Here is a 54,127-nt window from a genome sequence, read left to right on the forward strand (position 1 = left end):
ATGTCTGGCACGATCCTGCTTGTCTGCGCAGCTGCCGTCGGCGCAGCGTGGTCGGAGCGGAGCCAGCAGCGACGGTCCTGATCACGGCGCCGTGGTGACGACGACGTCGGCCGCGTGGTCGGCGAGAGGGGAAGGGCGGTACCGCGTGCGTCGCAGGGCCCATCCGAAGGGTGTCGAGAACCTGCGCGCCGCGACCACCGTCACCCTGGCTGTCACGTCGATCATCTGCACCGTCGCGGCCATCGCCTTCCAGCCGGACGCCGTCGCGGCCGTCGCCGTGCTTCCGGCTGGCGCCGCGGCCTTCTGGGCGACCCGGCACTGGGAGCGGCCGATGCCCCGCCCCGTGGTCGTCGTGTGCCTCGTCGTGGCATCGGTCGTCGCTCTTGCGGGCTGGCTGCTGCACTGGGGGACCTTCACACCGGTGCCGCTCGCCCTGGTCATCGGCGCCGTCGCCTGCCATCGCGAGCGTCCCTGGCAGACCGCCGCCCTGCTGCTGGCGGCGGTGCACCTCCCCGGCCTCGGGCTGCTGGCCCTCGACGGGCTGGACCCGGACGAGCTGTCGACCTGGGTGCGGGGCACCGGAGCCAGCGTGGTGATGGCCGGCGTCATCATCGCCAACAGATACGCCTGGGCCGCGGTGCTCGAGGTCGAGCGGGCCCGAGAGCTCGCCGGGTACTCCGCGTCCTTGGAGGAGCGCCACCGCCTGGCGCGCGACCTGCACGACATCCAGGGGCAGACCCTCGTCGCCATCGGCCTGCGCCTGGACCTCGCCCTCAAGGCCATCGAGCGCGACCGCCGACTCGCCGAGCAGGAGATCCGGGCGGCGAGAGAGCTGGTGAGCACCGTCCCCCAGGAGACCCGGAGGATCCTGTCGCAGGACACCGGCCTCAGCCTCGAGGGAGAGCTGGTCAACGCCCGCCAGCTGCTGGAGGCGAAGGGGACGGAGGTCGACCTCCGTCGGGAGGGCCTGGTCCCGGAGGAGTCTCGAGCCGTCGTGTCCCGCATCCTTCGCGAGGCGACGGCCAACATCGTGCGCCACGCAGACCCCGACCGTGTGCTCATCACGGTGTCGCCGACCCGCCTCCGCCTGTCTAACGACGGCGTCCGTCAGCAGCCGCGCGGGCCCCGCGGGTTGGCTGAGCTCGGGAGACAGATCGAGAGCGAGGGGTGGACCCTCGAGGTGGAGCACGAGGATGGCTGGTTCGTGCTGGACGCGCATCGCGGAGGAGACGGATGAGCCTGCGGATCGTGCTCGTGGACGACGAGAACGTCCTGAGGGGTGCTCTGCGACGAGTGCTCGAGTGGGAGGACGACATCGAGGTCGTCGCCGATGTCGGTGACCCGACGGAGGTGGTCGCCCTGGTCGAGGGGCACCGACCCGACATCCTGCTCAGCGACATCACGATGCCCGGTATGGACGGTATCGAGCTGTCCCGGCAGGTCCTCGCCGCGCGACCGGAGACCGGGGTGGTCCTGCTCACCCGCCACGCTCGCCCGGGCCTGCTGCGGGAGGCGCTCGCCGCCGGGGTGCGCGGCTTCCTCAGCAAGGACGCCGACGCCGGCCACATCGCGGAGGTTCTGCGCACCGTGGCTGGTGGGTCGCCGTACATCGACTCGTCGGTGGCCGCCCGCGCGGTTAACGACGCGAATCCTCTGACCGATCGTGAGCTCGAGGTGCTGCAGGCCGCCCGGGACGGTTCACCGGTCCGCGAGATCGGGCAGCGTCTGCACCTCGCACCCAGCACCGTGCGGAACTACCTGTCCGAGGCGATCGGCAAGCTGGCCGCGGCCAACCGGCACGAGGCCGCCCGGATCGCCGAGGAACGCGGCTGGATATGAGGGTGCCTGCCCGGACCGCGGTGGTCTGGCGTGAGCAGGGGGGCACCCGGATCGTCCGCGGCAGGGGCTATCCGGAGGGCGATCACGCCGAGTGGGGCTCGATCACGAAGGCCGCGACCGCGCGCGCCGTCGCGGGATGCGTCGCCGAGGGCCTGCTGGCCGAGGATGACGCCGTCGGCGACCTGCTCGACGTGCCGTTGCCCGGCGTGCGGGTCCACGACCTCCTCCGGCACACCGCGGGGCTGCCCAGCCTCCACCGGCCGGCGCGACCGTGGCGCGACCCGACCCGGGGCGTGGACGATCTCGACCTCCGCCGGCTCGCCGGGCTGCAGGAGCCGACCGAGGTGGGTCGGTACCGGTACTCGAACCTCGGCTACGCCTTCGTCGGCGAGATCCTCGACCGATGCTGCCCGAACGGGTGGTGGGGCGCGGTGCAGGATCACGTGGCGACCCCCTACGGCCTGTCTTCCCTCACGCTGGCCCCTGGCGACGAACGGATCCTCCTGCGCGGGGTCGGTCCCGGCCAGCGTCGGCCCTGGCGGTTGGCGGCGACCCGCTACCGGTCCGCGGGCGGCCTCTGGTCGGGTCTGGAGGATCTCGCCCTCCTCGGCGAGCGGGCGGGTGTCGAGGGTGTGCCGTGGGCCCTAGGGTCCGGATGGCAGACCCTCGGCGACGGCAGCGCCCTCGTCACCGGACGGACGCGCGACACCGACGCGTGCGTCCTCGTGCACCGGGCCACCGGGGACGCTGTCGCGGTGCACAGCCTGGTGCAGCGTCCTGGGCACGCCGCGCGGGTTGCCCGCATGGCCACGACGGTGACCGCCGCGGGCTGACCGAGAGGAGCTGCCCGACCGGCGCGGCACGCAGCAGGGCCGCCCCGGCGTGCCGGGGCGGCCCTGAGGATCTGCGATGTCAGCCGACGGCGGCCTCGCGCGCCGCGATCATCTCGGCGACGGAGGCTCCCTCGTCGACCTCGAGCTGCTCCTCGACCGCCTCGTCGTGGGAGTACCCGAAGGCGGAGGTGATGCACGTCGTCGCTGTGGTGGTGACGATCGTGGCCAGCGCGGGGGCCTCGTCGGCGTGGAAGCCACCCTTGGTCGACAGGTCGAGAGCGTCGAGGTGTGCGGTGTTCATGTCGTTCTCCTTCGTCGTGCCGAGGCGGAACCGGGTGTCCCTCTCTCCGTGACAACGAACCTACGGAGTCCCGTCAGCCGCGTGAATCCCTAGAAGTGGCGAGTTGCCTCCCTACAACTGTGGAGCTGAGCCCCGCCTCGTGGTGAGGCGTCCGCTGCTGTCCGCAGCTCGTGCTTGGATCTGCCCATGAGCATCGCGGACGGGCACGACACGATCACGGTCCGGGGCGCCCGGGTCAACAACCTCAAGGACCTCGACGTCGACATCCCCAAGCGGCGGCTGACCGTGGTCACCGGGGTCTCCGGCTCGGGCAAGTCGAGCCTCGTCTTCGGGGCGATCGCGGCCGAGTCGCAGCGCCTCATCAACGAGACCTACTCCGCCTTCGTCCAGTCCTTCATGCCGGCGATGCCCCGGCCGGACGTCGACGAGCTGGCGAACATCACCGCCGCGATCATCGTCGACCAGGAGCGCCTCGGCGCCAACGCCCGCTCCACCGTCGGCACGACCACCGATGCGCTGGCCATGCTGCGGCTGCTGTGGTCGCGCTGCTCGACCCCCTACGTCGGGTCGGCCAAGGCATTCTCCTTCAACGCCGCCTCGGCGACCGGCAGCGGGATGCTCAAGACGAACGGGGGGAAGGCGGAGAAGGCCACCTTCGAGATCATCGGCGGGATGTGCCCGGAGTGCGAGGGCAAGGGCACGGTGGCCACCGTCGACATCGACGCCCTCGTCGACCGGGAGCTCTCGCTCAACGAGGGCGCCATCCTCGTCCCGGGCCTGAAGGTGGGCAGCTGGCAGTGGCGCTCCTACGCCGAGGCCGACCCGCTGGACCCGGACAAGCCGCTGAAGGACTACACCGACGACGAGTGGCACTGGTTCATGCACCAGGACGAGACGAAGGTGAAGTTCGCCGGGATCAACTACACCTACCTCGGTCTCATGGGTCGGGTGCGCCGCAGCTTCATCGACCGGGAGACCGAGTCCAAGCAGGCGCACGTCATCGCCTTCGCGGAGCGGGCGGCGACGGTCACCGCCTGCCCGGAGTGCGGCGGCACCCGCCTCAACGAGGCCGCCCGCACCGCGACGGTCGACGGGCGCACCCTGCCCGAGGTGACCGCGCTGCAGGTCAGCGACCTGCTCGACTGGGTCCAGGGGCTCGACGAGCCGTCGGTGGCACCGCTGCTGGCGCGGCTGCGGCACATGCTCGCCGCCTTCGTCGACATCGGTCTGGGCTACCTCTCCCTGGACCGGCCGGCCGGCACCCTCTCCGGCGGCGAGGCGCAGCGGGTGAAGATGATCAGCCACCTCGGCTCGGCGCTGACCGACATCACCTACGTCTTCGACGAGCCCACCGTCGGGCTGCACCCGCACGACATCTCCCGGATGAACGACCTGCTGCTGCAGCTGCGGGACAAGGGCAACACCGTGCTCGTCGTCGAGCACAAGCCGGAGGTCATGGAGATCGCCGACCACATCGTCGACCTCGGCCCGGGGGCAGGGCGGGACGGCGGTCGGATCGGCTTCGAGGGTGACGTCGACGGGCTGCGCGCCTCCGGCACCATCACCGGCCGCTACCTGGACCACCGGATCGGGCTGCGCGAGCAGCTGCGCGAGCCCACCGGGGCGCTGGAGATCAGGGGAGCCAGCACGCACAACCTCCAGGACGTCGACGTCGACGTGCCCACCGGGGTGCTCACCGTCGTCACCGGGGTCGCCGGCTCGGGCAAGTCCTCGCTCATCCACGGGTCGCTGGCCGGCCGCGAGGACGTGCTCGTCGTCGACCAGTCGGCGATCAAGGGGTCGCGGCGCTCCAACCCGGCCACCTACTCCGGTCTGCTGGAGCCGATCCGCACCGCCTTCGCCAAGGCGAACGGGGTCAAGCCCGCGCTCTTCAGCGCCAACTCCGAGGGTGCCTGCGAGGGCTGCGGCGGGCACGGGGTGATCTACACCGATCTGGCGATGATGGCCGGGGTCGTCGTGACCTGCGAGGAGTGCGGCGGGCGCCGCTTCAAGCCCGAGGTGCTGGAGTACCGGCTGCACGGGCTGGCGATCGACGAGGTGCTCGACCTGTCCATCGCCGGGGCAGCCGAGGTCTTCACCACCGGCAAGCCGAAGAAGATCCTGACCCGGCTGCTCGACGTCGGCCTGGGCTACCTCACCGTCGGGCAGCCGCTGACCACGCTCTCCGGCGGCGAGCGGCAGCGGCTCAAGCTGGCGGCCCAGCTCGGCGGCGAGGCCCGCACGATCGTGCTCGACGAACCGACGTCGGGGCTGCACCTGGCCGACACCGAGCAGCTGCTGGCGATGCTGCACGGCCTCGTCGAGGAGGGGCACTCGGTGATCGTCATCGAGCACAACCTCGCGGTCATCGCGCAGGCCGACCGGCTCATCGACATCGGGCCCGGGGCCGGGCACGACGGTGGGCGGGTGGTCTTCACCGGCACCCCGCAGGAGATGATCGACGGCGCGCAGACGCTGACCGCCGAGCACCTGCGGGCCTGGGTGGGCGCGGCCGGCTGACCTCGAGGTGGCGCCTCAGCGCTGAGAGGCGCGGGTACGTGCTCACTTCTGCAGGTACATCCCCTGACCCTGGTCGATGCTCAGGCGCAGCAGCACGTCCTGGCTGTCGTCGTGCTCCTCGTCGTAGTAGAAGAGCGTCCACTCGTGCACCGTCCAGCCGGCGTCGGAGCGCTGCAGCTCGAGGTTGAGCCCATAGGTCACGGCATCGACCTTCTCGCCGGTGGGCAGGGTGTACCCGTCGGTCGAGACGGCGACCTTGGTGAAGGTCCCGCCCGGGTCGGTGAGCGCACGGTCCTCGGTGGCGCCCTCCCACGGGACCGGGTCGAGCAGGGACCCCGCGACCGCCCTGGCCTCGAGATCGGCCGCGTACGCGGCGCACACCTGGCACGAGCTGGCTGTCAGAGCGGTCAGGCCCGAGGGATTGCCGGTGCTCGTCGCCGCCAGCAGCTGCCCCCAGTAGTGCTCGGTGAAGGCCACGGCCCCGTCGTCGGTGCCCGCCCGCGCGGCGGACGGGACGGGCGCTCCCACCTCGGGGATCTGTGCCGCGCCGTTCCCGGTCGTGGACCCTGACCCGCGGTCGGACCCGGAGCCCTGGGTCGACCCGGAGGTGGCCTCGGTGCCTGGCGCGGCGGTCGGGGACTCTCCGGAGGACGCGCCGGCGCTGCCGAACGGTGACCCGGCGGCGCTGGCCGACGACGGCTGGGAGGTCTCCGTGGAGCTCGCCGTGCGCGAGCCGGTCGCGCCCGGGTCGTTGTCCCCGGTGCTGGCGCAGCCGGCCAGCAGCAGCGCCGTCGCGGCGCTGGCGGCAGCGGCGATCGAGAGGGGCCGTCGTGAGTGCATGGCGCACCGTCCGTCCTGGTCAGCGGACCACCGGTGCGGTCGCGCGCACCGGTGAGGTGATCTGCGCTGCACGCTAGCCAGGTAGCGGGTATCCGCCGCGGAGTTCTCCACAGGTCCGGCGTCGGCCCGCCGACCAGCTGACGGGCGACGTTCTCTGCCCGGCTCCGCCAGGTGGCGCCACCGTCGGTATCGCCGATCATGTGGTGCCACTCTCGGCGGCACCCCTCTCGGCGGGTGTCAGCCGCGTCGGCGTCGTCGCCGCGGCTCCTCGCGGAAGGGGCTGCCCGGCGGAGCGGTCAGCTCCATGTCCGCGCCGTGCTCGGTAAAAGGAACCCCGGCACGCTCGCACCACGTGCGCAGCTGCTGCCGCGCGTGCGCATGGCCCGCGCGCCCGTGGGTGGGGAGGGTGATGATCCGCTCCGGCGCGTTGGGGCCCGGCACGTCGTAGCGCCCACCGGTGGGGCGCACGAGCACCCCGCTCGCCGAGGACCAGGCCACCCAGCCGACCTCGAGCAGGTCGGCCCAGGCGTAGCTGCGCGAGGCGCCCAGCTCGGTCGTGCGCAGCCCGTCTGCGTCGACCGTGAGCGTCGAGCCGCGCCGCCGCCACGCCTTGACGAGGACGTAGACCGCCAGAGCGGCGAGGAACAGGTCGACCTGCAGGGCGCCCTCGGTGAGGACGATGCCGGCGACGCTGAGGGCGACCAGCGCCACGGCCACGACGAGGTAGACCAGCGTCCACCGAGGGTTGGCCGCGCGCAGCACGAGCGGTTCCGGGGCCCCACCCTGATCTGCCCCGTTCACGCCCGACTCGTTCGCGCCCGACTCGTTCGCGCCCGACTCGTTCACGCCCGCGCCGCTCATGCCCGCCGCTTCAGCCATCGCCACGCCGCCGAGCCGCCGCGCGCGGTCCGGTACGGGCTGCCCGGCGGTGCGTTGAGCTCCATGTCCTGCCCGTCGACGGCGTAGGCGACGCCGGTGTGCTGGCACCAGGCGGCGAGCGCCTCCCGCGCCTCGGCAGCGGCTCGCCGACCGGAGCGCGGCAGCACGAAGATCCACGCCGGGTGGTTCGGTCCAGGGTCGTCGAAGAGGCCGCCGGTGGGTCGCGCCACCAGCCCGCTGACCGGACCTTGCGCCGCCCAGCCGAGCTCGAGCAGCTCGTCCCAGCGGTAGCTGTGCCGTCGGCGGCGCATCACCGCGGTCACCCCGTGGGCGTCCAGGGTCAGGTGCGACCCGCGCTCGCGCCAGACCGCGACGAGCATGAGGACGCCGAGACCGGCGGTGACGGGATCCAGACCGCGGGTGAGCGTGATCCCGGTGAGCCCGAGGACGACCACGATCGCCGCGATCCAGGCCAGCACGGCCCACGAGCGGTCCGCCCGGATGGTCACCGGTTCCGGGGACGAGGGCGAAGGGGGCACCGCCCCATCATCGGGGATCGCGGGCCCCGACGTGCCGCATCGCCGCCTTCGGGCTCTCCTCGGGCAGCAGCGTGGTGGAGGGGACAGGGGGGAACCGGCCCCGGCATCTCGGCATCCCGCTCGCAGGCCCGGCGAAGGGGTCGTCTGGGTTGGCGAAGGGGTCGTAGGCATCTGGCCGCCCCTGGCACAGTGGCCGCATGAGGTCCTACTGCGCGGTGCACGTCGACGTCGGCTACCTGCTCGCCTCGGCGGCCACCTTCGTCACCGGGTCATCGCTGCGCCGCGGGATCACCGTGGACTACCCCGCGCTCATCTCCCGGCTGGTGGCCCAGGCCGAGGCCGACGCGGACCTGCCGCTGCTGCGGGTGAACTGGTACGACTCCGGCGCGCGGCCCGGCGGCATGCCGGACTACACCCAGGAGTCCATCGGCATGCTGCCGCGGGTCAAGCTGCGGCTGGGGCGGCTGTCCTACAGCGGCGACCAGAAGGGCGTGGACATCCGGATCGGTCTCGACCTGGCCATCCAGAGCCGGCACCGGGTGGCCGACGTCGTCTACCTCGTCACCGGTGACGACGACCTCACCGAGGCCGTCGAGGAGGCGCAGGCCCACGGCGTGCAGGTCGTGCTGCTCGCGGTGCCGGACCAGCGCGGCGGGGTGCACGGGGTCTCCAAGCACCTGCGCCGCGAGGTCGACGCGGTGCTGGTCATCGACCCCGAGACGATCACCGAGACCGTGCGTACGGTCGCCATCCCGGACGAGCTCGTGCCGGGGAGCGCCGACCCCGGCGACACCACGACCGAGCCCGGCGCGACCGCCGACGGATCGGACACGGTCGGGAGCGCTGCCAAGCCGGCGGACCCGGGTGCGCCCACCGACGCCGGGCACGGGCACGAAGGGGAGCGCGAGAGCGATCCCGAGGACGGCGCGCCGGGCACCTCCGCCGCGGGCACGGCCATCGTCGGCGGGTCCGGCACAAGCGCCGGGGTCGCGGCGTCGGCGCCTGCGCCGGTCCGAGGGTCCACCGGATCCCAGGGGGTGACGGAGCAGGCGGCATCCCAGGGGGTGACGGAGCAGGCGGCCGAGACCGCGACCGAGCAGACGACCGAGACGTCGACCCGCTCGGCGCCCGGGGTGCCGACGCCGTCCCTCTTCGCCCGCCGCAAGGCGACCGGTCTCACCCTTCCGGGTGGTGCCCCCGACGGGCCCGAGGTCACCGACGGGCAGGTCACCGACGCCCTCGTCGACGACGTCGCCAAGCAGGTCGTGGCCTCGTGGTGCGCCACCGCCACCCCCGAGGCCCTCGTCGGGCTGCGCGACGGTCGACCGATCGTGCCCAGCGAGCTCGACCGGGCGCTGCTGCTCGACCTCTCCGGCCGCGCGCAGGACGACGACCTCGACGACACGGCCCGGCACCGGCTGCGGGAGCGCTTCTGGTTCCACGTGGACCGGGTACGGATGCAGTGAGGCCGCGCGCCGCGGTCGAGGTGATCCACGCCGCGACACAGGGCGCAGATCACCTCGACCCGGCTAGACCGACCACCAGCGCGGCGGCTCAGTAGACGCGGACCGTCCTGGTGCCCGCCTCCGGCAGGCTCGTCGGCGAGACGCTGCTCGCGGAGGCCGCGGCGTAGGTGGACGCCGGGGAGTGCCCGGTGGTGACGACCCCCGCCTGGGTGGCGTTGGCCGGGATCGCGGCCGGTCCGACCACGGCGATGGCGGAGGCGCTGATGACGGCCCCGGCGACGCGAAGCGTGGTGCGGACCGGGTGGTGCGTGCGGGCGGCGCTGCTCATGGCGATCTCCTGGCGGTCGTGGTCTCCGGGGCCGGGTGCTCCGGCCTCGCTGCCGCCTTCGCTCGGCGACAGCACCCACTCTCCGCCGCGACCTTGTGCGCCTCTTGTGACCCTCGTGTGACGGGTCCCAGACCTCGCGCCGGCATCACCGGCGCCCCGCGGCTACTTCCGGCGGACCAGCCAGAGCACCAGACCGATGACCAGCACGAGGAAGCCGATGCAGCACAGCACGCCGCCGCCGCTGGCGACGAGGATGCCGCCGGTGGAGATGCCGTCACCGAGGACGAAGGGGGCCGAGCACGAGATCGTGTACTCGCCGGACTGCTCCGCCTCGACAGCGAAGGCACGCTCGTAGGAGTCGTTGCCCCAGCTGACCGTCTGCTCGCCGTTGCTCGCGTCGGGGACGCTGGAGCCGTCCGGGGCGATCGCGCTGCACGTGGCGTACGTGCCCTCCTCGACCCAGGCGTTGGTGCTCTCGCCCTCCCCCAGGGTGACCGTGGTGCTGCCGGTGATCTGCTCGGCCTCGCCGATGTCCTGCATCTGCGGGACGGCCATGAAGCCGCCGATGCCGCACAGCACGAGCGAGAGCAGCACGATGATCCCGCCGCTGATCAGCAGCCAGGGCTTGCCGCCCTTCGAGGTGTTGCCGGACTGGCCGGGCTGACCGGGCTGCTCGTAGGGCGGGGGCGCGGAGTAGGACATGGGCACACCGTACGGCCTGGTGGGGGCGGGGTCGTGCACCGTTCATGGAGCGTCGGTGCCGGGTGCGAGGATCGCCGGTGTGCTGAGAGTCGCCACCTACAACGTCAACGGCATCCGGGCTGCGCAGCGCCGCGGCTTCGAGACGTGGCTGGCTGCCCGGGACCCGGACGTGCTCGCCCTTCAGGAGGTCCGCAGCCCGGTCGAGAAGGTGCCCGCCGAGGTCTTCGCCGGCTGGCACGCGACCTACGACCCGGGCCGGCTCGCCGGGCGCAACGGCGTCGCCGTGCTCACCCGCCAGCCACCGGCCGCGGTGCGGACGTGGTCCGGGCGGGCGACCGCCTTCGCCCCGGGGTCGGCGCCGGTCGAGATCGAGGCGCCCACCCCGACCCTGGCCCGCGGGCTCTCCCGGTACGCCGACGAGGGTCGCTACGTCGAGGTCGACCTGGCCGACCAGCCGCTGACGGTGGCCTCCCTCTACCTGCCGAAGGGGGGTCTGCCCGTCGAGCTGCAGAAGCCCGGACGGATGCGGGAGGAGCCGGACGGCGGTGCCCGGTACGAGCGGAAGATGCACTTCATGTCCGCCTTCGCCCGCCACCTGGACCGGGTACGACGCCAGGCGCGCCAGGCAGGGCGCGAGCTGCTGCTGCTCGGCGACCTCAACATCGCCCACCAGCCGTACGACGTGACCAACTGGCGCCGCAGCCACCAGTCCGAGGGCTTCCTGCCGCAGGAGCGGGCCTGGCTGGACGAGCTCATCGGGCCGCGGACGCTGATCGACGTGCTGCGCCGCGAGCACGGCGAGGTCGACGGGCCGTACTCGTGGTGGTCCTGGATGGGGCAGGCCTTCGAGAAGGACGTCGGCTGGCGGATCGACTACCACCTGGCCACCCCGGGGCTGGCCCGCACGGTCGCCCAGGTGGAGGTGGACCGCGAGCCGAGCCGGGAGGAGCGGGTCAGCGACCACGCCGCCGTCGTCGCCGACTACGCCTTCCCGCCGGCCCCGTGACCCCGCCGGCCCGTACACCCTGATCTGGCCCACCGGCCCGTGACCCGCCGGTCTCGTGGACGCCAGGAACACCTCGCCCGCCGAGACGGTTGGCCCTCAGCGTGACCACCGACGCCGCCGCCCGACCTGACACGCGACCCGCCGAGCGCCCCGTGCCCATGCCCGCGCTCGCGCCGGACAGCACCGCACCGCCGGCCTCGCCGGAGGACCCCGAGAGCGGTCCGCTGCTGCTGCGCCCGATCACGCTGCGCGGGCTGACCGTGCGCAACCGGATCTGGCTGGCCCCGATGTGCCAGTACAGCTGCGAGGCCCGGGACGGGGTGCCCACCGACTGGCACCTGGTGCACCTCGGCGCCCGCGCCAGCGGCGGCTTCGGGCTGGTCCTCACCGAGGCGGCCGCGGTCAGCCCGGAGGGGCGGATCAGCCCGCACGACGCCGGTCTGTGGGACGACGCCCAGCGGGACGCCTGGGCCAGGATCGTCGACTTCCTGCACGCCCAGGGCAGCGCCGCCGGGGTCCAGCTGGCGCACGCCGGCCGCAAGGCCTCGACCCACCGCCCCTTCGTCGGCGAGCCGACCGGCAGCGTCGCGCCCGAGGACGGCGGCTGGGAGACGATCGGCCCCAGCGCCGTCCCCTTCGAGGGTCTGGCCACGCCGCGGGCGATGACCCAGGAGGACATCGACCGGGTGGTCACCGCCTTCGCCGACAGCGCCCGGCGCGCCGACGAAGCCGGCTTCGACGTCGTCGAGGTGCACGGCGCCCACGGCTACCTGCTGCACGAGTTCCTCTCCCCGCTGAGCAACGAGCGCACCGACGGCTATGGCGGCGACCTCGCCGGCCGCGCCCGGATGCTGCTCGAGGTGGTCGACGCCGTCCGCGAGGTCTGGCCCGAGCACAAGCCGCTGCTGGTCCGCCTGTCCGGCACCGACTGGACCGACGGCGGGTGGGACGTCGAGCAGACCGCCACGCTCACCGGCTGGCTGGCCGAGCGCGGCGTCGACCTCGTCGACGTCTCCAGCGGCGGCAACGTGCTGGCCGACATCCCGGTCGGCCCCGGCTACCAGGTGCCGCTGGCCGCGCGGGTGCACGAGACCGGGGTGCCGACCGGCGCCGTCGGCCTGATCACCGACCCCGCTCAGGCCGAGCAGGTCCTCGCTGCCGGCTCGGCCGACGTCGTGCTCCTCGCCCGCGCCGGCCTGCGCGAGCCGGCCTGGCCGCAGCGCGCCGCGCACGAGCTGGGCGTCGGCTGGCGCGAGGCGCCCTACCCGCTGCAGCACACCCGCGGCGCCTGGCCGCGCGGCTGAGGCGCAGCCGACCCGAGCGGAGGCGAAGCCTGACCCGAGCGGCTCAGACCACGCCCATGGCGAGCATCGCGTCGGCCACCTGGGTGAAGCCGGCGATGTTCGCCCCGGCCACGTAGTCGCCCGGCTGGCCGTACTCGTCGGCGGTCTCCAGGCAGCGGCGGTGGATGCGCCGCATGATCCCCTCGAGACGGTCCTGGGTGTAGGCGAAGTCCCACGAGTCCCGGGAGGCGTTCTGCTGCATCTCCAGCGCGCTCGTGGCCACCCCGCCGGCGTTGGCGGCCTTGCCCGGGGCGTAGGCCACGCCACCCTGGCCGAGCACGTCGATCGCCTCCGGCGTGCACGGCATGTTGGCCCCCTCGGCGACGACACGGCAGCCGTTCGCGACGAGCGCCCGGGCGTCGTGCCCGTTCAGCTCGTTCTGCGTGGCGCACGGCAGCGCGATGTCGCAGGGCACCTCCCACACCGAGCCCTTCTCGACAAGGGTCGCCCGCGGACGCTCCTGGACGTAGGCGGAGATCCGCTGCCGCCGAGCCAGCTTGACCTCCTTGAGCAGGTCGAGGTCGATGCCGTCCTCGTCGAGGACGTAGCCGCTGGAGTCGGAGCAGGTGACCACCTGCGCCCCGAGCGCCTGCAGCTTCTCGATGGCGAAGATCGCCACGTTGCCCGAGCCGGAGACGGCCACCCGGGTCCCGTCGAGACCGCCGTCGGTGCTGCGCAGCATCTCGTCCACGAAGTACACCAGCCCGTAGCCGGTGGCCTCGGTGCGCACCTGCGACCCGCCCCAGGCCAGGCCCTTGCCGGTGAGCACCCCCGACTCGTAGCGGTTGGTGATCCGCTTGTACTGCCCGAAGAGGTAGCCCAGCTCGCGCCCGCCCACGCCGATGTCCCCGGCCGGGACGTCGGTGTGCTCGCCGAGATGGCGGTACAGCTCGGTCATGAAGGACTGGCAGAAGCGCATCACCTCGCCGTCCGAGCGGCCCTTCGGGTCGAAGTCGGACCCTCCCTTCCCGCCGCCGATCGGCAGCCCGGTGAGCGAGTTCTTGAAGATCTGCTCGAACCCGAGGAACTTCACCGTGCCCAGGTAGACCGAGGGGTGGAAGCGCAGCCCGCCCTTGTAGGGCCCGAGCGCCGAGCTGAACTCGACCCGGAAGCCGCGGTTGATCTGCACCTCGCCGCGGTCGTCGGTCCACGGCACCCGGAAGATGATCTGCCGCTCCGGCTCGCACAGCCGCGGGATGATCGCCGCGTCGACGTAGTGCGGGTGCTTGGCGACCACCGGCCCCAGCGAGTCGAGCACCTCCAGGGCCGCCTGGTGGAACTCGTCCTCGCCCGGGTTGCGACGCACCAGGTCGTCGTAGGTGTCCTGCAGCTTCTCGTCGAGCATGGCCATCCGGCGCTCCTCGTCTCTCGTGGTCGCGTGCGCTCGCGCACGCCTCGGGCGGCAGGCTCGAGGCTACGACCCGCCGCCCGCCGCTAGGGTCGGCGGCATGGCCGACGTCACCGTGCTGCACAACCCCCGCTGCGCCACCTCCCGGCACGCCCTCGAGGTCATCGAGGCCGAAGGGGTCGACGCGCAGGTCGTCCCCTACCTCAAGGAGCCGCTCGATCAGCCGGCGCTGCGTCGGCTGATCGACCAGCTCGAGGACGAGCCGACCGCGCTGGTCCGCCGGGACGCGTTCTTCCGCGACCAGGGCCTGACCGACGCGGACGTCGCCACGGTCGACCAGGTCGTCGCCGTGCTCGTGCAGCACCCTCGCCTCATGGAGCGGCCGGTGATCGTCCGCGACGGCCGGGCGATCATCGGACGGCCGAAGGGGAGGGTCGCCCCCTTCGTCACCGGCTGAGCGGGACCACGCCGGACGGCCGTGGTCGCGTCCCGACGCCGACCTGGCGCGATGCCTCGGGTCTGGCACGTGACGACAACCAGCCCTCAGGATTTTCACCCCTCGGAATCTGTCCACGATGTGGACGGTGCTGGCAGGGTGTCACTCGTCCCCTGATGCGCGAGGCCCGAGGAGCCCCCCTGACCACGACCCGACGCGCCGCCCGCCTGGGCGTCACCGCTGCCCTGACCGGCAGCCTGATCGTCGGCGCGCTCGCCACCCCCGGTACCGCCGACCCCGCCGACCCGGCCCCGGACCGGGGCGCCGCCGCGAAGGAGGCGGCCCAGGCGGAGCGGGCCGTGGCCGACGTGCGTCGCATCGATCCGCGGGTGCGCCACCAGGACCGGCGCGCCTGGTGGTCCCAGCGCGCGGCCCGTCAGGAGATCGTCGACGGGCTCGAGGCGGAGGGGCACACCGCCGTCGTCGCCCGGGTCGAGCGCGGCCGCTACGACTGGTCCGGCGGAGCCGGGGTGCGCGAGGCCGGGAAGCGCCCCTCGGCGCACGGTCACGAGACCTTCCGGGCGGCCAGCAACACCAAGCCGATGGTGGCCACCCTGGTCATGCAGCTCGTCGAGGACGGCACCTGGACCCTGGACACGACCGTCGGCGAGGTGCTGCCCGACCTCTTCCCGGCGAACCGGGCAGGACGTCACGATCCGTCAGCTGCTGCAGCACACCTCCGGGCTGAGCACCGGCACGCACATCGCCATCGCGCTGCGCGCCGGCGGCGCCAGCGACATGGAGTCCTTCTTCGAGGCGGCCGGCTCCGACTTCACCGAGCAGGAGCTCATCGACGCGGCGCTCTACCTGCCCTGGTTGGGTCAGCCCGGCACCCGCTACAGCTACTCCAACGCCGGCGACGTCACCCTCGGCATGATGCTCCAGGAGCAGACCGGGCAGAGCGTCGGGCGGCTGCTGGAGCGGCGCGTCTTCCGGCCGGCCGGGATGACCCGCACCGAGTACTCGACCGACGCACGGGTGCCCGGCGCCTTCCTCGTCGGCTCCACGGACACGACCGAGGGCAACTTCACCGAGCGCGGGCTGAGCCCGACGATGTTCGCCGCGTCCGGCGCGGTGACCTCCAGCACCCGTGACCTCAACCGCTTCAGCGAGGCGCTGGTCACCGGCCGCCTGCTCGACCCCGCGCTCGTCGAGCAGATGACCGACACCACCGGCTTCGGCTACGGCCTGGGCATCTACCGGATCCCGGACCCGTGCGCGCCCGAGGGCTCCGACGAGACCCTCGTCGGCCACGACGGTGCGTCCTTCGGCACGCTGAGCATGATGTTCACCTCCGAGGACGGCAGCCGGCAGATCAGCGTCGCGGTCACCCGGCGCAGCTTCTCCGTGCCGCAGACGCGCGAGCAGGCGCTGAAGATGCAGCAGGCGGCCGCCGAGCTCATGGCCACCGCCTGCTGAGAGTCGACGCTCCGCGCGTCGAGGCCGACGCGAGGGCGGGTGTGGTCGGGCCGGCTCAGCCGGCCTCGTCCAGCCGGCCGAGCTGGTCCGCGGTCAGCTCGGCGCGGGCCGCGTCCAGCGCGGAGGCGAGCTGCTCGCCGCGGCTGGCGCCGATGATCGGGCGCCAGCCGCGGGCGAGCATCCAGGCGAGCACCACCTGACCGGCGTCCAGCCCGGTCTCGGCCGCGACCACGTCGAGCACGGCGAGGCGCGCGGTGGTCGCCGGATGGTCGTAGGCCCGGGGGAAGGGGCGCTCCTGGCGTCGGGTGTAGGCGCCCAGCACGAGCGGGGAGTAGACCCACAGCTCGGTCCCAGGACGGGCGTCGAGGTAGCTGAGGGTGTCTGCGGTGACCCAGCCGTAGGGGTTGTCCTTGCCCTCCACCGGGGTGTCCGGCCGCGGCGAGACGTAGGAGGTCGTCAGCTGGATCGCATCGACCGCCGGCAGCCCGTCGGCGGCCGCGGCCTGCCGCGCCTGCTCGACCTGCCAGGCCGGGAAGTTCGACAGCCCGACCCGGCGGGTCAGCCCCTCGGCCGCGACCGCCCCGAAGGTGCGCCCGACCTCGTCGGCGGGAGTGGCGGGGTCCGGGATGTGCGCCCAGTAGAGGTCGAGATGGTCGGTGCCCAGCCGCTCCAGCGAGCGGCCCAGCTCGCGCCGGACCACCTCGGCGGACAGGCCCTCGGTGCCGGTGATCCCGTGCTCCGGGGTGAAGGGGGAGACCGGCTCGGCCCCCACCTTCGTCGCGATCTCGACGTCGTTCCTGGCCCCCCGGGCCCGTAGCCAGGAGCCGATCACCGGCTCGGACTGGCCGCCGTGGCCGGTGTCGCTGACCCAGAAGGAGTAGCAGTTCGCGGTGTCGATGGTCCGCCCGCCGGCCTCGACGAACTGGTCCAGCAGCGCGTGCGCCGCGGGCTCGTCGGTGCGGGTGCCGAAGTACATGGTGCCGAGGACGAGGTCGCTGATCGCCATCCCGGCACCCTACGGTCCAGCCGTCGGCCGATGCACGCCGCGAGTGTGGATGCGGCGGTGCGCCGCCCGGGCCGGGCGCCTACCCTCGGGAGACGTGAGCACCGCGCGCAGCACCATCGCCCGGCACCGGGTCGTGGTGCTCGTCGCGGCGCTGCTCGTGGCCGCGCTGCTCGTCCTCACCTTGACCACGTGGAGCGGCGGCGACGAGGCGTCGGCGGGGGATCAGGCTGCCTCCTCGGGTGCCGGGAGCGGCGGTGCTGCGGCCGGGGACGGTGGCGGCGACGGGACGGACGGCGCGGGATCAGGCGCGTCGGCCGGCGACGCGTCGGCAGCCGACCCGAGCGCCACCCAGCCGGAGGTGGTCGAGTCCGGCAACGGGCGGATCGCACCGGTGCAGACCTGGGGCGAGGACAGCGAGCGGGCGGGCCGGGAGATCCGGTGGAGCGTCGAGGCCGAGCAGGGTCTGGGTCTGGACCTCGACCAGTTCGCCACCGCCGTGCGGCGCACCCTGGTCGCCGAGAAGGGGTGGGAGGCGGCCACCGACGTCCACTTCGTGCGGGTGCCGGCGTGGCAGGTCGAGCAGGGCGCCCGGGTCGACGTGCGGGTGACGCTGGCCAGCCCGGAGACCACCGACGAGCTGTGCGCGCCGCTGCAGACCGGTGGGCGGGTCTCCTGCTGGCGCGACGGCCGGGCGGTGATCAACAGCTACCGCTGGGTGAAGGGGGCCGGCACCTTCCGCGGCCGGATCTGGGAGTACCGCACCTACCTGATCAACCACGAGGTCGGGCACGGCCTGGGCTTCAGCCACGAGGCGTGCGCCGGTGAGGGGTCGCGGGCGCCGGTGATGCTGCAGCAGACGCTGCGCCTGGACGGGTGCTGGGCCTGGGAGACCCCGGCCGACGACGGCAGCCGGTTGCGCTGACCGAGGCGCGCGTTGCTGGGTGCGCCTGACCGGGTGCGCGGTGCTGGCTGCGCTGACCGAGGTGCGCGGTGCTGGCTGCGCTGACCGAGGCGCAGGGTCACGCAGGGCCCTGACGCAACGCGTCGGCGCTTTTCACCCCTTCGGGGGGATCGGCGGGGGTCGGCTGCTTCCTAGGGTCGAAGGGGTCCGCCGACCACGGGCCTGAAGAGGTCCCTGATGCTCGCCCGTCGACGCCACCGACGTGCCCCCCTGCTGACGTACGTGGTGGACCCCTACTCGGCCGTCGCCCGTGACTGGGTGCCGGCCGTGCGCGAGCTGGCGCTGGTGGTCGGCGATCACCTGCCGATCGAGGTCGTCTGCACCGGGGACCGGTCGTCGCTGCGGGAGGACTCCGTCGCCGCGGGCGCCGGGGTGCACGCCCTGCTGGCCACCGAGCGGCTGCACCCGGTGACGGTCGTCGAGGACGTGCTGCGCGCTTTCGCCGACCACGGTGCGGACATCGCCGACCCGAGCACCATCGCCGAGCTGGCGGCCGCCCGACGGCTGGACCGGGACGCGGTCAAGCTCGTCGCCGCCTCGGACGACGCCCGGGCGATGGCCCGGGAGGACCGCGAGCTCGCGCGGGGCCTGGGCGACCCGTCCGGGGCCAGCCTGCTCTACGCCGCCGGGGACCACCTGCACCGCCTGCCCGGCCCGGGCAGCACCCCCCGCGAGCTCGTCTCCGCCTGGCGCACCCTCGCCCCCATATCCACAACCCCCTAGGCAGCTGCATTCGCTCACCCTGCAAGCGCAGCGGCTGGGACGAAGGTGAGCGGCTGTCGCCTGGTCAGGGTCGAGAGGTCGCCATCCGGGCCGGAGTCGGTCGAGAGCCGGGCCCGGCTGGGCGAGGTCTTGGGCTGGGCCGGGTTGGGGAGCGCGGACGGGCGGGAGCTGGGCAGGATCGCGGGCCGGACGAGGGCTGGGCAGGGTCGCGGGCCGGACGAGGGCTGGGCAGGACGGCGGGTCGGCTGCCTCGTGACGCTAGGCTCGCCGCATGCCGCGCCCGCACCTCGCCGCGATCCTCGAGGACGCCTGGCGCGCCCAGCTCATGGGCATGATGCGCCGCCGCGGGTGGGGCACCCGCGTCCTCGCCTTCACCGGCTACGGGGTGGCCGCCAGCACCGACCAGACCAGCGCCGACGAGACCCTGCCCGCCTCCCGGCGCGGCGGCTCGCTGCGCGTCCTCGGCCGGGTGCTCATGACCCGCCGCCCGTATGCCCCCGCGGCCGCCGACGCCAACGCCACCTGGGTCGAGCTGCGCAACGCCGACCACGAACGCCGCGGCTGGCGGGCCTTCTTCGGCACCCCGGCGATGGGCGAGCCGGTGACCGTCGTCCTCGGCGACCGGGAGATCCGCACCCGTGCCGACCGCACCGGGCTGCTCGACCTGACCATCGGCGACCACGGACTCGAGCCCGGCTGGCACCAGGTGCGGCTGCTCTCCCCGCGGGCCGCCGAGACCACCGCCACGGTCCGGGTGGTCGACCCCGCCGAGACCGTCGGCATCGTCAGCGACATCGACGACACGGTGATCACGACGACCATGCCGCGCCCGATGATCGCCGCGTGGAACACCTTCTTCCGCCACGAGGGCACCCGCCGCGCGGTGCCGGGGATGGCCACGATGTACCGCGAGCTGCTCGAGGCGCACCCTGGCGCCCCCATCGTCTACGTCTCCACCGGTGCGTGGAACGCCGTCCCGCAGCTCACCCGCTTCCTCAAGCGCGCCGGATACCCCGTCGGGCCGCTGCTCATGACGGACTGGGGCGCGACGAACACCGGCTGGTTCCGGTCCGGGCAGGACCACAAGCGGGCCTGCCTGCACCGGCTGGCGCGCGAGATGCCGCAGGTGCGCTGGATCCTCGTCGGTGACGACGGGCAGCACGACCCGACGCTCTACGGCGAGTTCGCCGAGCAGCGCCCGGACCGGGTGCGGGTCATCGCGATCCGGATGCTCTCGGCGGCCCAGCAGATGCTCTCCCACTTCACCCCGGTCGCGACGAACGACTTCGAGCAGCACGTCGGCGTCGAGCTGCCGGTCTGCCGCGCCGGGGACGGGTACGCGCTGCTCGACCAGATGCGCGAGGCCCTCGGCGAGGACCTGGGCGCCGCCGCGGCCGGGGAGTCGGCGGGGTCCGGGCGGGAGCCGACGGGAGCGGTTCGCGAGTCGACGGGCGCGGGAGCACGCGGTGCCTGAGCTGCCCGAGGTGCAGGCGCTCGTCGACTTCCTCGACGAGCGGATGGCCGGTCAGGCCGTCGGGTCCCTGGAGCTCGCGAGCTTCACCGTGCTCAAGACGGTCGACCCGCCGCCGCAGGCGCTCGCCGGCGCCCCGGTCGACGCGGTCCGCCGCCACGGCAAGTGGCTCGACATCGACTGCGACGGAACGCATCTCGTGCTGCACCTCGCGCGCGCGGGCTGGATCCGCTGGTCCGACTCCCTGCCGAGCACCCCGGTCCGCCCCGGAAAGGGACCGGTCGCGCTGCGCCTCCGGCTGGCCGACGGGGCCGGCTTCGACCTCACCGAGGCCGGCACGAAGAAGTCGGTCGCCGCCTACCTCGTCCGCGACGTCACCGAGGTGCCGCGCATCGCGACGCTCGGGCCCGACCCGCTGGCCGAGGACTTCACCCGGGAGGCGCTGGCCGGCATCCTCGCCGGCCGCCGGACCCAGGTGAAGGGGGTGCTGCGGGACCAGTCGATCATCGCCGGCATCGGCAACGCCTACTCGGACGAGATCCTGCACGTGGCGCGGCTGTCCCCCTTCGCCCTGGCCGGGGGGCTGGACGACGAGGCGGTCGACCGGTTGCACTCGGCGATCCGCTCGACCCTCGTCGACGCGGTGGCGGCCTCGGCCGGCAAGCCGGCGAAGGAGCTCAAGGACGCCAAGCGCTCCGGGATGCGGGTGCACGGTCGCACCGGCGAGGCGTGCACGGTGTGCGGTGACGTGGTGCGCGAGGTGAGCTTCGCCGACTCGTCGCTGCAGTACTGCGCCACCTGCCAGACCGACGGCAAGCCCCTGGCGGACCGGCGCACCAGCAGGTTCCTCAAGTAGGTCGGTCGGCGCGGTGCCGACCGTGGCCCTGCTGGTGACGCCGACCCTGCCCGCGACCTTGCAAGACCCTGCCCGCGCCCCCGCGGAAGACCCTGTTCTGCCCGTCATCCTGCCTGCGACCCTGCCCCCGCCTGTCACCCTGCGGGAGACCCTGCCGACGCCCCGCCGTGGCGCGGGTAGTCCGTGTAGCCGCCCGGCCCCGGGGTGTAGAGCCGGGCCTCGTCGAGAGGGTTCCACGGCAGGTCGTGGCGGAGCCGGTCGACGAGGTCGGGGTTGCGCAGGAAGCCACGACCGAAGGAGACCGCGTCCGCGTGACCGGCGGCGAGCACCCGCTTGGCGCTCGCCCGGGTCGTCGCCTCCCGGTTCTCCCCGACGTTGGCGACGAGGGTGCCCCGCCAGCGCGGCCGCAGGTCGGCCAGCGCGGGGTAGCGGTCGTCGTCGGTGAGGTGCAGGTAGGCCAGCCCGTGCCGGTCGAGCTCGCCGAGCAGCGCCCGGTAGAGAGGGGCCGGGTCGCGCTCGACCATCCCGAACTGCGGGTTGCCCGGGGAGAGCCGCACGCCGACCCGGTGGGCGCCGACGGCCTCGACCAGGGCCTCGACGAGCTCGACGGCCAGCCGCATCCGACCGACGGTCGAGCCGCCGTATCCGTCGCGCCGCAGGTTCGTCCCGTCGGCGAGGAACTGGTGGGTGAGGTAGCTGTTCGCGCCGTGCAGCTCGACCCCGTCGAAGCCGGCGTCGATCGCCCGTCGGGCCGCCGCCGCGTGGTCTCGGACCACCCGGTCGATGTCGCCGGTGCTCAGCTCGGCCGGGACGGGGGATGGCGCGGTCGTCCCGTCCGGCAGGTGCACGTGCTCGGGGTCGGCGACCGGCGAGGCGCCCGCGGGCAGGCTCCCGTCCGCGCGGGCGTCGGGGTGCCCCTTCCGCCCGCCGTGCATGAGCTGGGCGACGATCCGGCCGCCCGCGGCATGGACCGCGTTGGTGACCGAGCGCCAGCCGGCGGCGTGCCGCTCGGTCTGCAGGCCGGGCACCCGCCACTCGCTCTGGCCGTCGCTGCTGGGCCAGATCCCTTCGGTGACGATGAGTCCGGCGTCGGCCCGCTGGCGGTAGTACTCGGTCATCTCCGGGGTCGGGGTGCCGTCGGTCTCGGCGCGCAGCCGGGTCATCGGGGCCATGACGATCCGGCTGGGCAGACGGAGCGCGCCGGCGGTGACGGGGGTGAAGAGGGTCGTGTCGCTCATGGCGTGACCGTAGGATCTGACATGGATGTGAGGTTCAACCCGTGGGGTCCGACCCGTGGGGGCAACCCGTGGGGTCCGACCTCGTGAGGTTCAGCCCGTGAGGTCCGTCCTGAGGTGAGGGCCCGACGTGAGGTCCAGACGTGAGGCCCAGACCTTAGGCCGGCGAAGGGAGGTCAGCCCGGTGAAGATCGGTGAGCTGTCGCGACGCACCGGGGTGAGCGTGCGCTCGCTGCGCTACTACGAGGAGCAGGGGCTGCTCGTCGCGGACCGCACGCCCGGCGGGCACCGGACCTATCCGGAGACGGCGGTGGACCGGGTCGTCCGGATCCAGGAGCTCTACGCCGCCGGGCTGTCCTCACGGGTCGTCGGCGAGCTGCTGCCGTGCATGCGGGACCACGACGGCGGGCCCTCGACCGAGGCGACGCCCTGGCTCGTCGACGAGCTCACCCGCCAGCGAGGTCTGCTCGACCGGACGATCGGTGACCTCGAGCGGAGCCGGGAGGTCCTCGACGAGGTCATCGAGGCCGCCGCGGGTGACTGACCGCCGGGGGTGACTCACCGCCGCCGGTGACTGACCTCGCCGCGGACAACGTCACAGTCACCCCCCTTCGGCGCTGACCTCGCTGCGGGCACCGGCACCGCCATCCCCTTCGGCGCTGACCCGGCACGGGCCCCAGGGCAGTCGATCGCGAGCCCGTGGACCTTGATCTCTTGCTCCGCCCCGCGCGACCAGCCTGGCGAGAACCTCTCGTTCCCCCGAGAAGCCTTCTCGGGGGAACGAGCCTTTATCGGGTAACCCGATAAAGGGGAGGTGGGTGAGGTTCACCGGGGGGAGAGGGTGGCCTCGCCCACGTCGACGCCGACGTCCACGACGTTCTCGGCCTGCGGGTCGTCGCCGAGGGTGTTGGTCAGCGACCCGGTCTCCGTGCCGGCGGTCACCCGGTAGTCGGCCTCGCCGGGCAGGGTGACCGAGGCGTCGCCGACGTCGGTGCGCACCGTGGTGCGTCGGGGCGGCTCGGCCGCGTCGACGGTGGCGCTGCCGACACCGACCTGCACCGAGATCTCCTCGGAGGTCGCCTCCAGCACCTCCACCTCGCCGACCTCGAGGTCGACGTCGAGGTCTCCGCTGATCTCGCTGGCCCGTACGGAGCCGACGTCGCCGCGGAGCTCGATCTGCGTGCCGGCCGGCACGGCGATCTGCCAGTCGGTGTTGCACTTCCCGAAGGTAGGACCGTCGCAGCTGCCGCGCAGGGTGGTCGTGCCGTCGGTGCTGCTCGTGGAGACCTCGGGCCGCTGCAGCCCCCAGGTCTCGGTGACCTGGACCTCCGGCTCGGCGCCGACCTCGGCCTCGCGGACGACGACCTCGCCGACCGAGTTGTCGACGACCAGCCGGGTCATCTCGGCCGGCACCTCGAGGGGTCGGCTCTCGGAGCGTTCCAGCGCGGAGCCCAGCAGGCTGATCGACCCGCCGAGGGCGAGCACCAGCGTGATGATTCCGGCCACGGTGCGGATGAGTGCGGTCATGGGTCAGTCCTCCTGCTCGAGCCAGCGGAGCACGGCCAGCACCCGACGGTGGTCACCCTCGGTCGGGGGCAGGTCGAGCTTGGTGAAGATGGAGCTCACGTGCTTCTCCACGGCCCCGTCGGAGACGTAGAGGGTCTGGGCGATGGCGCCGTTGGTGCGTCCCTGGGCCATGAGGTCGAGCACCTCGCGCTCGCGGGGAGACAGGCTGGCCAGCGGGTCGGAGTGCCGCGCCCGGGTCAGCAGCTGGGTGACCACCTCGGGGTCGAGGACGGTCCCGCCGCCGTGCACCTCGCGCAGCGCGGCGAGGAAGTCGTTGGTGTCGGCGACCCGGTCCTTGAGCAGGTAGCCGACCCCCGTGCTGCGCGAGGCGACGAGCTCGGTGGCGTACTGCTCCTCGACGTACTGGCTGAGCACCATCACCGCGGTCTCCGGGTGCTGCTCGCGCACGACGAGCGCGGCCCGGATGCCCTCGGAGGTGAAGGTGGGCGGCATCCGCACGTCGACGACGACGAGGTCGGGCTCGTGCTCGGCCACCGACCGCAGGAAGGTCTCCGCGTCGGGGCAGGCGTCCGCCACCGTGAAGCCGGCGGACCCGAGGAGCCGGACCAGCCCGTCGCGCAGCAGCACGGAGTCCTCGGCGATGACCACGGTCGGGTCCTGGGTCTGGGTCTGGGGCGTGGAGGTGGTCATCACTGGCTCCGTCCGGGTCGCAGGTAACGGGTGGCGAGGGGGTCGTTCGGCTCGGGTCGGGAGCCGGCCAGCAACGGCTGGGTGGCTCCGGGCGTGGCCGGCCCGGGGGGTCCGAAGGGGGGAGCGCCGCCCGCTTCGCCGGACCGGGGTCCGGTGCCGGCCGGGGCCTCAGGCCGCGCTCCGGTCGGAGGCTGCGACCCGGTCGGAGGCTGCGACCCGGCCGGAGCCTGCGGTCCGCGGGGGCCGGGGCGTCGGGTCTCGTTCTCGCGCAGCGGGAGCCGGGCCGCGAGCGTGGTGGGTCCGCCCTCGGGGGAGGAGACCCGCAGGTCGCCGTCGATGGAGCCCACCCGCTGACGCAGCCCGGTGAGCCCGGTGCCGAGCATCGGGTCGGCGCCGCCGCGGCCGTCGTCGGTGACGGTCACCGCCAGCTGCTGGCCGCGCGGACCGCGGGTGACCCCGACGTCCACGGTGGCCCGGTCGGCCCCGGAGTGCTTGGCGACGTTGGTCAGCGCCTCGCTGACGACGAAGTAGGCGATCGCCTCGACCGTCGGGTCGACCCGGCCGACGTCGCGGACGTCGACGTCCACCGGCACCGGGGAGCGGGCGGCCAGCGCCGACAGCGCCGCGTCCAGGCCCCGGTCGGAGAGCACCGGCGGGACGATGCCGCGAGCCACGTGACGCATCTCGACGATCGCCTCCTTCGCCGAGGTGTGCGCCTCGTCGACGAGCTCGGCCGCGGTGTCCGGGTCGGTGCGGATCGCCTCCTTCGCCATGCCGAGGCTCATCGCGATCGCCACCAGGCGCTGCTGCGGCCCGTCGTGCAGGTCGCGCTCGATCCGGCGGCGCTCGGCCTCGACCGAGTCGACGGTCTCGGCGCGGCTCTCGGTGAGGGTGTCCACCCGGGCGGCGAGCTCGCGCACCTGCTGGGCCTCGCTGCGGCCCAGCAGCCACCGGGCGAGGGTGACGTCGACCATCGTGGTCACCGCGGCCAGCGCCGGGAGCGCGAGCAGCGTGATCAGCGCCAGCAGCCACAGGGTGATCAGGGCGGGTGCGCCGTCGACGGTGAACGCCCACAGCAGGGTGATCCCGTCGTCCGGGATGTTCCCGGCGTAGAGCGGCATGGCGAGGATGAGCAGGCAGTGCGCCAGGACCGCGAGCGCGACCGCGCCGGTGGCCGCGCCCCAGAAGGTGTGCAGCACGAGGTAGCCTACGGACTTCCAGCTGTGCGCGTCGAGGAAGAGCCGCTTCCACAGCGGCTGGCCCGCCTGGCTGGCCGGCGGGTGGATCGTCTGGCCGGTCAGCGCGGCGACCCGGTGGCGCTCGGCGTGCCCGAGGACGCCGCACAGCCACAGCGTCGGCACGAGCATGACGATGCCGATGCCGGCGGCCGGGATGGACGAGATCGAGGCGACGACCAGCGACCAGCCGACGACGGCGATCGCCGCGGTGAAGATGCTCGTGACCAGCAGCGTCAGGCTGCACCAGCCGAGCAGCCACCGGGTCACCAGCGAACGGCTGGGCCGCGCGTCGGCGTCCTGCCCGGCGGCTGGTCCGGTGCGCGGCTCAGCGGCGCCTGTCTGGGGAAGGACCTGTGTGCTCATGGCTCAACCGTAGGGAGCGGCGGTGCCGACCGGCAGCACGGCGAGCACCCGAGCCGAAGGGGGGATATCCCCACCCGCGGATGTGCCGGCCGACCCCGCCTCCGCCCCTACGACGCGGGCTACCACGCAGGAAGTGTCGTGATCGCAGCACTTCCTGCGTGGTAGCCCGGTGGGTAGGTGGGTGCTCGGGGTCGGCGGAGGCGTCGCGTCGGCGGATCTGGGGACTGCGGACCGGCGAGCGGCACCGTTAGCGTCGCGGAGCGACAACATCGGGGCGAAGGGGGAGCCGTCATGAGCAGGGTCGGCAGGGGTGGTCCCGGCGGAGGACGGACCATGGCGGCGGCCACGGCCGTGCTGCTGCTCGTCGGCTGCGCGGGCGAACCCGAGCAGGAGGCAGCATCGTCGGCGCAGGCGGCCTCGTCGCCGGCCTCGGCCTCGACCGGGCCGTCCGAGACGTCGCCGTCCACCTCGTCGAGCAGCAGGCGGACGACCACGACGACGGTCACCGCGACGCCGGGGGCGGAGGGCCCGACGGTGTCGGAACCTTCCTCCTCGACGTCGTCGGCGAGCACGTCGCTCTCGGCGCCCGACGACCCGGCGCCCGACGACCCGGCGGCAGCCGAGAGCGCGTCGACCGGGAGCGGGGACGTACCCACCCTCGGCCTTCCGGACATGGGCGGTGACATCTACGGGACGGACGGCTTCGGGGTGGCCCGTCCGTCGACGGTCTACTACGGCGGCACCTCCTCGGGCATGGTGCAGGAGATCACGTGGTCGACCTGGGGCGGCGAGACGGCGTCGGGGACCGGCACCGGCTTCTACACCGCGCCCGGCGACATCGGCGCAGAGTCCACGGCCGAGACCGCGGAGATCCTCGCCTACGACCTGACGACGTGCGACGGGCAGCCGGCCTACCGGCACGTCGTCTGGTGGTTCCCCGACCAGGGCCAGACGTACGAGAGCGTCATGGCCCAGCGCGGCGGCGACGACGGGTACGACCTCTGCGACGCGTGACCGCGGGTCGTGCGGCGGGTCGAGCGAGCGGGGTCGCGTCAGCGGGTGGAGCGAGCGGGGGGTCGCGTCGTCTGATCGCGTCAGCGCCGTCGTGTCGGCAGCGTGAGTCGGCGGGTGCCTGCTCAGGCGTAGCGCCGGGCGATCTGCACGGCCTGGCTGACGTAGCCGCCGCCGAAGAGCACCGCGTGCAGCATCACCGGGTGCAGCTGGTGCAGGCCGACCCGCTCGGGCCAGCCGTCGGCCAGCGGCGCGGCCTCGTCGTAGGCGCCGATGATCCGGGCGGTGTGCGGCCCCTGGAAGAGCAGCAGCATGGCCAGGTCGGTCTCGGCGTGCCCGCCGTGCGCCGCCGGGTCGATGAGCACCGCCCCGTCGCGGGTCCACAGCACGTTGCCGGACCACAGGTCGCCGTGGATCCGGGCCGGCGGGCGCCCGTCGTCGTGCTCGCCGGCGTGCAGGCGCTGTGCCACCGCCTCGAAGGGAGCGGTCTCGTCCGCCCACAGCCCGCGCTCGCGTCCCATCCGCAGGGTGTGCAGGATGCGCTGCTCGGCGTAGAAGGCGCCCCACGTCGGGGTCGGCTGCAGCGGCAGCGGCAGCGGCTCGTCGGCCGGGCCGAGGTAGCCGTGGCTGGGCCAGCGGTCCGGGGCGGAGCCGAAGGCGGCGGCTCCCGCGGCGTGGGTCCGGGCCAGCGCCCGACCGAGCTCGTCGGCCTGGACGTTGGTCGGCGGCGCCGGGGCGTAGCGGCGCAGGTCGAGGTGGTCGAGGTCGACGTCGAGCACCTCGGCGACCCGCGCGCCGCCGTCCGGCTCGGCCTCGGCGAGCCAGAGCAGCCCGGCGGCCTCCCACGAGGCGTAGCCGCGGGGCGCCGCGGAGGTGTCCTTGCGGAAGACGTCGTCGCTCACGGACCGCCACGATATCCGGCACGTCGGGTCCGTCTGCCGCCCGCACACGGGTACTCGGACTGCCCGCTCCATCACCCTGTCTTCGCTAGTATCAGACAGAGCCTAGATAGCGCCAGAAGGAGCCATCGACCCTCGCCCTTCACGTCGTGACCCCCTCGCTCGGTCGGCGGGAACTCTCCCGGAACTGCCCGGGCAAATTACGCACCCCTCCCGCAACTGCCCGGGCAATTCACGCACCCCTCCCGCAACTGCCCGGGCTAATCACGCACCCCTCCCGCAACTACCCGGGCAAACTACGCACTGGGCCCGCAACTGCCCGGGCAATTCACGCACTGGGCACGCAACTGCCCGGGCAAATCACGCACCCCTCCCGCAACTGCCCGGGCAAATTACGCGCTGGGCCCGCAACTGCCCGGGCAAACGTCGTCAGGGGGTCGTGTCTCCCGCCCGAGAGCTGTGCGTAGGAGGTCTCTCGTCTCGGCCCGCCACTCCTTCGACGCGCCGGTGGTGGCGTGGATCACCCCGGCACGGGAGCATGGGGGCATGACGGACGATCGCGCGCGGATGACGAACGACCCGGTCGACTGCTGGCTGACCGACATGGACGGCGTGCTCGTGCACGAGAACCATGCGCTGCCCGGCGCCTCGGACTTCATCACGGCGCTGCTGGAGAACGGCCAGCGCTTCCAGGTGCTGACGAACAACTCGATCTACACCCCGCGCGACCTGCGCGCCCGGTTGCTCGCTGGCGGCATCGACGTGCCGGAGCAGAACATCTGGACCTCGGCGCTGGCCACCGCGGAGTTCCTGCGCACCCAGCGCGACGGCGGCTCGGCCTACGTCATCGGCGAGGCCGGGCTGACCACCGCGCTGCACGACGTCGGCTACGTGCTCACCGACCGCGACCCGGACTACGTCGTCGTCGGGGAGACCCGCACCTACTCCTTCGAGGCGATCACCAAGGCGATCCGACTGGTCGAAGGGGGAGCCCGCCTCATCGCCACGAACCCCGACCCGACGGGCCCGTCGCAGGAGGGACCGCTGCCGGCGACCGGCGCGGTGGCCGCGCTCATCACCAAGGCGATCAACGTCGAGCCGTACTTCGTCGGCAAGCCGAACCCGTTGATGATGCGTAGCGCGCTGAACCGGATCGACGCGCACTCGGAGTACACGGTGATGATCGGCGACCGGATGGACACCGACATCGTCAGCGGTCTCGAGGCGGGGCTGCGCACGATCCTCGTGCTCACCGGCTCGACCCGCGAGGACCAGGTGGACCGCTACCCCTTCCGCCCGACCCGGGTGTGCGAGTCGATCGCCGAGGTGGTGCCGCTGGTCGCCGAGCTCTCCGCCGGCAGCCAGGCGGCCCCCGGCCTCGACTGACCGAGCCCGGTCCGCAACCTCCCGGGCTGACGCGCGCACCGGCTCGGGCATCTCCCGGGCAGTTGCGGGGTCACCCACGTGCGAGACCCCGCCCTGCGCGTCGCGGGGCGGGGTGCGACGCGCAGGACGGGGCCGTCAGGGGACCTGGCTCGGGGGGCCAGGGGCCTGGCCGGTGCGTGACCGGACCAGGGCCTGGCCCGGCGCGGAGACCGGGCCAGGGGCGGGAAGGCGCGAAGGCGCCGGATCAGGTCAGGCGTCCTTGAGGATCTCCTGCGCCGCACGCTCGGACAGCTGCGCCACCGGGGCCCAGATGAAGCTCCCCGGGATCTCCCGGAAGGCCGACGCGTCGACCACCCGCAGCCCGGTGGTGCCACGCACCCGGTGCTTGGGGTCGAGCACGGCCGCCGGGTCGTTGCTCGCGCCGATCGGGTTGGTGCACGAGCCGTGGTGGCCGAACTGCTCCTTGCGGATGTAGCTGTCCAGGTCGGCGTTCGGCCCGGGCGCGATCTCCTCGTAGCGGATCTTCGAGCGACGGTTGATCCGGCGAGCGGTCTCGATGTCCTCCTTCACCGCGCCGACGTCGTAAGCGCCACCGCGCCCGTCGTCGAAGGAGCGCTTGTTGATCGCCGGGGGTGGCGGTCGGGTCGGCGCTGCGCAGCCGCACGGTCCCGGTCCGGCTCTGGCTGTAGGCCTTGACCGTGATCCAGGTGAACTTGTTGCTCGGCTTGCCCAGCGAGACGTCCACCCAGTCGGGCCGGAAGTTGTAGAACTCGCCGAGCACACCCAGCAGCGCGATCTCCGCCCGGCGCGGCCCCTTGCTGTAGCGGCGCCGGATGAAGAAGGGGGCACCGTTGCTGCCGTCGACGGAGAACTTGTTGAGCTTCTCCCACTTCGCCACGCCGGGGTCGTCCTCGGCGCCGGTGAGGTCGTAGTCGTCCAGGGCGCTGAAGGCGGTGTCCGTCTCGATCACCGTGGTCGCCTCGTGCCGGTCCTGGAAGTTGGTGCCGACCGCCGGCAGGTCCACCTTCGGCTCGATGCCGACCGAGCGAAGGTGGCTGGCCGGCCCGATCCCGGAGAGCATGAGCAGCTGCGGGGAGTTGAAGCAGCCGCCGGCGAGGATGACCTCCTTGCGGGCGCGGATGGTGCGGCGCCGGCTGGCGCGCTGGCTCTCGGTGAGGCTGGGTGCGTCCGGGCTGGCCTGGTAGAGGTGGTGCCCGGCGAGGTAGGTGACCCCGACGGCGCGCTGCTGCCCGCCGGGGGTGCGCTCGAGCAGCACCTTCTCGGCGAGGGCGTCGGTGACCACCGTCAGGCCGGAGTTCGCCCTCGGCGGCGGAGAGCAGCCGCTCGCGGGGGCTGACCCGGGTGGCGCGGCGCGAGCTCTGCGGGGTGATGTAGAAGCCCTGCCCTCCGGTCCGGGTGTTGAGCCAGCCATTCGGGTCGGTGCCGACGCGGCGGCCGCCGCCCCACGGGATGGTCCAGTCGTCCTTGAGCGCGGCGATGGTCATGGCGTCGATCTTGAGGTCGGCCAGGGCGCGCGCCGGCAGGATCTGCTCGACCGGCTGCCAGTCCAGGACCGACTGTCAGTGCTCCCACATCCGGTCCGGGTGGAAGGTGCGGTCGCCGGTCGCGTCCTGCAGGCTGCGCCAGTCGTCCGGCGAGGCGTTGATCGTCACCATCGCGTGGTGGGTGGTGCAGCCGCCGATGGTCGCCGAGCGCGGGTAGAGCACACCGTCCTGCTCCGGGACGAACTGCTCGCCGTGCTTGCTGGCGTCGCTGTAGTGGCGGATGTAGTAGTCCCAGCGCACCTGCGGGTCGCTGACCGTGCGCGGCCACAGCGCCGGGATCTTGTAGTAGGTCTGGTTGCCGTGCGCCGGGCCGGCCTCGAGCACGGCCACGGTGAAGCCCGCTTCGGCGAGACGCGCGGCGACTGGCGAGCCGCCCGGGCCGGAGCCGACGACGACGTAGTCGACCTCGTCGGGCTCGTCCGCGTTGGCGGCCGAGGCGACGCCCGGGTGCAGCAGCGTCGCTGCCCCGGCGCCCGCCAGGCCGGAGAGCACATGGCGACGACTTGGAATGGTGTTCATGCTACCGAAGAGTAATTTACCGACAGGTAGCGAGCCAGTGACTTGGTGAACTCGACGTCGATCTCGTTCGGCCGAACTAGTTCGGGGTGCGCCGTTGGAAGCGGGTAGGGGTATGCGGCCGCTTCGTCAGGGGGTGGTGCCCACCTGCTCGATGGCGTCGGCGTCGCTGGGCGAGGAGACCCGCGCGCCTGCGCTGCCACGACCCTTGCTCCGGGGGGTGGCCCCGCCGCCGTCGCTGGCGCTCTTGCCGTCGCCGGCGATCGCGGTGGCGACGGCGTCGGTGACGTCGGAGTGGAAGACGCTGGGGATGATGAAGCTCGCGTTGAGCTCCTCGTCGGTGACCACGCCGGCGATGGCGTCGGCGGCCCGGATGAGCATCTCGATCGTCACGTCCTCGGCGTCGGCGTCGAGCAGCCCGCGGAAGACCCCGGGGAAGGCGAGCACGTTGTTGATCTGGTTGGGGTAGTCGGAGCGCCCGGAGGCGACGACCGCGGCGAAGGGGGCGGCCTCGCCGGGGTCGATCTCAGGGTCGGGGTTGGCGAGCGCGAAGACGATCGGGTTCTCGGCCATGTCGTCGCGGATCCAGTCGGCCTTGAGGATGCCGGGCGCGGAGACCCCGATGAAGACGTCCGCGCCGTCGAGCCCGGCCTGCAGGTCGCCGCGCACCTGGCGGGGGTTCGTCCAGGTGGCGAGCTCCGCCTTCGCCGGGGGCAGGCTGTCGTCGTCACGCGAGAGGCAGCCCTCGCGGTCGTACATGACGACGTCCTGCGCGCCGGCGGCCATGAGCAGGGTGACGATGGCGGTGCCGGCAGCACCCGCCCCGGAGACGACGATCCGGGCGGTGCTGAGGTCCTTGTCGACGACCCGGAGGGCGTTGCGCAGGGCGGCGAGCACGACGATGGCGGTGCCGTGCTGGTCGTCGTGGAAGACCGGGATGTCCAGGCTCTCGCGCAGCCGACGCTCGATCTCGAAGCACTGCGGGGCGGCGATGTCCTCGAGGTTGATCCCGCCGAAGCCGGGGGCGATGAGCTCGACGGCGCGGACGATCTCGTCGGGGTCCTGGCTGGCGAGGCAGATCGGCCAGGCGTCGATGTCGGCGAACCGCTTGAAGAGAGCAGCCTTGCCCTCCATGACCGGCATGGCGGCCTCGGGGCCGATGTTGCCGAGGCCGAGGACGGCGGACCCGTCGGTGACGACCGCGACGGTGTTGCCCTTGATGGTCAGGCGACGGGCGTCCTCGGGCTGCTCGGCGATGGCCGAGCTGACCCGCCCCACGCCGGGGGTGTAGGCCATGGAGAGGTCGTCGCGGGTGCGCAACGGGACCTTGGAGCGGACCTCGATCTTGCCGCCGAGGTGCAGCAGGAAGGTGCGGTCGGAGACCTTGTGCACCTTGACGCCCTCGACCTGCTCGACGGCGGCGACGAGCTCGTCGGAGTGTGCCGAGTCGAAGCCGGAGCAGGTGACGTCGACGACCAGCCGGTCGTGGCGGGAGTCGGCGACGTCGATGGCGGTGACGATGCCGCCCTGCTCGGCGATCTTCGTGGCTACCTGACCGACGACCGCGTGGTCGGGGCTGGTGTGCAGGCGGACGGTGATCGAGTACGACGACGGCGTGGCAGCGGGGGACATGTGACCAGGGTCTCACTGCTCGGCTCGTCGCGTGACCTCGGCTGGCCGGTCACCTGCGATGCGTGAGGCCTACCGCAGCTTGCGCGTGGAGATGGAGCGAAGGCGACCAGGCGTGTGGCGGAGACGACCAGGCGTGAAGGGCGGAGCACGACTCGACGTGAAGGGCGGAGCGTCGCGGCGCTGCCGCGATGGTCCTAGATGGTCGAGCCTCAGGTGCGGGTGGAGCTGACCGTGGTGCTCGCCGTCGGTCAGCGTCAAGGCGAGGGCGGCGCTGAGGTGAGCATGACGCTGGAGTGAGGGCGGCCCTGCGGTGAGCTCGTCGCTGGGGTGAGGGCGGCACCGAGGTCAGACGGTGCTGATCACGCGGTGTCACCGTCGGTCGCGGACGAGGGTGAGCCGTCGTCGAGGACCGTCACGGCTGATCTGTGCGTGGTAGCCGCGGTCGAGCAGGCGGTGGTGGTGCCCGCAGAGGGGGACCGCGTTGTCGAGGTCGGTGCGGCCGCCGGACCGCCACGCGGCGAGGTGATGGATCTCGGACCAGGCGAAGGGCACGTCGCAGCCGCCGATCGCGCAGGTGTCGTACCTGGTCGCCAGGGCGGCGCGCTGGGTCGAGGTGAAGAAGCGGGTCTGACGGCCGAGGTCGAGCGGCTGCCCGTCGGTGCCGAGGACGGCGGGGATGATCCCGGCCGCGCACGCCAGCTGTCGCAGCTGCCCGGCGGAGACAGGGTGACCGGTGTCGCTGGCTCCGACCCTGGGGCCGCCGGACCGCGTCCCGTTCGACCCTGGTGCCTGCAAGTTCGGCACGCTCGACTCCGCACCTGGTGAGCCTGACCCGGTCGCGCCTCGCTGCGGGGTGCTCGGGCCGCTCTGGCCGGTGCCGGCGGCGCCCTTCTGCAGGTCGTGCAGGCGGGTGGTGACGACGAGGGTGGCGGCGGTCTTCTCGTGCAGGTGGTCGGTCGGCAGATGGGTGAGCAGGGTGGCGAGGTCCTGGCCCTGGCGACGCATCCGAGCCAGGCGACGGTCCTTCCAGGTCATCGACGGGTCGTACCAGGAGGGCTCGGCGCCGTCGTTCGCCCCCGAAGAGGCACGCCCTGTGCTTCCGTCGACCCCTCTGCGCCCGTCGACCCCGGTGCTTCTGTCGCAGTCATTGCCGCTGTCTCGTGCCGGTGTGCGCCGGCGTGGGGAGGACATCGCGTCGAGGACCTTCTTCAGCACCAGCCCGGGGACGGTGGGCACGGTGAACTGCCCGAACATCGTGCCGTCGTCGTTGTCCTTGATCCAGAACGAGCACCGTTCCCACGCGGCGTCCTCCTCGCGGGTGACGACGGTGCTCTCGTGGGTGTCGGCCGCGGCGGTGTCGCCGGTGACTCGTTCCAGCACGCGCGCGGCCAGGCGTCGTAGATCCCGCGGCGCGCGCCCCCTGGCCAGGCGCACCAGCTCGACCTCGCACCGCGCTCGGACCTCGGCGCCGGTCCCGTCCGGCAGGTCACCCATGACCCCGGTGATGACGTCGACCTGCTCCGGCGAGAGATCGCCCGCCAGCTGTGCCCGTGCCACGAGTGACAGGCCGGCCCGCGGTGACGTCGCCGCCTCGGCAGGGTCCGTGTCGGACGGACCGCTCGGGCCGGTCGGCCCTCCAGCGCCCTCTCCACCGACACCCGATCCGTCAGACGCCGGTCCGTCCGGCGCCGATCCACCGGCCATGTCACCGCCCACCTCTGTCGTATCGCTCAGATCCGTCCCGAGGAGGCCCTCGCCGAGGGCCTCCACCCGTCGCGCCTGGCGGTGCGCCGTGCGCGGGTCAGTGCCGGTCACCCCAGCCACCCACGCTGCCGGGGTCCGCGCCCCACCTGCTTCGTCGGCGCGGGCGGCGCTGGCGATCGCGGCACCCTTGTCACGCAACGCCTGCGTCCGGTTGACCAGCCGCGTCAGCTCCCGCAGCACTGCTGCCAGGTCGTGCGAGGTGACCCCGCGAGCGCGTGCCAGCGCGTCGAGCTCGTGGTCGAGCAGGTCCAGCCCCGCGTGCAGCTGACCGCAGACCCCGCCGGCGCACCGGTCGACACCGGAGGTGGCTGCCTCCGGGGTCTGCACGAGCGTGTCGCCTGCCATGAACCGAACATACGTGCGACCACCGACAGCGTCAGCCCACCTTCTGGTGCTGTGGACCGTCGGTGTCTCGTCGCCACGCATGTGCACTGTCACGGCCCGCGCGGCGCCCAGGTTGAGACGATCAGTCGGTGATCCCGCTGGCCACCGCCCGGCTCCGGCTGCGCCCCTTCGACATGGGCGACGTCGACGCGATCCTGGCCATCCACCAGAGCCAGCAGCTGCGTCGGTTCATCCCGACCCAGGTGCTCGAGGACGAGTCCGAGGTCCCGGCGCGGGTCGCCCGCTTCGCCCGCTTCGACGACGACCCGACCCTCGGCATCGTCGCCCTCGAACGACTCGGAGACGGCTGCGTCGTCGGCCTCGTCATGGCCCAGCCGATCCCCGCGTCGGAAGGCGTCGCCCTGAACGACGTCGAGATCGGGTGGCGCGCGCACCCCGAGCACAGCGGGCAGGGATACATCACCGAGGGGGCGAGAGCGGTCCTTCACCACCTGCTCGGCTCCGGCCTGCCGCGGGTCGTCGCCGTGACAAGTCCCGACAACCACGCCTCCCAGGCCGTGTGCGAGCGCATCGGGATGCGCCCTGCCGGGACCACCACGGACTACTACGACACGTCGACCATCCTCTTCGTCGCCGAGGCAGAGCCCAGCGACACGTCAAGGCTGTGAGCCAGCCGCGCATCACGCCGATGCCTTCCTATCCGGTGCTATTGCTCCTGCACTAGACATGAGGAGAGTCTGGTACCGAACCCGCTGGCGCGGAGTCGTGCATCGCGCGGTCATCGCCTCCCTCAGGTCGTCGACCACACCCCGAGCTCGTTGCCTGCCGGGTCGTGGAAGTGGAAGCGGCGCCCGCCCGGGAACTCGTAGGGCCCGTCGGTCACCGTGCCGCCCGCCTGGCGAACCGCCTCCACCGACGCGTCGAGGTCGTCGGACCACAGCAGGACGAGCGGTCCGTCCGTCGAAGGCGGGCTCTGGGTGGTGATGCCGCCGGCCTCGCCGGGTGCCCCGAGCCGCTGGAAGCCGGCGTACGTCGGCCCCTAGTCGGTGAAGGTCCAGCCGAAGGCGCTCTCGTAGAAGGTCTTGGCCGCGTCGAGGTCGGTCGCGCCGAGCTCGACGTAGTCGATCGCGTGATGAGTGTGCTCTGTCATGCGCCGACCCTGGCACCGACCACCGACAGCGCCCCTCCGCGCCAGCGACAGCCCCTCCGAGAGTGGCGGCAGCCCGAACGCCTCACCGCGGCAGCCCCGCCGTCAGCCGCGGCAGCGCCTTCTCCACCGGACCGGGCAGCACCCCGCCGAAGGGGGTGACCACCACCGGGTCGCTCGCGGCCCTCTTCCCCTTCGCCCGCTGCCACGTGCCGAGCGCTCGCCCGGCGCGGATCACGGTCGGTCGGAAGACCCCGTTCTTGCCCGGCACGACGTGCTCGCGCTCCTGCGCGTCGGTCATCACCGCGGAGCGGTCGCCGTAGCCGAGGACGATCTCGTCGAAGCCCGGCAGCAGCAGCGGCGCGCTCGTCGCCCGCTTCCGCGAGCCGTACGCCTCCAGCACCAGCGGATCCACCCAGTGCCGGGCGCCGCCGACCTTGATGCTGGTCAGCTCGGCGGTCGCCGTCTCCAGCACCGGGGCGATGTCGCGGCGCAGCAGCTTGCTCCACCAGAGGAACTCCTTGTCGGTCACCGGCCCGTGGCTGCGCAGGTAGCGCGCGCACCACCGCGCGACCGCCTCCTCGCGTGCCAGCGGCGTCTGCGGCGGCAGCCACCGCTCGCTGAGCACGAACCGCTGCTCCACCGACCCGCCCTCGGTGACCCACGTCGGTCCGAGGCAGAGGATCTGGGAGAGCGCGAGGTGGAAGATGAGGTGGTACCCGCGACCGGAGTCCACCGGCAGCTCGGCCTCCTCCCACACGGCGAGCAGCCCGGCGCGGGTCAGCCCCTCGGCGGGGATCGTCGCCCCGGCCAGCGCCTCGGCACGACCCAGGTGCTCATCGGTGAGCCCCAGCTCGGCGCGTCGCCGCGCCGTGGCCTGCTGGGTCGCCGCGCCCATGAGGTCGAGCATCCAGCCGAGGTCCTCCGCGGCGACGACGAAGAGGGTCCCGCGCATCGGCCAGGAGCGCACGATCTCGCCGGCGTCGTAGGCGGCGTGCACCTCGGCCAGCGAGCGCCGGGAGGTGCGCAGCGCCACCGACGTCGTCGACCCCGGCCAGTCCTGCCCCTGCGTGCACGTCAGGTGACGCACCACGTCGACCGGTCTCGCACCGGCGTCCGCCTGACCGGACCCCGCCGCGCCTGCCGCCTCGAGGGAGACCAGCCGCTGGGAGAGCAGCCGCATCCGGGCGACGTCGTCGAGGCTCCAGCGGGTCATGCCCCGACGCTAGCCCTCACCACCGACAGCTCAGTCCGCCGACACCTCGGACCGGTCCCCCGACCACAGCGTGTGGAAGACCCCGTCCCGGTCGGTGCGCCGGTACGTGTGTGCGCCGAAGAAGTCCCGCTGCCCCTGGATCAGCGCCGTGGGCAGCTGCTCGGCGCGCAGCCCGTCGTAGTAGGCCAGGCTCGAGGAGAAGCCCGGCGCCGGGATGCCCGCCTGCGCCGCGGTCACCACCACCCGCCGCCACGCCTCCTGGGCCTCGCCGAGCGCCTGCCGGAAGTACGGCGCCAGCAGCAGCGCGGACAGGTCCGGGTCGTCGGCGTAGGCCTCGGTGATCCGCCCGAGGAACTGGGCGCGGATGATGCAGCCGGCCCGCCAGATCTTCGCGACGTCCCCCTTCGCGATGTCCCAGCCGTGCTCGGCCGCCCCGGCGGCGATCTCGTCGAAGCCCTGCGAGTAGGCGACGATCTTCGAGGCGAAGAGGGCCTGCCGCACGTCCTCGACGAAGGTCTCCGGGTCGTCGACGGTCCACTCCTGGGAGGGGCCGGGCAGCCCGCGGGCGGCCTCCCGCTGACCCAGCCGCGAGGACAGCGAGCGGGCGAAGACGGCCTCGGCGATCCCGGAGACCGGCACGCCCAGGTCCAGCGCGGTCTGCACGGTCCAGGCACCGGTCCCCTTCGCGCCGGCCGCGTCGAGGATGACGTCGACGAGCGGCTCGCCGGTGGCCTCGTCGGTCTGCCGCAGCACCTCGGCGGTGATCTCGATGAGGTAGGAGGCCAGCTCGCCGGAGTTCCACTCCTGGAAGACGTCGGCGATCTCCGCCGGGCTCTTGCCGGTGCCGCGGCGGATGAGGTCGTAGGCCTCGGCGATGAGCTGCATGTCGGCGTACTCGATGCCGTTGTGCACCATCTTCACGAAGTGGCCGGCGCCGTCGGTGCCGACGTGGGTCACGCAGGGCTCGTCCTCGGCGACGGCCGCGATCGAGGCGAGGATCGGGCCGAGCGTCTCGTAGGACTCGGCGGGGCCGCCGGGCATGAGCGAGGGCCCGTTGAGGGCGCCCTCCTCGCCGCCGGAGATGCCGCAGCCGACGAAGTGGATGCCGGTGTCGCGGATCGCGGCCTCGCGGCGGATGGTGTCGGTGAAGAGGGCGTTGCCGCCGTCGACGATGATGTCGCCCGGCTCGAAGACCTCGGTGAGCTCGTCGATGACGGCGTCGGTGGCCGCCCCGGCCTTGACCATGATGATCGCCGTGCGCGGTCGCTGCAGGCTGTCGGCAAGCTCCTGAACGGTGGTGGTCCGCACGAAGCCGGCCTCGGGGTGCTCGGCGATCAGCTCGTCGGTCTTGGCGGTGGTGCGGTTGTAGACGGCGACCGTGTTGCCCTCGCGGCTGGCGAGGTTGCGGGCGAGGTTGCTGCCCATGACGGCGAGTCCGACGACGCCGATGGTGGCGGTGGCCTGAGGCATGCGGGGTCCTTTCGCGGTGGCCTCTCCAGGCTAGGACCGTTCACGAGGGGCAGCCAGGCGAGCCGCGGTCCCATTGCCGGAACCTCCCGGACACCGCCGGGGAGTAGGTTCGCCGGCATGAGGCTCGACGACTTCCCCCGGCACCCGCTCACCTTCGGCCCCAGCCCGGTGCACCACCTGAAGCGGCTCACCGACCACCTCGGCGGGGCGCAGGTGTGGGCCAAGCGGGAGGACGTCAGCAGCGGGCTCGCCTTCGGCGGCAACAAGACCCGCAAGCTCGAGTACATCGTCCCGGACGTGCTGGCGAAGGGGGCCGACACCCTCGTCTCCATCGGCGGCTACCAGTCCAACCACACCCGCCAGGTCGCCGCCGTCGCCGCCCACCTCGGGCTGGGCTGCCGGCTGGTGCAGGAGAAGTGGGTGCCGTGGGACGACCCGACCAACGACCAGGTCGGCAACATCCTGCTCTCGCGGATGATGGGCGCCGACAGCCGGCTCGACCCGGCCGGCTTCGACATCGGGATCCGGGACTCGTGGAAGGACGCCATCCGCGAGGTCGAGGAGGCCGGCGGGGTGCCCTACCCGATCCCGGCCGGGGCGAGCGAGCACCGGCTCGGGGGACTGGGTTTCGCGCGATGGGCCTTCGAGGTGGCCGAGCAGGAGCAGCAGCTCGGCGTCACCTTCGACACCATCGTCGTGTGCACGGTGACCGGCTCGACGCACGCCGGGATGATCGCCGGCTTCGCGGCGCTGGAGGAGGTCACCGGGGTGCGGCGCCGGGTCATCGGCATCGACGCCTCGGCGACGATCGACAAGACCCGCGACCAGGTGGCCCGGATCGCCCGGCACACCGCCGAGCTCATCGAGCTCGGACGCGACGTGCGGGACGAGGAGATCGAGGTGCTCGAGGGGTGGGCCGGCGACCTCTACGGCATCCCGGTGGACTCGACGATGGCGGCGATGGCGGCCGGCGCGCAGCTGGAGGCGATGATCACCGACCCGGTCTACGAGGGGAAGTCGCTCGCCGGGCTGATGGACCTGGTGCGCTCGCGGGAGATCCCCGCGGACTCGACGGTCCTCTACGCGCACCTCGGCGGGCAGCCGGCGATCAACGCGTACCACGGGTTGTGGGACCCGGCCTGAGGCTGTCGGGCAGTCACCATGAGCGAGATCCTGCTGTTCCACCACGTGCAAGGCCTGACCAAGGGGTTGCGCGCGCTCGCCGACGCGCTCAGGGCGGACGGGCACACCGTGCACACTCCGGACGTCTTCGACGGGGAGACCTACGACTCGATCGAAGAGGGCTTCGCGGCGCTGGAGTCGCGTGGAGGCCCGGAGGCGATGATGGCGATGGCCGACGAGCTCGTGGCCACGCTGCCCGACGAGCTGGTCTACATCGGCATCTCCCTCGGGGTCATGCCGGCGCAGCGGCTCGCGCAGACCCGCCCCGGCGCCGAGGGCGCGGTCCTCATCGCGGCCTGCGTGCCCACCGAGGCGTTCGGCGGCGCGGAGCTCGGCAGCGAGGAGCCCGGGCCAGGTTGGCCCGCGGGCGTCCCGGTGCAGGTCCACGGCACCGAGCGAGATCCCTTCTTCGCCGGCGAAGGGGACATCGACGCGGCCCGTGACCTCGTCGCTGCCACGAGCGACGGTGAGCTCTTCATCTATCCCGGTGACGGGCACCTCTTCGTCGACTCCTCGCTGCCGGACCACGACGCGGCGGCTACCGCGCTCGTCGTCGAGCGGGTGCGGGGCCTGCTGGCGCGTCTCTGAGGCTGGCTCCTCGTCGCTGCCCAGTTGGAGGGTGGCGGGACGATCTCGCTGACCGGGTCCGGTGCAGGCATGTCAGCGTCGGCCGGTGGGGTCGCAGTAGTCGTCGGAGGCTTCGTAGGCGGCGATGTCGTCGGCCCACTGCTGCTCGGTGTAGTCGTGCTTGACGGGGTGCCAGTCGGGGATGAGGTGCCAGGGCCGGGGGTGTCGGCGCAGCTCCTTGATCCAGGAGTCGCGCAGAGGCTCCTCACCGTCAGCGAAGGGGACGTGCTCGTCGTAGTTGAAGGTGAAGTGGTAGGCGCCGTCGGCGTTGATGGTGCAGGTGAAGGAGAACCACGTGCCAGTGCCCCGTTGGTACATCGCGTCCTGCAGATCGAGATCCTCGCGCGTCAGCCCATCGACGAGCAGGCTCTCGTCGCCGTCAAGCCGCCGAGCCCACGCCATGGAGGATCCAACGCCGGCGACTGCCATAGCCGTCATGTCGATGCTCTGCCAGCCGGGGGTCGCAGCGTCGACGCACGCCTGAGCGATGGCGGACTGGAGCTGCGGGACCCGCTGCGGGTTGGCGTCGGGCGGCATGTCAGCGGCTGCCGGTGGGGTCGCGGTAGTCGTGGGAGGCTTCGTAGGCGGCGATGTCGTCGGCCCACTTCTGCACGGTGTCGCCCCGCGTGACGGAGCTCCACGTCGCCACCGCCGTGGCCCCGGTCGTCGTGTTCGTGCGTGTCGCCATGGCGGCCCCCTGTCGGTCGCGTGCTGCGTCCTCAGCAGGCTAGGCCAGGTCCGTGCTCCCTTCCACCGGAACGGAGCACGTCACCCACAGCGCTGACCAGCTCAGCGCACGAGGCAGGGCCGCTTCGGGTCGAACTCCCACCCCGGGACGAGGTACTGCATCGCTGCGGCGTCGTCGCGGGCGCCGAGCCCGTGCTCGAGGTAGAGCGCGTGCGCCTCGGCGAGCCGGTCGCGGTCGAGCGTCACCCCGAGCCCCGGTGCGCTGGGCACCTCGATCGCGCCGTCGCGGATCTGCAGCGGGTCGGTCGTCAGGCCCTGACCGTCCTGCCAGATCCAGTGCGTGTCCAGCGCGGTGATCTCGCCCGGCGCAGCCGCGCCGACGTGGGTGAACATCGCCAGCGAGACGTCGAAGTGGTTGTTGGAGTGCGAGCCCCAGGTGAGACCGAAGTCGTGGCACAGCTGGGCCACGCGCACCGAGCCGGCCATCGTCCAGAAGTGCGGGTCGGCCAGCGGGATGTCGACGGCGTGGCTGCTCACCGCGTGCGCCATCTGGCGCCAGTCGGTGGCGATCATGTTCGTCGCGGTCCGCAGCCCGGTCGCCCGCTTGAACTCGGCCATGACCTCCCGGCCGGAGTAGCCCCCTTCGGCCCCGCAGGGATCCTCGGCGTAGGCGAGCACGTCGCCGGCGTCGCGGAGCAGCCGGACCGCGTCGTCGAGCAGCCAGCCTCCGTTGGGGTCCAACGTGATCCGCGCGTCGGGGAAGCGCTCGTGCAGCGCGGTGACCGCGGCGACCTCCTGCTCGCCCGGCAGAACGCCACCCTTGAGCTTGAAGTCGGCGAAGCCGTACCGGGCCTGGGCGGCCTCGGCGAGACGGACGACCGCCTCGGGCGTCATCGCCTCCTCGCGGCGCACCCGTTCCCAGCCGTCGGCGCCGCCGTCCCCACCGCGCTCCCGCAGGTAGGGCAGGTCGGTCGCGTCCGGGTCGCCGACGTAGAAGAGGTAGCCGAGCATCGGCACGTGGCTGCGCTGCTGCCCGTCACCGAGCAGCTCGGTGACGGGCACGCCGAGCTGCTGCCCGGCGAGGTCGAGCAGCGCCGACTCGATCGCGGTCACCGCGTGCACGGTGGTGCGCAGGTCGAAGGTCTGCAGCCCGCGCCCCCCGGAGTCCCGGTCGGCGAAGGCGGCCGCCACCTCCCGCAGCAGGGAGCGGTAGCGGACCACCGGCTCGCCGACGAGGATCTGCGCGGCGTCCTCGATGGTCGTCTGGATGGCGGCGCCGCCGGGCACCTCACCGACACCTTCGCGGCCGTCGGAGTCGGTGACGATGGCGATGTTGCGGGTGAAGAAGGGGCCGTGCGCGCCGCTGAGGTTGAGCAGCATCGAGTCGTGCCCGGCGACCGGGACGACCTGCACGCTGACGATCGTCGGCGTCGCCAGCGACGCCGGGGCCGGGGCTGCGGCGGGCTGGGTCATCGCTCCAGCTCGCCGTCGACGCGGCGGGTCAGGCCCCACGGGTTGTCGTCGCGGATCGCCTCGGGCAGCAGGGCGCTCGGCAGGTCCTGGTAGGCGACCGGCCGCTGGAAGCGCTCGATGGCCAGCGACCCGACGGAGGTGCTGCGGCTGTCCGAGGTGGCCGGGTAGGGGCCGCCGTGGACCATCGCGTGCCCGACCTCGACCCCGGTCGGCCAGCCGCCGACGAGGATCCGCCCGACGCGGGACTCCAGGGCGGGCAGCAGCGCGCGGGCGGCGTCGAGGTCGGCCTCGGCGTCCTCGTCGAGGTGCAGGGTCGCGGTGAGCTGGCCCTCCATCCCGGCGAGGTGGCGCAGCAGGTCGTCGGTGGAGGAGTAGCGGACGACGACCCCCGCGGCGCCGAAGACCTCGTCGGTGACGACCGGGCTGTCGGTGCCGGCCGCGGCGGCCAGCTGCGGGGCCGGGGCGTCGTCGCCGTCGCCGGGGCTGCCGGTGGCGAGCACCTCGACGTCGGCGGCGGACTGCTGGCGGGCGGTGCCCTCGGCGTAGGCGTCGGCGATGCCGGAGGTGAGCATCCGGGTGCCGGTGGAGGCGGCGACCGCCTCGGCGGCGGCGCGGAGGAAGGCATCGCCCCCTTCGCCGGTGGGCAGGAAGAGCAGGCCCGGGTTGGTGCAGAACTGGCCGGAGCCGAGGGTGAGCGAGCCGACGTAGGCCTCGGCCAGCGCGGCGGGGTCGCTGGTGAGGGCGCCGGGGAGGATCACGACCGGGTTGATCGAGGACATCTCGGCGTAGACCGGGATCGGCACCTCGCGCTCCGCGGCGCTGCGGGCCAGGGCGAGCCCGGCCCCGCGGGAGCCGGTGAAGCCGACCGCGGTGATCCGCGGGTCCTGGACGAGGGACTGGCCGAGGTCGATCTCGCTGGTGCCGCTGTCGCCGGCGAGGAGGAAGGAGAAGACCCCGGCGGGCAGGCCGGCGTCGGCGACGGCGCGGCTGACGGCGCGGGCGACGAGGTAGCCGGTAACCGGGTGGGCCGGGTGGCCCTTGACGACGACCGGGCAGCCGGCGGCCAGCGCGGAGGCGGTGTCGCCGCCGGCGGTGGAGAAGGCGAGGGGGAAGTTGCTCGCGCCGAAGACGGCGACCGGGCCGAGCGGCACCTGCCGCTGGCGGATGTCGGCGCGGGGGAGCGGGGTGCGCTCGGGCATCGCCGGGTCGATGCGCACGCCGAGGTGGTCGCCCTGGCGGACGACCGCGGCGAACATCCGCAGCTGTCCGGTGGTGCGCCCGACCTCTCCGGCGATCCGCGCCTCGGGCAGGTGCGACTCGGCGACGGCCGCGGCGGCGATGGCGTCACGGTCGGCCTCGATGGCGTCGGCGACCGCGTCGAGGAAGGCGCCGCGCTCGGTGGGAGTGGTGGCGCGGTAGGTGGCGAAGGCCTCCTGCGCGGCGGTGGTCGCGGCGGCGACGTCGGGGGTGCCCCCGTCGTCACCGGCGATGATCGAGCGGGGCTGGGTGGTCTGGGCGTCCGTGGTCATGGGGTCCTCTCAGCGGTCGCGGGGGTGGGCGCGGTGCGGCGGTCGTCTCGAGGGTGCCGGTCAGGCCGAGATCTTGTCGATCAGGGCGCCGAGCTCGCCGACCTCGGTCTGGGTGAGGTCGGTCAGCGGCGGGCGGACCGGGCCGGCCGGGCGGCCGATCGAGGTGAGCCCGGCCTTGACGATGGAGACGGCGTAGCCGGCCTGCCGGTCGCGGATGTCCAGGTAGGGGATGACGAAGTCGTTGAGCAGGCGGTAGACCTCGGTGTGGTCCTGGCGGCGGACGGCGTCGTAGAAGTCGATGGCCCAGCCGGGGACGAAGTTGAAGAGGGCCGAGGAGTAGGTGCTGACGCCGAGGGAGAGCAGCGGCAGCGCGAAGGTCTCGGCGGTGGGCAGGCCGCCGACGTACATGAGGCGGTCGCCCACCTTCGCGTAGGTGCGGGTCATCCGCTCGACGTTGCCGACGCCGTCCTTGAGGCCGATGAGGGTGGGGTTGGCGTCGGCGAGGCGGGCGACGGTCTCGTCCTCGAGGACCGCGTTGGCGCGGGAGTAGACGACGACGCCGAGGCCGGTGGCCTGGCAGACGCGGCTGATGTGCTCCTGCAGGCCGGCCTGGCTGGCCTCGGTGAGGTAGGGCGGCATGAGCAGGATGCCGTCGGCGCCGGCCGCCTCGGCGGTCCGCGCCTGCTGGATCGCCTTGACCGTGGAACCGGTGGCCGGGGCGAGGACGGGCACGGTGCCGGCGACCTCGTCGACCGCGGTGCGCACGACCTCCTCGGTCTCGGCGAGGCTCAGGCTGAAGCCCTCACCGGTGCCGCCGGCGGCGAAGAGCCCGGCGACCGGGTGCTCGGCCAGCCAGGACAGGTGGGTCCGGTAGGTCGGCAGGTCGAGGCTCAGGTCGTCGGCGAAGGGGGTGACTGGGAAGGACAGCAGCCCGCTCTTGAGCTGGGCCGCCAGGTCGGTCGGGCTGTAGTCGGTCACGGCACGTCCTTGGGTGGGAGGCGGGTGTGTCGCTCACGCTAGGGAGGGTGTGCGATGCCTGTCCAAGCCCGGTTTTGGATAGGGTGATGCTTTGGAGGTATGGACACCGGCCCTCGTGGCGATCATGCGCTCGCCACCTACCCTCGACTCATGGCCAGGGTCAGATCTGTGGAGCGAGGTTCTCAGGACATCAAGGTTCACCCCAGCGAGGTGGACTGCTTCTACCAGACAGTCACGGACGGGTCCGGTCGTCGGCTCCTGCATCTGTCGACCTTCGGGTCTGATGGCCGGGAGAGCAGCCCGAAGAGCAGCCAGTCGTTGCAGATCGACGAGCAGATGGCTCGTGAGCTCATGCAGGTGCTGCGTTCGGTGTTCCCCGGGATCTGACCCGTGCCGTGTCAGGGCACGTCACGGTCGACGACGTGACGGGAGGCGATCTCCGTCGCCCACGACATCGGTGCTGCTCACGCGTACAGCCGCGACTCCACCTTCGTCAGGTAGTGGTCTCGCTCGTGGTGCCAGATCTGTTCCCATCGCGCTGCAGCGGTGAAGGCCTCTTCTCGGGCATTGCCGACATGGATCGTCCCGAGCGTGCAGATCAGCAGCGACTCGATGTCGTGGACCGTGTGCGTCGAGTCCGTGAGCAGCTTCTTGGGCAGAGCGCGCAGGTTCTGGAGGCCTCGCTCGTCGGTGCTCTTGAGAGTGCCGTGCCAGCCGAACCAGGAGAATCTAGTCCACTTTCCGCGGTGAGGGCTTCCGTTGAGACCCAGGTAGTGCTGGCTGAGCCGCTTCCCCAGAGTCATCCCGCCACCGACGGTCTTGCCCACGTAGTAGGGGCCGTGGTCGTTGTAGAGCACGTAGATGCCCCGCTGCTTCCAGAAGTTCGCGACCTGTAGGCGAGGGTTCCTCTGCCCGATCCTCCCGAGCAGCTCCTTGTGCGGCCTCGTCTCCTCACCGCGCCAGTCGACCTCGGCTGCGTCCCAGAACATCCCGTAGGAGCGGATGAAGCCGGACTTCGACCTCTGCTGCGTCTCCAGAGCGTCGGCCATGTCGGGGTTCCTCTCTCGATGGTGGTGGATCGCAGACTAGGTGGACGCGTTGGTTGAGAGGTGGCTTTCGGGTTGGAGACGTCGACTCCTCTCGTTCAGGACATCGCGCCCACAACCCGAAGCACCCTTCGCACCACAGGACTGACGGTTCCCCGACGCCACACCGCGTACAGCTCCACCGGGCGCTCGGGATCGGCGTCGACCCGGTCATCCCCACCGCCGTGGTCCAGACCGACGAGCTCGACACCCGCCACCCCGAGCGAACCGGCTGAAGCTGGCGCAAGCGCGATGCCGCGCCCGGCGGACACCAGCAGCATCGCCGTGAGCACTTGGTGCACGCGCTGATCGACGCGCGGCTGGCTCGCCCCGAAGAAGCGCACCAACAGCTCGTGGAAGTAGCGCGACTGCTGCGGGTGGTAGCCGATCACCCCTTCGCCCTCGAGATCCGACGGCACCAGCGGCCGCCCCAGCCCAGCCAGGCGGTGCCCGGTCGGGACGACCGCCATGAGCGGCTCGCGCAGCACCACCTGCGAGTCGAGCAGATCCGTGTCGAAGGGCGGCCGTGCCAGCCCGACGTCCAGCTCGCCCCGGCGGATCCCGTCCTCCTGGGCGCTGCTCACCCGCTCCGAGAGGATCACCTCCACGTCCGGCAGCTCCGTCGACAGCCGCCGCAGCAGCGGCCCCAGCACCGAGATCGCCGACACCGCGGTGAAGCCCAGCCGCACCACCCCGGCCGCCCCGGCATCCACCCGACGAGCGAGGTCACCGGCGCCCTCGACCAGCGAGAGCATGCGGTAGGCCTCGTCGAGGAAGGCGACTCCGGCCCCGGTGAGCGCCACCCCGCGGTTGTCCCGGTCCAGCAGGCGCGCGCCCACGGACCGCTCCAGCCGCTGGATCTGCCGGGACAGCGGCGGCTGCGTCATCGACAGCCGCTCCGCCGCCCGGCCGAAGTGCAGCTCCTCGGCCACCGCGACGAAGCACCGGACCTGATCGAGAGTCATCACGGGCCCAGGCTATTGACGCCGGCACCAGGTCCCGCGCACGAGCACCGCACAGATCCGCACCCGCCGTCCGCCGCGCTGAGGGAGACTCGCCTCGTGGGCCAGCAGCGAGGTGAGGGCGAGATGCAGATCGACGTGGCCGCGGGCGAGCGACTCACGCTCACGATGGACGACGACGGGCGGCGCTTCCTACGGGCCAACATCCTCGAGGCGATAGCCGAGCTGGGGGAGGGCGAGTACGCGACCCGCACCGGCTTCTCCATCGAGCAGGGGCGTGCGGTTGCGGACGCTCTGCGGCCCAGTCCATGACCGACGACCCGGGCGTGACCGACGCCGCCTACACCGACCTCTTCCGCCGTTACCTCGACGGAGCGAGTGACGCCCAGAGCTTCCGCCGCGACTTCTACGCGCTCATGCAGTGCGACGCCAGGATCGGTGACACGGTCCGCTACGCGATCCTGCAACGGGTCTTCTTCGCCGGCGAGGACCTCGTCCTCGACGCCGACCTGCTCGTCGGCGAAGGGCGGGACGACGACGAGATCGACGAGCCCACCTTCCGCCGGCGCATCGCGGCAGCCGCCCGTGACCTGGTCCGGCGCCCGGACGACTGGGAGAGCCAGCACCGCGCCTGACAAGGGCAGCCCCCGACCGGCTCCGGACCGCACCAACCGCGCCCGACCCGTCACTCAGCGCCACAAAGCTCCGAACCGCCATCGCGATACCCCAAGAGCACCACTCCATGCCGAAGAAGGCTTGGACGGGCATCACAGCAGGCCCCTACGGTCGGTGAGCACGACGGACCCCCGTGGACCAGCAGGAGCAACGATGCCCCGTTCGATCACCCGCACCGCCGCGCTCGCCGCGGTCACCGCCCTCACCCTCAGCGCGTGCGGCGGCGTCAAGACCACCCTCCCCGGCGGCGGCGACGGCCAGGAGTACCCGCGCGGCACGGTCGAGATGTACGTCGGCGCCTCGCCCGGCGGTTCCAGCGACCTCATCAGCCGCGCCGTCGGCAACGGGCTCTCCGAGTCGCTCGGCGGCACCTTCGCCGTCATCAACCGCGAGGGCGCCAACGGTGCCCTCGCCGCCGCCGAGACCGCGGTCGCCGACGCCGACGGCTCGACGATCTCCATCCAGAACGCCTCCCTCTTCGCTATCACCCCGCTGGCCGTCGCCGAGGACGAGGTCACCGACATCGACGACTTCGAGGTCGTCGGCGGCATCTCCCGCGACGACTACGTCATGGTCACCAACCCCGACAGCGGCTACACCTCGCTCGACGACATCAGCAGCGCCGGCTCCACCGTCACCTACGCCACGACCGGCATCGGCACCGGCGCCCAGCTCTCCTGCGGCCTGACCATGAAGAGCTCCGGCGCCCCCGCCGAGGCGGTCCCCTTCGACGGCGGCGCCCCGCCCTCACCGCGGTCCTCGGCGGCCAGGTCGACACCGCCTGCCTGCAGATCGGCGAGGCCATCGAGAACATCGAGTCCGGCGAGCTCACCCCGCTCTCGGTCTTCAGCCCCGAGCGCATCGAGTACCTGCCGGACGTGCCCACCGCCACCGAGCAGGGCCTGCCGGTCGAGGTCTACCAGTACCGCTTCATGACCGTCCCGAAGGGGACCCCGCAGGAGGTCCAGGACCGTCTCGCCGAAGGGATGGAGGAGACCTTCGCGACGAGCGAGTACCAGGAGTTCAACGAGCAGAACAGCCTCACCCCGATGGAGATCACCGGCGAGGAGGTCGTCGAGCAGCTCGAGCTCGACAACCAGCGCTACGCCGACCTCATCGAGAAGTACGACCTCGACATGGGCACCGAGTGACCGCCCCCGACGCGTCCGCCCCCGACCCCGCCACGACACGGAGCACAGACAGGACCAGGCCATGAGCACCGAGAAGCCCACCAGCGCCGGGAGCAGCGCCAGCCCTAGCTCCGGAACCACGGCCGGCGCCACCGCCGAGCCGGACGTCCTCGCCGAGATCGAGCGCGAGGTCGCCCAGGAGCTCGAGGACGAGCGCCCCCCGGCCGGCGGCCCCGGCTACCAGGTCGTCGGCGCGCTCGTCGCCCTCGGCATCGGCGTCCTCGGCGCCGCCCTTTCCTACGGCTACGGCCTCGGCGACCTGCGAGCGCCCGGCCCCGGCCTGTGGCCCTTCGCCGTCTCGGTCGTCATCGCCATCCTCTCCGCCGGCCTGCTCATCAGCGGCCGCGGCCTGCAGGACAGCGAGCGCTTCACCCGCTCCAGCATCCTGCCGCTCATCGGCCTGGTGACCTTCGCCCTGCTTGCCTGGCTCATGCCGCTCATCGGCTTCGAGATCCCCTCGGTCGCGCTGTGCATCGTCTGGCTGCGCTGGCTCGGCGGCGAGTCCTGGCGGATGAGCATCGTCGTCGCGGTCTGCACGGTCGCGGCCTTCTACCTCCTCTTCCTCTACGGCCTGCGCATCCCGCTGCCCCACCTCATCTGAGGACTCGACATGGACCTGACTGCCTTCATCGACGGCTTCGGCGTCGTCCTCCAGCCGGAGAACCTGCTCTACTGCCTCATCGGCGTCCTCATCGGGATGCTCATCGGCGTCCTGCCCGGCCTCGGCCCGGCCGCCACCATCGCCATCCTGCTGCCGATCGTCTACGGCGCCGACCCGGTCTCGGCGATCATCATGCTCGCCGGCATCTTCTACGGCGCGCAGTACGGCGGCACGATCACCTCGGTGCTGCTGCGCCTGCCCGGCGAGGCCAGCTCGGTGGTCACCGTCTTCGACGGCTTCGCCCTGGCCAAGCAGGGCAAGGCCGGCACCGCGCTCGGCATCGCCGCGATCGGCTCCTTCGTCGGCGCCACCGTCTCGATCATCGGCCTCTCCCTGCTGGCCCCGGTCATCGCCGGCTACGCCCTCGACTTCGGCCCGCCGGAGATGGCCGCGCTCGCCCTGCTCGGTGTGCTGCTCGTCGCCACCATCGGCTCCGGCCACCGGGTCAAGGCGCTCGTCGCCGCCGGCGTCGGTCTGCTGCTGGCGACCGTCGGCCGGGACAGCTTCAGCGGTGCCGAGCGGCTCACCTTCGGCAGCGTCAACCTCTCCGACGGCATCGACTTCGTCGTCGTGGCGATGGGCCTCTTCGGTGTCGGCGAGATCCTCTACAACCTCGAGGAGCGGCACGGCAAGGCGCACGCCCCGGCGAAGGTGGGCAACGTCTGGCCCTCCCGCAAGGACCTGCGCGACTCCTCCGGCGCCATCGCCCGCGGCTCCGGCATCGGCTTCTTCCTCGGCGTGCTGCCCGGCGGCGGCGCGGTGATGAGCTCGCTCGCCGCCTACGCCACCGAGAAGCGGATCAGCAAGCACCCCGAGCGCTTCGGCCGCGGCGCCGTGCAGGGTGTCGCCGCCCCGGAGACCGCGAACAACGCCGCCGCCACCTCCTCCTTCATCCCGCTGCTGACCCTGGGCATCCCGGCGAACGCGTCGATGGCGATCCTCTTCGGCGCGCTGCTCATCCTCGGGGTCACCCCCGGCCCGCAGCTCGTCGAGGAGGACCCGGACCTCTTCTGGGGCGTCATCAACTCGATGTACATCGGCAACCTCATCCTGCTGCTGCTGAGCATCCCGCTGGTCGGCCTCTTCGTGAAGATTCTGCGGGTGCGCCCGGCGATCCTCGCCCCGATCACCGTCCTCATCACGGTGCTGGGCGTTTACACGATCAACAACTCGACCTTCGACATCTACGTGATGATCGTCTTCGGTCTCATCGGCTACCTCATGAAGAAGGCCGGCTTCGAGCCCGGTCCGCTGGTCCTCGCCTTCGTCCTCGGCTCGATCGTCGAGGCCAACGTGCGCCGCTCGATGATCATCTTCGACGGCGACGCCAGCGGCTTCTTCTCCCGGCCGATCTCCGGGACGATCCTCGTGATCTTCCTCGTCGCCGCGCTGTGGCCGATGATCGCGAAGGTCGTCCGTCGCCGCCGCGCCGGCGAGAGCGACCCCGAGTCCACCCCCACCAAGGAGAACGAGCACGCATGACCATCCTCATCGGGTACGTCCCCACCGCCGAGGGCGAGGCCGCCCTGCAGCACGGCCTCACCGAGGCCGCCGCCCACGGCGACGACGTCGTCATCCTCAACTCCCCGCGCAAGGGCAGCACCATCGACGCCGAGATGCTCCCGGAGGGCGAGGTCGCCCGGCTGCAGCAGACCGCGCAGGACGCCGGGGTCACCGCGACCGTCGAGCAGGCCGAGCACGGCACCGAGATCGTCGACGTCTTCGACGACCTCATCGCCCGGACCGGTGCGTCGATGGTCGTCATCGGCCTGCGGCGGCGCAGCCCGGTGGGCAAGCTCGTCATGGGCAGCGACGCCCAGCGGCTGCTGCTGCAGCTCGACGTGCCGGTGCTGGCCGTCAAGCCCACCCGGTGACCACCGGCCCCGGCACGTCCCACCCGGTGACCGCCGCCGATCCGGTGACCGCCGGCGGGCGGGGCTCGCGGATCGCGGCCGTCGAGGTCACCCCGGTGGCCTTCGCCGACCCGCCGCTGCTCAACGTCGTCGGCGTCCACCCGCCGTGGGCGCTGCGGGCGATCCTGCAGATCCGCACCGACGACTGGCTGCTCGGGCTCGGCGAGACCTACGGCGACGAGGCCCAGCTGGCCCGGCTGCAGGCGGTGGCCGACCGGCTCGGCGGGCACGACCCCTTCGACCTGCACGACCTCCGGGCGCTGGTCGCCGACGTGCTGGCGCAGGAGCGCGGCGGCGCGGCGGCCGGGGCGAGCTTCGGCGGGATGCTCGACGTCGACTCCGCCCTGGAGACGGTGTACTCGCCCTTCGAGGTGGCCTGCCTGGACATCCAGGCACGCCGGGCCGGGGTGCCGGTCAGCGCGCTGCTCGGTGGCGCGGTCCGGGATGAGGTGCCCTTCTCCGGGTACCTCTTCTACCGCTGGGCCGGGCACCCCGGCGAGCCGGAGGACGGCTGGGGCGAGGCGCTCGGGCCCGACCAGCTCGTCGCCCAGGCCCGGCGGATTGTCGACGGCTGGGGCTTCGGGTCGCTCAAGCTCAAGGGTGGGGTGCTGCCGCCCGAGCAGGAGTGCGCGGCGGTCGAGGCGCTCGCCGACGCCTTCCCCGGGATGCCGCTGCGCCTGGACCCGAACGGTGCGTGGACCCCTACGACGTCGGTGCGGGTGGCCGAGCGGCTGGCCGGGGTCGTCGAGTACCTCGAGGACCCGACGCCGGGGATCGCCGGCATGGCCGAGGTGTCCGCGCAGGTCGACGTGCCGCTGGCGACGAACATGTGCGTCATCGCCATGGAGCACCTGCCGCCGGCGATCGCCGCCGACACGGTGCAGGTCGTGCTCTCCGACCACCACCTGTGGGGCGGGCTGCGGCGCTCGGCCCTGCTCGGCGGGATCACCCAGACCTGGGGGCTGGGGCTGTCGATGCACAGCAACTCCCACCTCGGGGTCTCGCTCGCCGCGATGGTGCACCTGGCCGCGGCGACGCCGAACCTCACCTACGCCTGCGACACCCACTACCCGTGGAAGACCCAGGACGTCATCCGGCCCGGGGTGCTCGACTTCGCCGGCGGCGAGGTGGCGGTGCCGACGACGCCCGGGCTCGGCGTCGAGCTCGACGGCGACCTGCTCGGCGAGCTGCACGAGCAGTACCTGCGCTGCGGGGTGCGGCGGCGCGAGGACACGGTCTACATGCGCTCGATCGACCCCACCTTCACCCCCAACACCTCCCGCTGGTGAACCCCGAGACCTCAACCCCCTAGGCAGCTGGATCCCCCTACCTTGCAAGCCAAGCGCCTGCGACGAAGGTGAGCGTCTGTCGCCACGGGGACGCACCGGCCCGCCGTGGGTGGTGCAGAGTCAGGGCGCGTCAGGTCTCGTTCGCAAGATCACGGACCCATCCGGGGACCGGCTCGTCGATCCTCTCGGCAGCCTTCACGTACACCTTGGCGGCTTCACGCTTCACCGCCCGCGAGACGATGAGGCGTCCGTCCGCAGACCGCCGCTCATGGCTGCGGTCGTGGTACCTGACCTCTGGCTGCTGATCCTGCGACGTGGTCATCGATCGTCCTCCAGGCTCGTGCTCCCAGTGTGGTCCACCGACGGCGGGGTGTCCACGTCGTCGGTGGCCTCGAGGACGACCGACAGCGCGTGCACGGCGAAGCGCGACGCCTCTTCGCCGTCGCCCTCGTCCACGAGCTGTCGCAGCGCGGCGACGCCGAGCACGGTTCGCGGGTCATCGGCCGAGACGATCTGTTCGGACGCCCAGCGCGCCTGCTCCCACCAGCGGCTCTCTCGCTCGCGCATCTCCGCGCTCCGGCGGGCGTGCATGGCACCTGCGTAGGCCAGGGACGCGGCGACCACTGCGGCTGCGCCACCGAATCCTGGCGACGACAACCATGCAAGAAGTCCGTCCACGCGATGCCTCCCTTCGTCCGCGTCGTGCGTTGACGATACGAACCACGCACGACTGGCGATCTATCGCAGTTGGTGGTGTGGGCGACGGAGGGCGGGAGTGGCGGGATGTGGATGGGCCCTCGTCCGCACCTGGGCAGGGGAGGCGTCGAAGGGGGCCGTACGCTCAGCCGTCGACGCGCCGCCGCGTGCTCCCCAGGTGCACCCGCATCGCCGCCCGCGCCGTCTCGGCGTCCCCGGCGAGCACCGCCTCCGCGATCGCCTCGTGCTCGCGCTGCAGCCGGGCGACGTGCGCCGCGTCGGTGACCGAGTGCTCCTCGC

General features: G+C 72.7%; 57 protein-coding genes and 4 pseudogenes (2 of these 61 running past the window's edge). 29 read left to right on the forward strand and 32 right to left on the reverse strand.

All coding sequences use genetic code 11. The annotated features are described in order from the left end of the window. From BJY28_RS05675 to BJY28_RS05690, 4 genes are all read left to right on the forward strand, one after another. On the forward strand, window positions 1–81 hold the 3' end of the coding sequence (locus BJY28_RS05675; protein WP_179462137.1) for a hypothetical protein. It extends 171 nt beyond the left edge of the window; the window shows 81 of its 252 coding nt (coding positions 172–252); the start codon falls outside the window, past its left edge; its stop codon occupies window positions 79–81. A gap of 64 nt (window positions 82–145) precedes the next feature. Continuing rightward, entirely contained in the window at window positions 146–1,237 is a 1,092-nt protein-coding gene (locus tag BJY28_RS16775; protein ID WP_179462138.1) for a histidine kinase, read from the forward strand. After that, a complete protein-coding gene (locus BJY28_RS05685; protein WP_179462139.1) occupies window positions 1,234–1,839 on the forward strand; it encodes a response regulator transcription factor in 606 nt (201 codons plus the stop codon). The genes BJY28_RS16775 and BJY28_RS05685 overlap by 4 nt, the downstream gene beginning before the upstream one ends. A 2-nt stretch (window positions 1,840–1,841) precedes the next feature. Next, a complete protein-coding gene (locus tag BJY28_RS05690) occupies window positions 1,842–2,672 on the forward strand; it encodes a serine hydrolase (protein ID WP_179462140.1) in 831 nt (276 codons plus the stop codon). 79 nt (window positions 2,673–2,751) lie between these two features. Here BJY28_RS05690 and BJY28_RS05695 read toward each other — a convergent pair whose 3' ends face one another. Beyond that, window positions 2,752–2,973, reverse strand: a complete 222-nt coding sequence (locus tag BJY28_RS05695; RefSeq protein ID WP_179462141.1) for a hypothetical protein — start codon at window positions 2,971–2,973, stop codon at window positions 2,752–2,754. A gap of 186 nt (window positions 2,974–3,159) precedes the next feature. Between BJY28_RS05695 and BJY28_RS05700 the strand changes: the two genes are divergently transcribed. Next, entirely contained in the window at window positions 3,160–5,493 is a 2,334-nt protein-coding gene (locus tag BJY28_RS05700; RefSeq protein WP_179462142.1) for an ATP-binding cassette domain-containing protein, read from the forward strand. A gap of 42 nt (window positions 5,494–5,535) precedes the next feature. On the opposite strand, the gene BJY28_RS05705 is transcribed toward BJY28_RS05700, so the two are convergent. From BJY28_RS05705 to BJY28_RS05715, 3 genes are all read right to left on the reverse strand, one after another. Then, window positions 5,536–6,333, reverse strand: a complete 798-nt coding sequence (locus BJY28_RS05705) for a hypothetical protein (protein WP_179462143.1) — start codon at window positions 6,331–6,333, stop codon at window positions 5,536–5,538. 237 nt (window positions 6,334–6,570) lie between these two features. Beyond that, window positions 6,571–7,134 carry a hypothetical protein gene (locus BJY28_RS05710; RefSeq protein WP_179462144.1) on the reverse strand — a complete coding sequence of 188 codons (564 nt, stop codon included), beginning with the start codon at window positions 7,132–7,134 and terminating at the stop codon, window positions 6,571–6,573. 56 nt (window positions 7,135–7,190) lie between these two features. Continuing rightward, window positions 7,191–7,751, reverse strand: a complete 561-nt coding sequence (locus BJY28_RS05715) for a hypothetical protein (RefSeq protein WP_179462145.1) — start codon at window positions 7,749–7,751, stop codon at window positions 7,191–7,193. A 197-nt stretch (window positions 7,752–7,948) separates the two neighbouring features. Here BJY28_RS05715 and BJY28_RS15820 point away from each other — a divergent pair, with 197 nt between their 5' ends. After that, a complete protein-coding gene (locus tag BJY28_RS15820) occupies window positions 7,949–9,217 on the forward strand; it encodes an NYN domain-containing protein (protein ID WP_218875210.1) in 1,269 nt (422 codons plus the stop codon). 88 nt (window positions 9,218–9,305) lie between these two features. Here the strand turns inward: BJY28_RS15820 and BJY28_RS05725 are convergent, their stop codons facing one another. Further along, window positions 9,306–9,545 (reverse strand): hypothetical protein, encoded by a 240-nt coding sequence (locus BJY28_RS05725; protein WP_179462146.1) that lies wholly within the window; start codon window positions 9,543–9,545, stop codon window positions 9,306–9,308. Between the two features lie 162 nt (window positions 9,546–9,707). After that, window positions 9,708–10,247, reverse strand: a complete 540-nt coding sequence (locus tag BJY28_RS05730) for a hypothetical protein (protein WP_179462147.1) — start codon at window positions 10,245–10,247, stop codon at window positions 9,708–9,710. 79 nt (window positions 10,248–10,326) lie between these two features. Here BJY28_RS05730 and BJY28_RS05735 point away from each other — a divergent pair, with 79 nt between their 5' ends. Together BJY28_RS05735 and BJY28_RS05740 are read left to right on the forward strand one after the other, a co-directional pair. Next, window positions 10,327–11,253 carry an exodeoxyribonuclease III gene (locus BJY28_RS05735; RefSeq protein ID WP_343036984.1) on the forward strand — a complete coding sequence of 309 codons (927 nt, stop codon included), beginning with the start codon at window positions 10,327–10,329 and terminating at the stop codon, window positions 11,251–11,253. Window positions 11,254–11,411: 158 nt separating this feature from the next. Continuing rightward, entirely contained in the window at window positions 11,412–12,557 is a 1,146-nt protein-coding gene (locus BJY28_RS05740) for an NADH:flavin oxidoreductase/NADH oxidase (RefSeq protein ID WP_179463973.1), read from the forward strand. 43 nt (window positions 12,558–12,600) lie between these two features. Here the strand turns inward: BJY28_RS05740 and gdhA are convergent, their stop codons facing one another. Continuing rightward, on the reverse strand, window positions 12,601–13,947 hold the full coding sequence (gene gdhA / locus BJY28_RS05745) for an NADP-specific glutamate dehydrogenase (protein WP_179462148.1): 1,347 nt from the start codon (window positions 13,945–13,947) through the stop codon (window positions 12,601–12,603). 97 nt (window positions 13,948–14,044) lie between these two features. On the opposite strand from gdhA, the gene BJY28_RS05750 reads away from it, so the two are divergent. The 3 genes and pseudogenes from BJY28_RS05750 to BJY28_RS16585 all read left to right on the forward strand — a co-directional run. Then, complete coding sequence (locus tag BJY28_RS05750; RefSeq protein WP_179462149.1) at window positions 14,045–14,401, forward strand: arsenate reductase family protein; 357 nt, start codon at window positions 14,045–14,047, stop codon at window positions 14,399–14,401. 155 nt (window positions 14,402–14,556) lie between these two features. Beyond that, window positions 14,557–15,024 (forward strand): annotated as a pseudogene (locus tag BJY28_RS17015) (serine hydrolase); the annotation flags it as partial. Between the two features lie 43 nt (window positions 15,025–15,067). Continuing rightward, window positions 15,068–15,859 (forward strand): annotated as a pseudogene (locus BJY28_RS16585) (serine hydrolase domain-containing protein); the annotation flags it as partial. A gap of 55 nt (window positions 15,860–15,914) precedes the next feature. On the opposite strand, the gene BJY28_RS05765 reads toward BJY28_RS16585, so the two are convergent. Then, on the reverse strand, window positions 15,915–16,865 hold the full coding sequence (locus BJY28_RS05765; RefSeq protein ID WP_179462152.1) for an aldo/keto reductase: 951 nt from the start codon (window positions 16,863–16,865) through the stop codon (window positions 15,915–15,917). Window positions 16,866–16,959: 94 nt separating this feature from the next. On the opposite strand from BJY28_RS05765, the gene BJY28_RS05770 reads away from it, so the two are divergent. From BJY28_RS05770 to BJY28_RS05785, 4 genes are all read left to right on the forward strand, one after another. Next, on the forward strand, window positions 16,960–17,787 hold the full coding sequence (locus BJY28_RS05770) for a DUF3152 domain-containing protein (protein WP_179462153.1): 828 nt from the start codon (window positions 16,960–16,962) through the stop codon (window positions 17,785–17,787). Between the two features lie 216 nt (window positions 17,788–18,003). Next, complete coding sequence (locus tag BJY28_RS05775) at window positions 18,004–18,549, forward strand: thioredoxin domain-containing protein (protein ID WP_179462154.1); 546 nt, start codon at window positions 18,004–18,006, stop codon at window positions 18,547–18,549. A gap of 271 nt (window positions 18,550–18,820) precedes the next feature. Further along, window positions 18,821–20,023, forward strand: coding sequence for an App1 family protein phosphatidate phosphatase (locus BJY28_RS05780; protein WP_179462155.1), 1,203 nt, complete (start codon window positions 18,821–18,823; stop codon window positions 20,021–20,023). After that, window positions 20,016–20,876: an Fpg/Nei family DNA glycosylase gene (locus tag BJY28_RS05785; protein WP_179462156.1), complete on the forward strand. Its 861-nt coding sequence runs from the start codon at window positions 20,016–20,018 to the stop codon at window positions 20,874–20,876. Before BJY28_RS05780 ends, BJY28_RS05785 begins: the two co-directional genes overlap by 8 nt. A gap of 134 nt (window positions 20,877–21,010) precedes the next feature. Here the strand turns inward: BJY28_RS05785 and BJY28_RS05790 are convergent, their stop codons facing one another. After that, entirely contained in the window at window positions 21,011–22,114 is a 1,104-nt protein-coding gene (locus BJY28_RS05790) for an alkene reductase (protein ID WP_179462157.1), read from the reverse strand. 181 nt (window positions 22,115–22,295) lie between these two features. Between BJY28_RS05790 and BJY28_RS05795 the strand changes: the two genes are divergently transcribed. After that, complete coding sequence (locus BJY28_RS05795; protein ID WP_179462158.1) at window positions 22,296–22,655, forward strand: MerR family transcriptional regulator; 360 nt, start codon at window positions 22,296–22,298, stop codon at window positions 22,653–22,655. Between the two features lie 281 nt (window positions 22,656–22,936). Here BJY28_RS05795 and BJY28_RS05800 read toward each other — a convergent pair whose 3' ends face one another. The 3 genes from BJY28_RS05800 to BJY28_RS05810 are packed head-to-tail and all read right to left on the reverse strand — an operon-like array spanning window position 22,937 to window position 25,929. Further along, window positions 22,937–23,638 (reverse strand): DUF4097 family beta strand repeat-containing protein, encoded by a 702-nt coding sequence (locus BJY28_RS05800; protein ID WP_179462159.1) that lies wholly within the window; start codon window positions 23,636–23,638, stop codon window positions 22,937–22,939. A 3-nt stretch (window positions 23,639–23,641) separates the two neighbouring features. Next, window positions 23,642–24,328 (reverse strand): response regulator, encoded by a 687-nt coding sequence (locus tag BJY28_RS05805; RefSeq protein WP_179462160.1) that lies wholly within the window; start codon window positions 24,326–24,328, stop codon window positions 23,642–23,644. Beyond that, on the reverse strand, window positions 24,328–25,929 hold the full coding sequence (locus BJY28_RS05810) for a sensor histidine kinase (RefSeq protein WP_179462161.1): 1,602 nt from the start codon (window positions 25,927–25,929) through the stop codon (window positions 24,328–24,330). The genes BJY28_RS05805 and BJY28_RS05810 overlap by 1 nt, the downstream gene beginning before the upstream one ends. A 333-nt stretch (window positions 25,930–26,262) precedes the next feature. Between BJY28_RS05810 and BJY28_RS05815 the strand changes: the two genes are divergently transcribed. Next, window positions 26,263–26,943: a hypothetical protein gene (locus tag BJY28_RS05815; protein WP_179462162.1), complete on the forward strand. Its 681-nt coding sequence runs from the start codon at window positions 26,263–26,265 to the stop codon at window positions 26,941–26,943. Window positions 26,944–27,065: 122 nt separating this feature from the next. On the opposite strand, the gene BJY28_RS05820 is transcribed toward BJY28_RS05815, so the two are convergent. After that, window positions 27,066–27,842 (reverse strand): fructosamine kinase family protein, encoded by a 777-nt coding sequence (locus tag BJY28_RS05820; protein ID WP_343036985.1) that lies wholly within the window; start codon window positions 27,840–27,842, stop codon window positions 27,066–27,068. A 543-nt stretch (window positions 27,843–28,385) separates the two neighbouring features. On the opposite strand from BJY28_RS05820, the gene BJY28_RS05825 reads away from it, so the two are divergent. Continuing rightward, entirely contained in the window at window positions 28,386–29,225 is an 840-nt protein-coding gene (locus BJY28_RS05825) for an HAD-IIA family hydrolase (protein ID WP_425485698.1), read from the forward strand. 249 nt (window positions 29,226–29,474) lie between these two features. On the opposite strand, the gene BJY28_RS17020 is transcribed toward BJY28_RS05825, so the two are convergent. The 5 genes and pseudogenes from BJY28_RS17020 to BJY28_RS05850 all read right to left on the reverse strand — a co-directional run bounded on the left by BJY28_RS17020 (window position 29,475) and on the right by BJY28_RS05850 (window position 35,047). Continuing rightward, entirely contained in the window at window positions 29,475–30,074 is a 600-nt protein-coding gene (locus tag BJY28_RS17020; RefSeq protein WP_179463975.1) for a GMC oxidoreductase, read from the reverse strand. A 148-nt stretch (window positions 30,075–30,222) separates the two neighbouring features. Further along, window positions 30,223–30,657 (reverse strand): annotated as a pseudogene (locus BJY28_RS17025) (GMC family oxidoreductase N-terminal domain-containing protein); the annotation flags it as partial. Window positions 30,658–30,805: 148 nt separating this feature from the next. Next, the gene (locus BJY28_RS05840) at window positions 30,806–31,309 is read right to left on the reverse strand and encodes an NAD(P)-binding protein (RefSeq protein ID WP_179462164.1); all 504 of its coding nucleotides are present in this window, start codon (window positions 31,307–31,309) and stop codon (window positions 30,806–30,808) included. A 126-nt stretch (window positions 31,310–31,435) separates the two neighbouring features. After that, window positions 31,436–32,938 (reverse strand): NAD-dependent malic enzyme, encoded by a 1,503-nt coding sequence (locus BJY28_RS05845; RefSeq protein WP_179462165.1) that lies wholly within the window; start codon window positions 32,936–32,938, stop codon window positions 31,436–31,438. Between the two features lie 369 nt (window positions 32,939–33,307). Beyond that, the gene (locus BJY28_RS05850; protein ID WP_179462166.1) at window positions 33,308–35,047 is read right to left on the reverse strand and encodes an HNH endonuclease signature motif containing protein; all 1,740 of its coding nucleotides are present in this window, start codon (window positions 35,045–35,047) and stop codon (window positions 33,308–33,310) included. A 128-nt stretch (window positions 35,048–35,175) separates the two neighbouring features. Between BJY28_RS05850 and BJY28_RS05855 the strand changes: the two genes are divergently transcribed. Next, window positions 35,176–35,715 carry a GNAT family N-acetyltransferase gene (locus BJY28_RS05855; protein ID WP_179462167.1) on the forward strand — a complete coding sequence of 180 codons (540 nt, stop codon included), beginning with the start codon at window positions 35,176–35,178 and terminating at the stop codon, window positions 35,713–35,715. Window positions 35,716–35,837: 122 nt separating this feature from the next. On the opposite strand, the gene BJY28_RS16785 is transcribed toward BJY28_RS05855, so the two are convergent. From BJY28_RS16785 to gndA, 4 genes are all read right to left on the reverse strand, one after another. Continuing rightward, entirely contained in the window at window positions 35,838–36,032 is a 195-nt protein-coding gene (locus BJY28_RS16785; RefSeq protein ID WP_343037161.1) for a VOC family protein, read from the reverse strand. Between the two features lie 54 nt (window positions 36,033–36,086). Further along, window positions 36,087–36,197 carry a VOC family protein gene (locus BJY28_RS16790; RefSeq protein WP_343036987.1) on the reverse strand — a complete coding sequence of 37 codons (111 nt, stop codon included), beginning with the start codon at window positions 36,195–36,197 and terminating at the stop codon, window positions 36,087–36,089. Window positions 36,198–36,279: 82 nt separating this feature from the next. Then, a complete protein-coding gene (locus BJY28_RS05865) occupies window positions 36,280–37,410 on the reverse strand; it encodes a winged helix DNA-binding domain-containing protein (protein ID WP_179462168.1) in 1,131 nt (376 codons plus the stop codon). Window positions 37,411–37,440: 30 nt separating this feature from the next. After that, window positions 37,441–38,880 carry an NADP-dependent phosphogluconate dehydrogenase gene (gene gndA, locus BJY28_RS05870; protein ID WP_179462169.1) on the reverse strand — a complete coding sequence of 480 codons (1,440 nt, stop codon included), beginning with the start codon at window positions 38,878–38,880 and terminating at the stop codon, window positions 37,441–37,443. Window positions 38,881–38,997: 117 nt separating this feature from the next. Here gndA and BJY28_RS05875 point away from each other — a divergent pair, with 117 nt between their 5' ends. After that, window positions 38,998–40,023: a 1-aminocyclopropane-1-carboxylate deaminase gene (locus BJY28_RS05875; RefSeq protein WP_179462170.1), complete on the forward strand. Its 1,026-nt coding sequence runs from the start codon at window positions 38,998–39,000 to the stop codon at window positions 40,021–40,023. Between the two features lie 18 nt (window positions 40,024–40,041). Beyond that, entirely contained in the window at window positions 40,042–40,650 is a 609-nt protein-coding gene (locus BJY28_RS05880; protein ID WP_179462171.1) for a dienelactone hydrolase family protein, read from the forward strand. A gap of 72 nt (window positions 40,651–40,722) precedes the next feature. On the opposite strand, the gene BJY28_RS05885 is transcribed toward BJY28_RS05880, so the two are convergent. From BJY28_RS05885 to kdgD, 5 genes are all read right to left on the reverse strand, one after another. Then, window positions 40,723–41,091 (reverse strand): hypothetical protein, encoded by a 369-nt coding sequence (locus BJY28_RS05885; protein WP_179462172.1) that lies wholly within the window; start codon window positions 41,089–41,091, stop codon window positions 40,723–40,725. Between the two features lie 136 nt (window positions 41,092–41,227). Next, complete coding sequence (locus BJY28_RS05890; RefSeq protein ID WP_179462173.1) at window positions 41,228–41,377, reverse strand: hypothetical protein; 150 nt, start codon at window positions 41,375–41,377, stop codon at window positions 41,228–41,230. A 101-nt stretch (window positions 41,378–41,478) separates the two neighbouring features. Continuing rightward, window positions 41,479–42,849, reverse strand: a complete 1,371-nt coding sequence (locus tag BJY28_RS05895; protein ID WP_179462174.1) for an enolase C-terminal domain-like protein — start codon at window positions 42,847–42,849, stop codon at window positions 41,479–41,481. Next, on the reverse strand, window positions 42,846–44,378 hold the full coding sequence (locus BJY28_RS05900; RefSeq protein ID WP_179462175.1) for an aldehyde dehydrogenase (NADP(+)): 1,533 nt from the start codon (window positions 44,376–44,378) through the stop codon (window positions 42,846–42,848). The genes BJY28_RS05895 and BJY28_RS05900 overlap by 4 nt, the downstream gene beginning before the upstream one ends. A 60-nt stretch (window positions 44,379–44,438) precedes the next feature. After that, window positions 44,439–45,356 carry a 5-dehydro-4-deoxyglucarate dehydratase gene (gene kdgD / locus BJY28_RS05905; protein ID WP_179462176.1) on the reverse strand — a complete coding sequence of 306 codons (918 nt, stop codon included), beginning with the start codon at window positions 45,354–45,356 and terminating at the stop codon, window positions 44,439–44,441. A gap of 168 nt (window positions 45,357–45,524) precedes the next feature. On the opposite strand from kdgD, the gene BJY28_RS05910 reads away from it, so the two are divergent. Continuing rightward, the gene (locus tag BJY28_RS05910; protein ID WP_218875216.1) at window positions 45,525–45,743 is read left to right on the forward strand and encodes a hypothetical protein; all 219 of its coding nucleotides are present in this window, start codon (window positions 45,525–45,527) and stop codon (window positions 45,741–45,743) included. Between the two features lie 77 nt (window positions 45,744–45,820). Here BJY28_RS05910 and BJY28_RS05915 read toward each other — a convergent pair whose 3' ends face one another. Both BJY28_RS05915 and BJY28_RS05920 read right to left on the reverse strand, forming a co-directional pair. Then, complete coding sequence (locus BJY28_RS05915) at window positions 45,821–46,405, reverse strand: GIY-YIG nuclease family protein (protein WP_179462178.1); 585 nt, start codon at window positions 46,403–46,405, stop codon at window positions 45,821–45,823. 95 nt (window positions 46,406–46,500) lie between these two features. Beyond that, window positions 46,501–47,406: a LysR substrate-binding domain-containing protein gene (locus tag BJY28_RS05920; RefSeq protein ID WP_218913029.1), complete on the reverse strand. Its 906-nt coding sequence runs from the start codon at window positions 47,404–47,406 to the stop codon at window positions 46,501–46,503. 96 nt (window positions 47,407–47,502) lie between these two features. Between BJY28_RS05920 and BJY28_RS05925 the strand changes: the two genes are divergently transcribed. From BJY28_RS05925 to BJY28_RS05955, 7 genes and pseudogenes are all read left to right on the forward strand, one after another. Continuing rightward, on the forward strand, window positions 47,503–47,715 hold the full coding sequence (locus tag BJY28_RS05925) for a hypothetical protein (RefSeq protein ID WP_179462180.1): 213 nt from the start codon (window positions 47,503–47,505) through the stop codon (window positions 47,713–47,715). Further along, complete coding sequence (locus tag BJY28_RS05930) at window positions 47,712–48,038, forward strand: hypothetical protein (RefSeq protein ID WP_179462181.1); 327 nt, start codon at window positions 47,712–47,714, stop codon at window positions 48,036–48,038. The genes BJY28_RS05925 and BJY28_RS05930 overlap by 4 nt, the downstream gene beginning before the upstream one ends. A gap of 325 nt (window positions 48,039–48,363) precedes the next feature. Then, a pseudogene (locus BJY28_RS05935) lies at window positions 48,364–49,229 on the forward strand (tripartite tricarboxylate transporter substrate binding protein). Between the two features lie 61 nt (window positions 49,230–49,290). Then, window positions 49,291–49,869: a tripartite tricarboxylate transporter TctB family protein gene (locus BJY28_RS05940; RefSeq protein ID WP_179462182.1), complete on the forward strand. Its 579-nt coding sequence runs from the start codon at window positions 49,291–49,293 to the stop codon at window positions 49,867–49,869. 9 nt (window positions 49,870–49,878) lie between these two features. Continuing rightward, the gene (locus BJY28_RS05945; protein WP_179462183.1) at window positions 49,879–51,411 is read left to right on the forward strand and encodes a tripartite tricarboxylate transporter permease; all 1,533 of its coding nucleotides are present in this window, start codon (window positions 49,879–49,881) and stop codon (window positions 51,409–51,411) included. Beyond that, window positions 51,408–51,803: a universal stress protein gene (locus BJY28_RS05950; protein WP_179462184.1), complete on the forward strand. Its 396-nt coding sequence runs from the start codon at window positions 51,408–51,410 to the stop codon at window positions 51,801–51,803. The genes BJY28_RS05945 and BJY28_RS05950 overlap by 4 nt, the downstream gene beginning before the upstream one ends. A 26-nt stretch (window positions 51,804–51,829) precedes the next feature. Beyond that, the gene (locus BJY28_RS05955; protein WP_343036988.1) at window positions 51,830–53,131 is read left to right on the forward strand and encodes an enolase C-terminal domain-like protein; all 1,302 of its coding nucleotides are present in this window, start codon (window positions 51,830–51,832) and stop codon (window positions 53,129–53,131) included. A gap of 130 nt (window positions 53,132–53,261) precedes the next feature. Here the strand turns inward: BJY28_RS05955 and BJY28_RS05960 are convergent, their stop codons facing one another. The 3 genes from BJY28_RS05960 to BJY28_RS05970 form a co-directional block, all read right to left on the reverse strand. Continuing rightward, window positions 53,262–53,453 carry a hypothetical protein gene (locus BJY28_RS05960; RefSeq protein WP_179462185.1) on the reverse strand — a complete coding sequence of 64 codons (192 nt, stop codon included), beginning with the start codon at window positions 53,451–53,453 and terminating at the stop codon, window positions 53,262–53,264. After that, the gene (locus tag BJY28_RS05965; RefSeq protein WP_179462186.1) at window positions 53,450–53,722 is read right to left on the reverse strand and encodes a hypothetical protein; all 273 of its coding nucleotides are present in this window, start codon (window positions 53,720–53,722) and stop codon (window positions 53,450–53,452) included. The genes BJY28_RS05960 and BJY28_RS05965 overlap by 4 nt, the downstream gene beginning before the upstream one ends. 250 nt (window positions 53,723–53,972) lie before the next feature. Further along, window positions 53,973–54,127, reverse strand: the final stretch of a protein-coding gene (locus BJY28_RS05970; RefSeq protein ID WP_179462187.1) for a FadR/GntR family transcriptional regulator. The gene runs 520 nt beyond the window's last position; 155 of the gene's 675 nt are visible here — the last part of the coding sequence; the start codon falls outside the window, past its right edge; its stop codon occupies window positions 53,973–53,975.

The organism is Janibacter alkaliphilus (assembly GCF_013408565.1).
Lineage (GTDB): Bacteria > Actinomycetota > Actinomycetes > Actinomycetales > Dermatophilaceae > Janibacter > Janibacter alkaliphilus.

What these genes read in the sequence shown, in the direction of transcription:
- BJY28_RS05685 (WP_179462139.1), top strand. Translation starts at nt 1,234, where the DNA reads ATGAGCCTGCGGATCGTGCTCGTGGACGACGAGAACGTCCTGAGGGGT.
- BJY28_RS05695 (WP_179462141.1), bottom strand. Translation starts at nt 2,973, where the DNA reads ATGAACACCGCACACCTCGACGCTCTCGACCTGTCGACCAAGGGTGGC.
- BJY28_RS05700 (WP_179462142.1), top strand. Translation starts at nt 3,160, where the DNA reads ATGAGCATCGCGGACGGGCACGACACGATCACGGTCCGGGGCGCCCGG.
- BJY28_RS05705 (WP_179462143.1), bottom strand. Translation starts at nt 6,333, where the DNA reads ATGCACTCACGACGGCCCCTCTCGATCGCCGCTGCCGCCAGCGCCGCG.
- BJY28_RS15820 (WP_218875210.1), top strand. Translation starts at nt 7,949, where the DNA reads ATGAGGTCCTACTGCGCGGTGCACGTCGACGTCGGCTACCTGCTCGCC.
- BJY28_RS05725 (WP_179462146.1), bottom strand. Translation starts at nt 9,545, where the DNA reads ATGAGCAGCGCCGCCCGCACGCACCACCCGGTCCGCACCACGCTTCGC.
- BJY28_RS05730 (WP_179462147.1), bottom strand. Translation starts at nt 10,247, where the DNA reads ATGTCCTACTCCGCGCCCCCGCCCTACGAGCAGCCCGGTCAGCCCGGC.
- BJY28_RS05740 (WP_179463973.1), top strand. Translation starts at nt 11,412, where the DNA reads ATGCCCGCGCTCGCGCCGGACAGCACCGCACCGCCGGCCTCGCCGGAG.
- gdhA (WP_179462148.1), bottom strand. Translation starts at nt 13,947, where the DNA reads ATGGCCATGCTCGACGAGAAGCTGCAGGACACCTACGACGACCTGGTG.
- BJY28_RS05750 (WP_179462149.1), top strand. Translation starts at nt 14,045, where the DNA reads ATGGCCGACGTCACCGTGCTGCACAACCCCCGCTGCGCCACCTCCCGG.
- BJY28_RS05765 (WP_179462152.1), bottom strand. Translation starts at nt 16,865, where the DNA reads ATGGCGATCAGCGACCTCGTCCTCGGCACCATGTACTTCGGCACCCGC.
- BJY28_RS05775 (WP_179462154.1), top strand. Translation starts at nt 18,004, where the DNA reads ATGCTCGCCCGTCGACGCCACCGACGTGCCCCCCTGCTGACGTACGTG.
- BJY28_RS05780 (WP_179462155.1), top strand. Translation starts at nt 18,821, where the DNA reads ATGCCGCGCCCGCACCTCGCCGCGATCCTCGAGGACGCCTGGCGCGCC.
- BJY28_RS05790 (WP_179462157.1), bottom strand. Translation starts at nt 22,114, where the DNA reads ATGAGCGACACGACCCTCTTCACCCCCGTCACCGCCGGCGCGCTCCGT.
- BJY28_RS05800 (WP_179462159.1), bottom strand. Translation starts at nt 23,638, where the DNA reads ATGACCGCACTCATCCGCACCGTGGCCGGAATCATCACGCTGGTGCTC.
- BJY28_RS05805 (WP_179462160.1), bottom strand. Translation starts at nt 24,328, where the DNA reads ATGACCACCTCCACGCCCCAGACCCAGACCCAGGACCCGACCGTGGTC.
- BJY28_RS05810 (WP_179462161.1), bottom strand. Translation starts at nt 25,929, where the DNA reads ATGAGCACACAGGTCCTTCCCCAGACAGGCGCCGCTGAGCCGCGCACC.
- BJY28_RS05815 (WP_179462162.1), top strand. Translation starts at nt 26,263, where the DNA reads ATGGCGGCGGCCACGGCCGTGCTGCTGCTCGTCGGCTGCGCGGGCGAA.
- BJY28_RS05825 (WP_425485698.1), top strand. Translation starts at nt 28,386, where the DNA reads ATGACGGACGATCGCGCGCGGATGACGAACGACCCGGTCGACTGCTGG.
- BJY28_RS05840 (WP_179462164.1), bottom strand. Translation starts at nt 31,309, where the DNA reads ATGAACACCATTCCAAGTCGTCGCCATGTGCTCTCCGGCCTGGCGGGC.
- BJY28_RS05845 (WP_179462165.1), bottom strand. Translation starts at nt 32,938, where the DNA reads ATGTCCCCCGCTGCCACGCCGTCGTCGTACTCGATCACCGTCCGCCTG.
- BJY28_RS05850 (WP_179462166.1), bottom strand. Translation starts at nt 35,047, where the DNA reads ATGGCAGGCGACACGCTCGTGCAGACCCCGGAGGCAGCCACCTCCGGT.
- BJY28_RS16790 (WP_343036987.1), bottom strand. Translation starts at nt 36,197, where the DNA reads ATGACAGAGCACACTCATCACGCGATCGACTACGTCGAGCTCGGCGCG.
- BJY28_RS05865 (WP_179462168.1), bottom strand. Translation starts at nt 37,410, where the DNA reads ATGACCCGCTGGAGCCTCGACGACGTCGCCCGGATGCGGCTGCTCTCC.
- gndA (WP_179462169.1), bottom strand. Translation starts at nt 38,880, where the DNA reads ATGCCTCAGGCCACCGCCACCATCGGCGTCGTCGGACTCGCCGTCATG.
- BJY28_RS05875 (WP_179462170.1), top strand. Translation starts at nt 38,998, where the DNA reads ATGAGGCTCGACGACTTCCCCCGGCACCCGCTCACCTTCGGCCCCAGC.
- BJY28_RS05880 (WP_179462171.1), top strand. Translation starts at nt 40,042, where the DNA reads ATGAGCGAGATCCTGCTGTTCCACCACGTGCAAGGCCTGACCAAGGGG.
- BJY28_RS05885 (WP_179462172.1), bottom strand. Translation starts at nt 41,091, where the DNA reads ATGGCGTGGGCTCGGCGGCTTGACGGCGACGAGAGCCTGCTCGTCGAT.
- BJY28_RS05890 (WP_179462173.1), bottom strand. Translation starts at nt 41,377, where the DNA reads ATGGCGACACGCACGAACACGACGACCGGGGCCACGGCGGTGGCGACG.
- BJY28_RS05895 (WP_179462174.1), bottom strand. Translation starts at nt 42,849, where the DNA reads ATGACCCAGCCCGCCGCAGCCCCGGCCCCGGCGTCGCTGGCGACGCCG.
- BJY28_RS05900 (WP_179462175.1), bottom strand. Translation starts at nt 44,378, where the DNA reads ATGACCACGGACGCCCAGACCACCCAGCCCCGCTCGATCATCGCCGGT.
- BJY28_RS05915 (WP_179462178.1), bottom strand. Translation starts at nt 46,405, where the DNA reads ATGGCCGACGCTCTGGAGACGCAGCAGAGGTCGAAGTCCGGCTTCATC.
- BJY28_RS05920 (WP_218913029.1), bottom strand. Translation starts at nt 47,406, where the DNA reads ATGACTCTCGATCAGGTCCGGTGCTTCGTCGCGGTGGCCGAGGAGCTG.
- BJY28_RS05930 (WP_179462181.1), top strand. Translation starts at nt 47,712, where the DNA reads ATGACCGACGACCCGGGCGTGACCGACGCCGCCTACACCGACCTCTTC.
- BJY28_RS05940 (WP_179462182.1), top strand. Translation starts at nt 49,291, where the DNA reads ATGAGCACCGAGAAGCCCACCAGCGCCGGGAGCAGCGCCAGCCCTAGC.
- BJY28_RS05945 (WP_179462183.1), top strand. Translation starts at nt 49,879, where the DNA reads ATGGACCTGACTGCCTTCATCGACGGCTTCGGCGTCGTCCTCCAGCCG.
- BJY28_RS05950 (WP_179462184.1), top strand. Translation starts at nt 51,408, where the DNA reads ATGACCATCCTCATCGGGTACGTCCCCACCGCCGAGGGCGAGGCCGCC.
- BJY28_RS05960 (WP_179462185.1), bottom strand. Translation starts at nt 53,453, where the DNA reads ATGACCACGTCGCAGGATCAGCAGCCAGAGGTCAGGTACCACGACCGC.
- BJY28_RS05965 (WP_179462186.1), bottom strand. Translation starts at nt 53,722, where the DNA reads ATGCACGCCCGCCGGAGCGCGGAGATGCGCGAGCGAGAGAGCCGCTGG.